General features: G+C 64.0%; 39 protein-coding genes and 1 pseudogene. 24 read left to right on the top strand and 16 right to left on the bottom strand.

The features are described from left to right. Positions 1-2 precede the first annotated feature (2 nt). Entirely contained in the window at positions 3-1,211 is a 1,209-nt protein-coding gene (locus M1248_RS26825; protein WP_317150239.1) for an FAD/NAD(P)-binding oxidoreductase, read from the top strand. A gap of 11 nt (positions 1,212-1,222) precedes the next feature. Here the strand turns inward: M1248_RS26825 and M1248_RS26830 are convergent, their stop codons facing one another. Continuing rightward, positions 1,223-2,224 carry an AraC family transcriptional regulator gene (locus tag M1248_RS26830; RefSeq protein ID WP_317150240.1) on the bottom strand — a complete coding sequence of 334 codons (1,002 nt, stop codon included), beginning with the start codon at positions 2,222-2,224 and terminating at the stop codon, positions 1,223-1,225. Between the two features lie 171 nt (positions 2,225-2,395). Between M1248_RS26830 and M1248_RS26835 the strand changes: the two genes are divergently transcribed. The 5 genes from M1248_RS26835 (at position 2,396) to M1248_RS26855 (ending at position 7,367) form a co-directional block, all read left to right on the top strand. Continuing rightward, positions 2,396-3,082 (top strand): alpha/beta hydrolase, encoded by a 687-nt coding sequence (locus tag M1248_RS26835; RefSeq protein ID WP_317150241.1) that lies wholly within the window; start codon positions 2,396-2,398, stop codon positions 3,080-3,082. A gap of 70 nt (positions 3,083-3,152) precedes the next feature. Then, positions 3,153-3,674 carry a hypothetical protein gene (locus M1248_RS26840; RefSeq protein ID WP_232076346.1) on the top strand — a complete coding sequence of 174 codons (522 nt, stop codon included), beginning with the start codon at positions 3,153-3,155 and terminating at the stop codon, positions 3,672-3,674. Then, entirely contained in the window at positions 3,671-4,117 is a 447-nt protein-coding gene (locus M1248_RS26845) for an RDD family protein (protein ID WP_163734989.1), read from the top strand. The genes M1248_RS26840 and M1248_RS26845 overlap by 4 nt, the downstream gene beginning before the upstream one ends. Before the next feature lie 150 nt (positions 4,118-4,267). Then, the gene (gene ponA2 / locus M1248_RS26850) at positions 4,268-6,787 is read left to right on the top strand and encodes a transglycosylase/D,D-transpeptidase PonA2 (protein WP_317150242.1); all 2,520 of its coding nucleotides are present in this window, start codon (positions 4,268-4,270) and stop codon (positions 6,785-6,787) included. Between the two features lie 28 nt (positions 6,788-6,815). After that, entirely contained in the window at positions 6,816-7,367 is a 552-nt protein-coding gene (locus tag M1248_RS26855; RefSeq protein ID WP_317150243.1) for a YceI family protein, read from the top strand. On the opposite strand, the gene M1248_RS26860 is transcribed toward M1248_RS26855, so the two are convergent. Continuing rightward, a complete protein-coding gene (locus M1248_RS26860; protein WP_317150244.1) occupies positions 7,364-8,641 on the bottom strand; it encodes an alpha/beta hydrolase in 1,278 nt (425 codons plus the stop codon). The two genes, M1248_RS26855 and M1248_RS26860, sit on opposite strands and share 4 nt — an antisense overlap. Before the next feature lie 139 nt (positions 8,642-8,780). Here M1248_RS26860 and M1248_RS26865 point away from each other — a divergent pair, with 139 nt between their 5' ends. The 6 genes from M1248_RS26865 to M1248_RS26890 all read left to right on the top strand — a co-directional run bounded on the left by M1248_RS26865 (position 8,781) and on the right by M1248_RS26890 (position 14,136). Continuing rightward, positions 8,781-11,186 carry a nitric-oxide reductase large subunit gene (locus M1248_RS26865; protein WP_317150245.1) on the top strand — a complete coding sequence of 802 codons (2,406 nt, stop codon included), beginning with the start codon at positions 8,781-8,783 and terminating at the stop codon, positions 11,184-11,186. Next, positions 11,183-11,815, top strand: coding sequence for a hypothetical protein (locus M1248_RS26870; RefSeq protein WP_163735005.1), 633 nt, complete (start codon positions 11,183-11,185; stop codon positions 11,813-11,815). Before M1248_RS26865 ends, M1248_RS26870 begins: the two co-directional genes overlap by 4 nt. Beyond that, positions 11,815-12,636 (top strand): slipin family protein, encoded by an 822-nt coding sequence (locus M1248_RS26875; protein ID WP_163735008.1) that lies wholly within the window; start codon positions 11,815-11,817, stop codon positions 12,634-12,636. Before M1248_RS26870 ends, M1248_RS26875 begins: the two co-directional genes overlap by 1 nt. Further along, the gene (locus tag M1248_RS26880) at positions 12,629-12,958 is read left to right on the top strand and encodes a hypothetical protein (RefSeq protein WP_163735011.1); all 330 of its coding nucleotides are present in this window, start codon (positions 12,629-12,631) and stop codon (positions 12,956-12,958) included. The genes M1248_RS26875 and M1248_RS26880 overlap by 8 nt, the downstream gene beginning before the upstream one ends. Positions 12,959-13,257: 299 nt before the next feature. Beyond that, positions 13,258-13,875, top strand: a complete 618-nt coding sequence (locus M1248_RS26885) for a hypothetical protein (protein ID WP_317150246.1) — start codon at positions 13,258-13,260, stop codon at positions 13,873-13,875. 45 nt (positions 13,876-13,920) lie between these two features. Then, the gene (locus tag M1248_RS26890; protein WP_317150247.1) at positions 13,921-14,136 is read left to right on the top strand and encodes a hypothetical protein; all 216 of its coding nucleotides are present in this window, start codon (positions 13,921-13,923) and stop codon (positions 14,134-14,136) included. Between the two features lie 4 nt (positions 14,137-14,140). Here the strand turns inward: M1248_RS26890 and M1248_RS26895 are convergent, their stop codons facing one another. The 5 genes from M1248_RS26895 to M1248_RS26915 all read right to left on the bottom strand — a co-directional run bounded on the left by M1248_RS26895 (position 14,141) and on the right by M1248_RS26915 (position 17,372). Next, positions 14,141-14,665, bottom strand: a complete 525-nt coding sequence (locus M1248_RS26895) for a hemerythrin domain-containing protein (protein ID WP_163735016.1) — start codon at positions 14,663-14,665, stop codon at positions 14,141-14,143. 13 nt (positions 14,666-14,678) lie between these two features. Then, entirely contained in the window at positions 14,679-15,563 is an 885-nt protein-coding gene (locus M1248_RS26900) for a sucrase ferredoxin (protein ID WP_317150248.1), read from the bottom strand. Positions 15,564-15,565: 2 nt separating this feature from the next. Then, positions 15,566-16,783, bottom strand: a complete 1,218-nt coding sequence (locus M1248_RS26905) for a cupin domain-containing protein (RefSeq protein WP_317150271.1) — start codon at positions 16,781-16,783, stop codon at positions 15,566-15,568. Positions 16,784-16,790: 7 nt separating this feature from the next. Then, positions 16,791-16,982: a hypothetical protein gene (locus M1248_RS26910; protein WP_317150249.1), complete on the bottom strand. Its 192-nt coding sequence runs from the start codon at positions 16,980-16,982 to the stop codon at positions 16,791-16,793. Between the two features lie 114 nt (positions 16,983-17,096). Next, positions 17,097-17,372 carry a hypothetical protein gene (locus tag M1248_RS26915; protein ID WP_317150272.1) on the bottom strand — a complete coding sequence of 92 codons (276 nt, stop codon included), beginning with the start codon at positions 17,370-17,372 and terminating at the stop codon, positions 17,097-17,099. Between the two features lie 356 nt (positions 17,373-17,728). Here M1248_RS26915 and M1248_RS26920 point away from each other — a divergent pair, with 356 nt between their 5' ends. The 3 genes from M1248_RS26920 (at position 17,729) to M1248_RS26930 (ending at position 19,088) form a co-directional block, all read left to right on the top strand. Continuing rightward, positions 17,729-18,391 carry a DsbA family protein gene (locus tag M1248_RS26920; protein ID WP_174262174.1) on the top strand — a complete coding sequence of 221 codons (663 nt, stop codon included), beginning with the start codon at positions 17,729-17,731 and terminating at the stop codon, positions 18,389-18,391. Positions 18,392-18,462: 71 nt separating this feature from the next. Continuing rightward, entirely contained in the window at positions 18,463-18,711 is a 249-nt protein-coding gene (locus M1248_RS26925; protein ID WP_163735025.1) for a type II toxin-antitoxin system Phd/YefM family antitoxin, read from the top strand. After that, positions 18,708-19,088: a PIN domain-containing protein gene (locus M1248_RS26930; RefSeq protein WP_317150250.1), complete on the top strand. Its 381-nt coding sequence runs from the start codon at positions 18,708-18,710 to the stop codon at positions 19,086-19,088. The genes M1248_RS26925 and M1248_RS26930 overlap by 4 nt, the downstream gene beginning before the upstream one ends. A gap of 35 nt (positions 19,089-19,123) precedes the next feature. Here the strand turns inward: M1248_RS26930 and M1248_RS26935 are convergent, their stop codons facing one another. Continuing rightward, a complete protein-coding gene (locus tag M1248_RS26935; protein ID WP_317150251.1) occupies positions 19,124-22,510 on the bottom strand; it encodes an ATP-binding protein in 3,387 nt (1,128 codons plus the stop codon). Positions 22,511-22,811: 301 nt separating this feature from the next. Between M1248_RS26935 and M1248_RS26940 the strand changes: the two genes are divergently transcribed. The 3 genes from M1248_RS26940 to M1248_RS26950 are packed head-to-tail and all read left to right on the top strand — an operon-like array spanning position 22,812 to position 25,342. Then, a complete protein-coding gene (locus M1248_RS26940; RefSeq protein ID WP_317150252.1) occupies positions 22,812-23,141 on the top strand; it encodes a hypothetical protein in 330 nt (109 codons plus the stop codon). A 9-nt stretch (positions 23,142-23,150) separates the two neighbouring features. Continuing rightward, positions 23,151-24,797: an alpha/beta hydrolase gene (locus M1248_RS26945; protein ID WP_317150253.1), complete on the top strand. Its 1,647-nt coding sequence runs from the start codon at positions 23,151-23,153 to the stop codon at positions 24,795-24,797. Then, positions 24,794-25,342 (top strand): LppA family lipoprotein, encoded by a 549-nt coding sequence (locus tag M1248_RS26950; protein ID WP_317150254.1) that lies wholly within the window; start codon positions 24,794-24,796, stop codon positions 25,340-25,342. The genes M1248_RS26945 and M1248_RS26950 overlap by 4 nt, the downstream gene beginning before the upstream one ends. 10 nt (positions 25,343-25,352) lie before the next feature. Here the strand turns inward: M1248_RS26950 and M1248_RS26955 are convergent, their stop codons facing one another. Then, positions 25,353-26,054, bottom strand: a complete 702-nt coding sequence (locus M1248_RS26955; protein ID WP_317150255.1) for a DUF4194 domain-containing protein — start codon at positions 26,052-26,054, stop codon at positions 25,353-25,355. A 361-nt stretch (positions 26,055-26,415) separates the two neighbouring features. Between M1248_RS26955 and M1248_RS26960 the strand changes: the two genes are divergently transcribed. Beyond that, positions 26,416-26,679 carry a hypothetical protein gene (locus M1248_RS26960; RefSeq protein WP_317150256.1) on the top strand — a complete coding sequence of 88 codons (264 nt, stop codon included), beginning with the start codon at positions 26,416-26,418 and terminating at the stop codon, positions 26,677-26,679. Between the two features lie 17 nt (positions 26,680-26,696). Here M1248_RS26960 and M1248_RS26965 read toward each other — a convergent pair whose 3' ends face one another. Then, positions 26,697-27,179 carry a hypothetical protein gene (locus tag M1248_RS26965; protein ID WP_317150257.1) on the bottom strand — a complete coding sequence of 161 codons (483 nt, stop codon included), beginning with the start codon at positions 27,177-27,179 and terminating at the stop codon, positions 26,697-26,699. Between the two features lie 116 nt (positions 27,180-27,295). On the opposite strand from M1248_RS26965, the gene M1248_RS26970 reads away from it, so the two are divergent. After that, positions 27,296-28,087, top strand: coding sequence for a DUF4239 domain-containing protein (locus M1248_RS26970; RefSeq protein WP_317150258.1), 792 nt, complete (start codon positions 27,296-27,298; stop codon positions 28,085-28,087). A 9-nt stretch (positions 28,088-28,096) separates the two neighbouring features. Here the strand turns inward: M1248_RS26970 and M1248_RS26975 are convergent, their stop codons facing one another. The 4 genes from M1248_RS26975 to M1248_RS33440 all read right to left on the bottom strand — a co-directional run bounded on the left by M1248_RS26975 (position 28,097) and on the right by M1248_RS33440 (position 31,127). Then, positions 28,097-28,498, bottom strand: a complete 402-nt coding sequence (locus M1248_RS26975) for an ester cyclase (RefSeq protein WP_317150259.1) — start codon at positions 28,496-28,498, stop codon at positions 28,097-28,099. Positions 28,499-28,569: 71 nt separating this feature from the next. Continuing rightward, positions 28,570-30,006, bottom strand: a complete 1,437-nt coding sequence (locus M1248_RS26980) for a DUF3375 domain-containing protein (RefSeq protein ID WP_317150260.1) — start codon at positions 30,004-30,006, stop codon at positions 28,570-28,572. 514 nt (positions 30,007-30,520) lie between these two features. Beyond that, positions 30,521-30,877 (bottom strand): zinc-binding dehydrogenase, encoded by a 357-nt coding sequence (locus M1248_RS33435; RefSeq protein ID WP_410506733.1) that lies wholly within the window; start codon positions 30,875-30,877, stop codon positions 30,521-30,523. A 67-nt stretch (positions 30,878-30,944) separates the two neighbouring features. Next, positions 30,945-31,127, bottom strand: a complete 183-nt coding sequence (locus M1248_RS33440; protein WP_410506734.1) for a hypothetical protein — start codon at positions 31,125-31,127, stop codon at positions 30,945-30,947. Between the two features lie 1,196 nt (positions 31,128-32,323). On the opposite strand from M1248_RS33440, the gene M1248_RS26990 reads away from it, so the two are divergent. After that, entirely contained in the window at positions 32,324-34,213 is a 1,890-nt protein-coding gene (locus tag M1248_RS26990; protein WP_317150261.1) for a hypothetical protein, read from the top strand. A gap of 294 nt (positions 34,214-34,507) precedes the next feature. Here M1248_RS26990 and M1248_RS26995 read toward each other — a convergent pair whose 3' ends face one another. Further along, a complete protein-coding gene (locus M1248_RS26995) occupies positions 34,508-36,763 on the bottom strand; it encodes a DUF262 domain-containing HNH endonuclease family protein (protein ID WP_317150262.1) in 2,256 nt (751 codons plus the stop codon). Between the two features lie 54 nt (positions 36,764-36,817). Continuing rightward, positions 36,818-37,018, bottom strand: a pseudogene (locus M1248_RS27000) (DUF3375 domain-containing protein); the annotation flags it as partial. Positions 37,019-38,257: 1,239 nt separating this feature from the next. Here M1248_RS27000 and M1248_RS27005 point away from each other — a divergent pair. The 3 genes from M1248_RS27005 (at position 38,258) to M1248_RS27015 (ending at position 45,306) form a co-directional block, all read left to right on the top strand. After that, positions 38,258-43,171, top strand: a complete 4,914-nt coding sequence (locus M1248_RS27005) for a DUF4011 domain-containing protein (protein WP_317150263.1) — start codon at positions 38,258-38,260, stop codon at positions 43,169-43,171. A 229-nt stretch (positions 43,172-43,400) separates the two neighbouring features. Further along, positions 43,401-44,537 carry a hypothetical protein gene (locus M1248_RS27010; RefSeq protein WP_317150264.1) on the top strand — a complete coding sequence of 379 codons (1,137 nt, stop codon included), beginning with the start codon at positions 43,401-43,403 and terminating at the stop codon, positions 44,535-44,537. A 97-nt stretch (positions 44,538-44,634) separates the two neighbouring features. Further along, positions 44,635-45,306: a hypothetical protein gene (locus tag M1248_RS27015; RefSeq protein WP_317150265.1), complete on the top strand. Its 672-nt coding sequence runs from the start codon at positions 44,635-44,637 to the stop codon at positions 45,304-45,306. Positions 45,307-45,583 lie beyond the last annotated feature (277 nt).

Raw genomic sequence — 45,583 nt, forward strand, 5'->3', positions numbered from 1 at the left:
CTATGGACGTCACACCGGAGCACAGCGAGGATTCCTTCGACGTCCTGGTCGTCGGTGGCGGCAACGCGGGACTCAGCGTGGCGGCACGTCTGCTGCGGCGCGGCGTGGTCAGCGTCGGAGTGGTGGAACCGCTTGCGGTGCACACGTATCGGCCGCTGTTGTCGTACGTCGGCGGAGGTCAGGCGTCGCGCAGCAGCGCCGAGCGCACGCAAGAGTCGGTGACCCCGGATGGGTGCACGTGGCTGCAGGACTCTGCCGTCGGCGTGGATGCCGAGTTGCGGACGGTTCGATGCAAGAGCGGCCGCGTCTACAGGTACACCGACGTGGTCCTCGCGCCCGGACTCGTCCCCGACGACGACGACCTGGCCGACGTGTTCACCGTGGTCGACACCGACGCGGTTGCGAGCAACTATCTCGACCACGCCGAGAAGACATGGCAGTTGGTGGAGTCCATGATGGCCGGGCATGCGGTGTTCACGGTGCCGCGGCCGCCGGTGAGTTGCAGCGGTACGACGCTCAAGCCGCTGTTCTTGGCGGCGGCGTATTGGCGGCGGATGGGGCGCATCGGGGACATCGACATCACCCTGGTCGTCGATCGGCCGGACCTGCTGGGCGTCGCAGAGATCGACGACCGGCTGCGGCGCAGCCTTGACGAGATCGGCGTGCGGGTGCTGAACAACGCCACCGTGACCGGAATAGATCCCGTGGAGCGGAAGCTGGCGGTCCGCGTCGGGGATGGCGTCGAGCAGAAGCTGCCGTACGACCTGTTGCATCTTGTTCCGCCGTTTCGCGGACCGCGTTGGGTCGAGGAGTCGGGTCTGGCGGACGTTGGCGCGCATGGGGTGGTCGACGTCGACCCGAAGACGTTCAGGCATCGGGTCCATGCCAATGTGTGGGCGCTGGGTGACGCGGCGAACGCGGGCACGGACCCGTCGGGCGGAGCGATACGACGGCAATCGGCGATCGTGGTCGACAACTTGTTGGCGGCGCGCAGCGGTGGTCAATTCCAGGAGTACGACGGGTACACGGTGGCGCCGATTGCGACCGATGAGCACCGGCTGATGTTCGGCGAGTTCGACCGGACGGGATCGCTGAGGAGTTCATTGCCGTCGTTTCTCGATCCGCTGAAGCCGCGTCGATTGGCCTGGGCGTTCGACCGTTACGCCCTGCCGCAGATGTACTGGAATCTCATCCTCAAAGGTCGGCTCTGACCGGGTAGCTCCTACACCAGCGCCCCCAACCGACACTGCCTCGGTGTCCTGCCGAACCAGCGTCGGCACGACCGATTCAACGCGCTCTGTTCGGCATATCCGAGCAGACCGGCGATCTGTGAGAGATGCAGCTCCGGCTCGGCGAGGTAGCGTGCGGCCTGCGCTCGGCGTTCGCGGTCGATGATTTCTTGGCAGCGGGCACCCTCGTCGCCGAGTCGCCGCTGCAGCGTTCGCGGATGCATGGCGAGCTCACCGGCGATCGCTTCGACGGTGCAGTGCCCGGTGGGTAGCAGTCGGCGTGCCAGCTCGGCCACGCGGTCGGACAGCGTGGCATTGGCCGGAAGATACGTCGCCTCAAGGTATTCGGTGGCGATGCGATGTGTTTGCGGGTCGGCGTTCTCGTTGCCACGGGCGGCCAGCTCCGCCGACAGCTCGAAACCGGCCCGCGGCCGTTGGAAGTACACAGGGCAGCCCAGTGCGTCACGGTAGGCGGCGTCGGTGCCCTGTTGGGGATGCGGGAATGAGACGGCGTCTAGGCGCGATGACGGCCCGCCGAGCATGCGGACGATCTGCGCGGCGATGCCCATGCTCAGCTCGTAAGCCTGGATGTGAGGAACTCCCAGCTCGACGATTTCGTAGATGAACTCGACGCCGCCATCGTCGCGTGGCTGGGCGGCCAGCGTGAGCGCGGGGGAATGAATATAGAGGAAGCGCTCGATGGCTTCGATGCCGCTGAGCACCGTCGCCGCGCTGCGCACGATCACCGCAATGGGCCCGATGATGTGCAGGCCTTGGCGGCCCGACAGGCGCAACCCGAAGTCGGGGCAAGTCAGCTCCTCGGCGGTGGCTTCGAGTATCCGGACGAGCGAAGCAAAAGGGATGAACGTGTCCACCTCGAGCTCGGTCCCCGAAGGGATGCCGAAACGGTCCAGAAACACCGCCGGGTCTGCCCCGAGCTCGCGTACGAGCCCGGGGTAGCCCCACATCGCCGTGGACCGGATCAAGTTGACCATCGTGGCTTTCTGTCGCGAAATGGTAAAAATTTGTCCGATCTTGACAAGACTCGGAGGCGTGCTGACAGCCATTCTCATTGCATGACGCGACACATGGGAAGGATTCGTCGTGAGATCGTGCGGGCGGCACTGAGGGGGTGTCGCTCGCAGTTAGCGCCGCATCGGAACTCGGTGCGCGTTGACCGAAAGATGTATGACGCCGTCACCGCGTTGACGCGACCGCTCGAGGGCCTGCACTGGCAGCGAGAGGTCGTCGGCAGCGTGCCGGTGGAGCGGACGGTGAGCTTGGGTGCCAACGCAACGCTGATCTATCTGCATGGCGGAGCGTACGGGCTGGGCAGCGCGTACGGCTATCGGGGCGTCGCGGGCAGGCTGGCTGAGGCGGCGTGGATGGCGGCCGTGGTGCCGGACTACTCGTTGGTGCCGGAGGCAGTGGCGCTTGAGGAGATGGTCGAGGTGTACACGGCGCTGCTGGCAGCCGGCATGGACCCTCAAACGACGGTGATCGCGGGTGATTCAGCGGGTGGCGGGTTGGCGCTGGCGCTGGCGATGACGCTGCGGGACAGGGGAATCGCGCGACCGGCGGCGTTGGGCTTGATCCGCCCGGTGATCACATCGGTGGTGTCTCCGGTGTCCGGGAGCTTCGCGGATCTGCCGCCGATTGTGTTGCAGAGCGCGGGCGAGGATCCGCTGGTGGAGAAGATCGTCGGCGTGGCAACGGATGTCGAGCACCAGCGGTCCGACGGGCTGTGGCACGACATCCACCTCCACGCGGGTGTGCGCGCCGAAGCCGATCTCGCGCTGGCCGAGCTTGGTGCGCGGTTGCGCGCGCACGTGCACGGGACGGTCGGGCTCTGATCTTGACCCACGCCAGCTGGCTCTAAATGTCACACCGCGCAAATTCACGTTTCCGAACTACCATGCGGTGATGGGCACCGGTGTCGACCTGCTGAAACACCCGGTGGTATCCGCCGCTGTGGGCACGGGGGTGATGGCGGTCGGAGCCGCGGAGGCCGCTTATCGCGTCGCGGAGAAGGTGCCGGTGCTCGGGCCGCTGATGCGGCGCGGCGTCGTCGGCCTGTCCGAGCTGGGCGACAGATGGGTGACGCAGAGCGCCGACCAATTCAAGGCTGTGGTGGCCGGTGTCGCGGTCGGTTTGGTCGACCTGGTCCTCGACGAGATTGATTTGAACGCGCTCGTACGCGAAAGAGTGGATATCGATGCGCTCGCAGCCGATCTCGACATCGACGCGGTGATCAACCGGGTTGACCTGATCGCTCTGGCGGACAGGGTGATTGAAGGTGTAGACCTACCGGCGATCATCCGCGAATCGACGAATTCCATGACCGCCGAGGTGATGATGGACGTGCGCACGCAGGGCGAGCGCGCCGACGACGCCGTGGCGGGAATCGTCAATCGCATGCTGGGGCGTGACCGGGACACCCGGTGATTACGCCGGAACCTGACGTTGAGCGGGCGGCCGGGATCATCACCCGGGGGTTGGCTGCGGTCATTGACCTGTTCGTGGTGCTGCTGATCATGGGCGCGCTCTACGGAGGCCTGGTGCTGGTGAGGCTCGTGTATTCGCCGACAGCGTTCAGCCTGCCGTCACTGAACGCCGTGTTCTCGACGGTGGTGACATTTGTCATCGCCGTGTTGTACCTGACGGGATGCTGGACGGTCTCGGGATCGACCGCGGGCGCGGCAACGATGGGCCTGCGGGTCGTCGGGCGACGGTCACAGCGCGTGCGTCTTCTCGTTGGATTGCTGCGATCGATCTGCTGTGTGCTCTTCCCGGTCGGACTGCTGTGGGTGGTACTCGACCGTCAGCGAAGATCGTTGCAGGACATCGTCTTCCGGACGCGGGTGATCTACCTGAGGGGAGCGCGTTGACCGGGTGCCGCAACAATCCCCCTGTTATGCCGCTGCCGTGAGGTATTCGGCGAATGCGTCAGCGTCTGCGGCGTTCGTCGGTAGAGATCCGGTGACGATTCGTCTTTCGATTCGAGCGCCGTGGGGTTGCCGGCTCACTAATCTGAGTGCATGGGGGAGCACCGATCGGTGTGGGATGCCGTCGCGAAGTTGATCTTGTGTTGTCTGTCTGCCGGTGCACTGGTGGCCGCACTGCTGTTTCCGCTGGTCGGCACTATGGGGTTGGTTTCGAACCGGGCTGCCGACGTCGTCACAAGCGGCTCGGCGCAGCTGCTGCAGGGCGACGTCCCACTGGTCACGACGATGGTGGATGCGGCGGGGAAGCCGATCGCGCGCGTGTACTCACAGCGCCGGTTCGAAGTGCCTTCCAATCGGATCGCCAACACGATGAAGCTGGCGATCGTCTCGGTCGAAGACAAGCGTTTCACCGAGCACAACGGCGTGGACTGGCAAGGCACGCTGACCGGTGTTTCCGGCTACCTCGCCGGAAACATCAACACCCGCGGGGGCTCGACCATCGAACAGCAGTACGTGAAGAATTTCCGGTTGCTGGTGACGGCTCAGACCGACGCCGAGCGGCGGGCCGCCGTCGAGTTGACGCCCGCGCGCAAGCTGCGTGAGATGCGCTTGGCGCTCGCCCTCGACAAGACGCTGTCCAAGGAAGAGATTCTCACCCGGTACCTGAATCTGGTGTATTTCGGCAACGGCGCATTCGGCGTGCAGGATGCGGCGCAGACGTACTTCGGCGTCAATGCGTCGGACCTGAACTGGCAGCAGGCAGCGCTGCTGGCGGGGCTGGTGAAGTCCACGAGCATCTTCGACCCGTACAACAATCCCCAGGCCGCGATGGAACGGCGAAGCGTGGTGTTGGACACCATGATCGAGAATCTGCCTGCGCAGGCCGACGAACTGCGTGCCGCCAAGGTCGCACCCTTGGGTGTGTTGGCCCGGCCGCGCCAGCTGCCGGGCGGATGCGTTGCCGCCGGGGACCGCGGCTTCTTCTGTGACTATGTGCTCGACTACCTGGCCAAGGCAGGCATCAGCAAGGAGCAGGTGGCACGCGGCGGCTACGTCATCCGCACGACCCTTGACCCGAAGGTGCAGGATTCGGTCAAGTCGGCGATCGACGAGTTCGCCAGCCCGACGCTCGACGGGGTGGCCAGCGTGATGAGCGTCATCAAGCCCGGCAAGGATGCCCATCGCGTCGTGGCGATGGCCAGCAGTCGCACTTATGGACTCAACGGCGACGCCCACGAAACGGTGCAGCAGCAGCCGTTCTCGCTCGTGGGCGACGGCGCGGGCTCGATCTTCAAGGTGTTCACCACCGCGGCGGCGCTCGAAATGGGCATGGGCATCAACAATCAGTTGCAGGTGCCCGGCTCGGTCCAGGCCAGGGGACTCGGCAGCAGCGATACACCGGGCTGTCCCAAGGAGACGTGGTGTGTGAAAAACGCTGGGAACTATCGCGGCTCGATGAATGTCACCGACGCGCTGGCGACGTCGCCGAACACCGCCTTCGCGAGATTGATTCAGCAGGTGGGTGTTCCGCGCGCCGTCGACATGGCGGTGCGGCTGGGGCTGCGGTCGTACGCGCTGCCCGGCACGGCGCGGGCATACGACCCCGATAGCAACGAGAGCTTGGCCGACTTCATCAAGAGGCAGAACATCGGGTCGTTCACGTTAGGACCGTTTCAGCTGAACGCGCTCGAGTTGGCGAATGTGGCGGCGACGCTGGCGTCTGGCGGTGTGTGGTGCCCGCCGAACCCGGTCGACAAGATCTTCGACCGTTACGGCAATGAGGTGACGGTCGACAGTCAGCCGTGCGACCAGGCGGTGCCCGAGGGGCTCGCGAACACGTTCGCCAACGCGCTCAGCAAGGACGATCAGAGCCCGGGCACCGCTGCGGCCGCAGCCGCGTCGACGGGGTGGTCGCTACCGCTGTCGGGCAAGACGGGGACGACGGAGTCGCACCGGTCGGCGGGATTTCTCGGCTTCACCAATCAGTACGCGGCGGCGAACTACATCTTCGCCGATTCCAGTACACCGTCGGGCATCTGTTCATTTCCGCTGCGCGAGTGCGGTAATGGGGACCTGTTTGGTGGCAACGAACCTGCCCGCACGTGGTTCACGGCGATGAAGCCGATCGCCACCGACTTCGGAGAGGTGCGCCTTCCGCCGACGGATCCGCGCTATGTCGACGGCGCGCCGGGTGGCAAGGTGCCCAGCGTCACCGGCCTCAAGGTGGATGCGGCGCGTCAGCGGTTGCGAGAGGCGGGCTTTCAGGTGGCGGATCAGCCGTCCTCGGTGAACAGTTCGTCACGATACGGAACGGTCGTCGGGACGACGCCAAGCGGTCAGACGATTCCGGGGTCGATCATCACCATCAACATCAGCAACGGGGTAGCGCCGGCACCGCCGCCGCGGCCGGTCGAGCCGCCCCCGCCTCCGCCCGGCGTGCCTCCACCACCGCCGCCGGTGAACCCGATGGTCATCGAGATTCCGGGGTTGCCGCCGATCATCTTGGGACCACCACCACCACCACCACCACCGCCACCAGGCGCGCCACCGCCGCCGCCAGCCCCGCCACCGCCACCGCCGCCGGGACCACCGCCCCCGCCTCCGCCGCCCTAGATGCGCGCCGGCCGGTACATTCGGTCCGATGACCGGCAACGAGTGGAGTGTGGACGCCTCCGAAGGTGAGCTGCTCGTGAAGACCGGCGTGACGGGCAGGGCGGCCAAGATGGGCCACCGGTTGACGATCGCGATGACCGAATGGCAGGCCACGGTGCGGTGGAGCGGCGGCGAGCCCGTCGAGGCGGAAGTGATCGTCGACGTCAATTCGCTTCAAGTGCGCAAGGGTGAGGGCGGTGTGAAGGGGCTGTCCGCGCCGGAGAAAGCGCTGGCGCGGTCAAACGCGTTGAATTCGCTTGATGCCAAACGGTTCCCGCAGATCCGTTTTCACGCAGGTGACATCGACAAGTCGGACGACGGCTATCTGATGACCGGCACGCTGGAGATCCACGGCGTGAGCAACGAGTACGCGGTCAACCTGCGCGTCGATGATCTCGGCGACAAATGGCGACTATCGTGTGAAGCCGACATTGTGCAATCGGACTTCGACATCAAGCCCTACTCGATGCTGATGGGTTCAATGAAAGTCGTTGACACCGTGTCGGTGTCGTTCACCGCGGAGCGGACGAAAGAGGGCTAGACCGCGACGTTGTCGAGCGCACGACGCGCATAGATCTCGGCGAGGAATTGCTCGACGGCAACAGCTGCGTGCGCGGCGCGGGCCGAGCCGAAAATATCGAAAGCATGCTGGGTGAAAGGCAGTTCGGCGTACACGACCGGCTGTGTGCTGACTTCTCGCAGCCTTTCGACGAAGCCTCGCCCCTGCTCGACGGGAACAAGCGAGTCGTTGCGGCCGTGCACGACGAAGAACGGCGGAGCGTCTGCGGAGACATGGGTCACCGGCGATGCGTCGACATAGGGCTGCCGGTTCGTCGAAAGCCGTTGTTTGACGACCATCTGCTCGAGCAATTCGGGCATCGACGGATGCATCGCGTCTTCGAAGCGGGTGAAGTCGTACACGCCGTAGAACGGGACCGCGGCCTGGACACGGGTGTCGGCGTCTTCGAACCCAGGCTGGAACCGCGGGTCGTTGGGCGTCAACGCGGCCAGCGAGGACAGATGGCCACCGGCCGAGCCGCCGGTGATGGCGACGAAATCGGGGTCGCCGCCGTACTCGCCGATGTGTGCCTTCACCCATGCCAGAGCGCGCTTGACGTCGACGATGTGGTCGGGCCACGTGTTGCGTGGGCTGTGCCGGTAGTTGATCGCCACGCAAACCCAGCCGAGCTCGGCAAGGTGGCTCATCAACGGATGCGCCTGTCCGCGCTTGTTGCCGGTGGTCCACGCCCCGCCGGGGATCTGGAACAGCACCGGCGCCTTGCTGTTTCGGTCGAGGTCGGGTCGTCGCCAGACATCGAGATGATTGGCGCCGCCGTATTCGCCGTAGCTGATGTCGCCGTCGTGGGCGTAGTCGCGATAGATCCGCAGCATCCGCAGAGCGCCGGGTGTCTTGGCGGTGCCGTCGCCTGCCGGCCGACGCCACAAACCATCGGAGTTGGTGCGTCGATGTGGCCCCAGGCCGTTGTCCAAGGCGGCGGTCAGTGGGGCGGAGGCCTGGTGGCCGGCGCGGTTGAAGTTCAGCAGACCCAACGCGGACAGGCCGGCCACGATCCACGCCGTCCTGCGCACCGGACGCGTGAGGCGGCGCGCGGTGAGCAGCAGTCCGGCGAGCTGGCTCGCGAGTGTCTGCAACGGGAACTCGGTCACCACGAGACCGAACGCCCACGAAAAGATCGAGGGGTATCCCTTTCGCGCCACCGGGCGATATCCGTTCAGTGTCGAAGCGGCGGTCAGTGCCGCGACAGCCAACGCCCCGACCTGCCGGGCGATGTGAGCGGCTCGGGTCTTCTGCATTCGGTCACGATACGAGGCGGTGGTTGCAGTCCGGACGTGACGGGTTGCGATGTTGCGAAACACCGCCACCTCGGCGCGGGTTTCGTTACGTTGGCCAGAGATGCTGCGGACGTGACTCAATTCGCACGGGGGTGTGGCAATGACAGAGCAGTCCTTCCTGCCAGTTCCGACTAAAGCCGAGCTTGCGATATCGAAAGGATGGGTTCAGGGCGTCGCCCTGGTCATGGTCTTCGGCTTCATGATCATGGGCATATTGGCCGCCAGGACCTACACCGACTCGATGCCGCTGCCGCAGCGGGTGGTCGGCCCGGACGGCCAGACCCTGTTCACCGAGCAACAGGTCACCGCTGGACAGCAGATCTTCCTGCGCCGCGGCCTGCAGCAGTACGGCTCGATCATGGGCCACGGCGGCTACCTCGGTCCGGACTACACCGCGGAGTACCTGCGCTTGTCCGCCGACGACGTCGGCCAGCAGCTGCGCGACTCTGGATCGCCGGACCCGACGGCCGACCTCGTCAAGATGATGCGGACCAACCGCTACGACAAGGGCACCGGCACGCTGCAGTTCACCGCCGAGCAAGTGGCCGCCTTCGACAACGTCCGTGCTCACTACGCCGATGTCTTCGGCACCGACTCGACCGAATACGGGCTGATCCCCCAGCTCATCACCGACCCTCAGGAAATCCACGATCTCACCGCGTTTTTCAGCTGGACGGCCTGGGCCGCCGCAGCCGAGCGTGAGGGTCACGCCTACTCCTACACCAACAACTGGCCACCCGAACAACGCGTCAACAACACCCCGACGGCCGACATCCTGGTCTGGTCGGCGATGTCGCTGATCGCCCTGCTGGCCGGGCTCGGCGCACTGTTCGCCCTCTATGGCCGGTGGAGCCGCAAAATCGGTTGGCACGCAACGGAAACCCCCTCGCTGGCCTTCCGCCAACCGGGCGAAGTGGAGATCACCCCGTCGCAGAAAGCCACCGCCTGGTTCTTCTTCGTCGTCGCGGTGCTCTTCCTCGGGCAGGCTGTACTCGGCGGCGCCATCGAGCACTACCGCGCCGAGCTGAGCAATTTCTTCGGCTTCGACCTGGCCCAGATCCTGCCGTTCAACCTGGCGCGGACCTGGCACGTTCAACTGTCGCTGCTGTGGACGGCGGCATCTTTCCTCGCCGCAGGCATCTTCCTCGCGCCCATCATCTCCGGCCGCGAACCACGGCGACAGTCGTGGCTGACGTACGGGCTGCTCGGTGCGCTGTTCGTCGTCGTGGCCGGCACTCTGGTGGGAACGGCCTTGAGCACCTTCGGCGTGGACTGGGCCAAAGGCTCCATCTTCTTCGACCAGCAGTGGGAATACCTCGACCTACCGAGGTTCTGGCAGATCCTGCTGGTCGTCGGGCTGTTCTTGTGGATGGCGATCATCTTCCGGGCGATCCGCGCGCGCCTGAAGACCGAGAGCAAGCTCAACATGCCGTGGCTGTTCTTCTATGCCGGCCTGGCCATCCCCGCGTTCTACGCCGTCGGGATGCTCGCGGGTACCCAGACCCACCTGACCGTCGCCGAATTCTGGCGCTTCTGGGTGGTGCACCTGTGGGTCGAGGACTTCCTGGAATTGTTCACGACGGTGATGGTCGCCTACATCTTCGTGATGCTCGGCGTGGTGCGCCGCCGGATCGCCATCCAGCTGATCTTCCTCGACGTCATCTTGTACTCGGTGGGTGGCGTGATCGGCACGATGCACCATCTGTACTTCTCCGGCACGCCAGTGGAACACATGGCTCTGGGCGCGTTCTTCTCCGCGATGGAAGTCATCCCGCTGACCTTCCTCACCGTCGAGGCGTGGACATTCCTGCAACTGGGCTCGCGACAGCAGTCGCGCAGCAGCGCACCGTTCCCGCACCGCTGGGCGGTCATGTTCCTTGTCGCCGTGGGCTTCTGGAACTTCGTCGGTGCGGGCATCTTCGGCTTCCTGATCAACCTGCCCATCGTGTCCTACTACCAGATCGGCACGGCACTGACCGCCAACCACGCCCACGGCGCGATGATGGGCGTCTACGGGATGCTCGCCGTCGGCCTGGCGCTGTTCGCGCTGCGCTACATCATCCCGTCGAAACGATGGCCGGACAAACTGGCCAAGCTGTCGTTCTGGTCGCTCAACATCGGCCTGGCGTGGATGGTCTTCGCCACCCTGCTCCCGCTGGGCGTCCTGCAGTTGTGGCACTCCGTCAACGACGGCTACTACGAGGCGCGCACCCTGGGATACATCACCCAGTCGGGCAACGTCGTACTCGAATGGTTGCGGATGCCCGGTGACTTCCTGTTCATCCTCGGCGGCGTGCTGCCGTTCGTCTGGATCGCCTGGCTCGGTGTGCGATACGGCATCAAGGCGACCACGCACACGATGCCCGCGGAGACACTCTTCGTCGAGGAACACGCGCAGGCGGAGGAAGACCGCACCGGCCTGGCGGCGACGGGCGGCGGGTCGTCGCGTTATGCGTCGGATCGCCGGTTGCCTGACGATCACGAAACCGTCGGGGGTAGTTCGTGACCGCGGGCATCGCGATCGAAACCTGGCTGTCGATCGGGTACGCCGCCCTGCTCGTCGTGATCGCCTACGGCATCGACATGTTCGCCCGCCGCGCCGCCGCCAAGGTGGAACAACAACGGTCCGGCCCGTTCGTCTACCACGAGGACCACGATGCGTGGCTGTGCCCGCAGGATCAGTGGTTGTGGCCCAAGTCATTTGACCCCGACAACCGGGTCATGCGCTACCGGGGCAGCCCGACGGTGTGCAACGCCTGCCCGGTCAAGCACTCCTGCACCACCTCCAACGACGGCCGCGAGGTGAGCCGCGCGATCGACAGCTGGCCGGCGTCGGAGGCGGCACGCTTTCACCGCGGGATCGCCTGCGCCGTCAGCGGTATCGCCGTCATCTGGCCGCTGGCCATGGCGCTGGTGGCCGCCACCGTGCCGGAGACACTGATGCTGCTGGGGTGCGCCGTCGCGGTGGGCGTTCTTTCGCTGCCGCTGTGGTCGCACCTGCGCCGCACCCCGGCCGTGCCGCCGGGCGTGCTGTTCCAGTCACTCGACGAGAACATCGAGGAGCGAAAGCGGTTGGCCGAGGCGGAAATCCGTCGTCGTACCTCCTATGCATCCGACCGACGGGAGACACGCTGATGAGTGGTCCGTTGACTGTCGCCGTCGTTGTCCTGGTCGCGCTGCTCGTCGCCGTGGTGATCGCGTCACTGCGCGTCGTCAAGGAGTACGAACGCGGTGTGGGCTTCCGCCTCGGCCGGTTACGTGGACCGCTGGGACCGGGAATCGTCGTCGTTCTGCCCGGCGTCGACAAGCTCGTGCGCGTCGATCTGCGCACGGTGACGTTGACCATCCCGCCCCAAGAGGTCATCACGCGCGACAACGTCACGGCGCGCGTCAATGCCGTCGTCCTTTTCCGGGTTACCGATCCGACGAAATCCGTGATGGCGGTGGAGAACTTCGCGGTCGCCACCTCTCAGATCGCCCAGACCACGCTGCGGTCGGTGGTCGGACGTGCCGACCTCGACACGCTGCTGGCCCACCGCGCCGATCTCAACGAGGACCTGGCCGCGTCCATCGCGAGCCAGACCGAACCCTGGGGGGTCAAGGTCGAGGTCGTCGAGATCAAGGACGTCGAGATTCCCGAGATGATGCAGCGGGCGATGGCCCGCGAGGCCGAGGCCGAGCGCGAGCGTCGCGCCAAGGTGATCAGCGCGCACGGCGAATTGCAGGCATCCGCGGAGTTACGCGATGCCGCAATAACACTCAGTGAGAGTCCGGCGTCGCTGCAGCTGCGCTATCTGCAGACCCTGCTGGAACTCGGCGCCGACCAGAACTCGACTGTCGTTTTCCCGATTCCGATGGATATCGTCCGCCCGTTCCTCGAGGGCGGCAATTCGACGAACGACGCAGGCGGTGGTGACGCCGTCCCCCACATCAGGAGGGTGAGATCCGATGACTAGCGCAGCACCTGATCCTGGCATCACCGCGCCGGGCGGTGACGACGTCGACGCTCCCGAGGTCGGCCGCCCCGTCGTTCTCGAACCCACGCCGCCTGGAATGTGGCGGGCGCTGCTGGGGATGGCGGTCGCCGTACTGGCACCGATGCTGGGTTTCCTCGTCGGCGGCGTCTTCGGTGCCGGCACGATAGGCGAATCGGTCGATCCGATGTTCATCTCGCTGTTCGTCGGCATCGTGATCGGCGGGATCGGACTGCTGATCGCGTTGTCCGGCGGGGCCCTGTTGTGGCGGCACTTCCATCGAGAGGATGAGGCCGAGTTCTGATCCGTCGGTCACGCGGTGCGCCGCCCCGCCCGATCGCTCCGCTGCGTCGAGCATGTTGCCGATTCGTGGCTCAGGCACGAATTTGACGAATGTCACACCATTAGCTGATCTTTAACGCAGGCCACTATTTGCGGCCTGCGCCACGTGGTCGGGCGTACCGAGAAATTCACTGGTCTGGCCTTTGTGAGCTGTGATTTTACGGCTAGGAGGGCGTCGCGGCCCATCTCGGTTATCGGCACGACAAGCCATCTGGGTGGTTGCTGAACGCGCTCGGGCGTGTCGGGTAGGGTGCACGCCCGATGGGAAGACACGCATTAGCCAAAACGCGGCAACGGTCGCTGACGTCCGTGGCTGCGGGCGTCGTCTCTGCCGCGGCATTGTTGGGTGTCGCGGCAGACAGTTATCCGCAGCTCAGTGACGATGCCTCGTGCTGCACAGAGGTCGCGGCTTCGACACCGGCGCTGGTAGCGGTGGGCCCGATCGGTCCCGAACCGGCCCGCTTGGCCGTGTCGCCCACATTGCCCCCCAGCGTTGCGCGGGAGACTGGACTCCAGGTCAAAACCATCTTGGCGGCACGTTCGGTCAGCGCAGAGTTTCCCGAGATTCTCGACATCGGCGGAGTCCGGTCGGATCCCTTGAAATGGCATCCGCACGGATTGGCGATCGACGTGATGATCCCGAACGCTCGCTCGGCTGCCGGGACAGCGCTCGGGGACAGTGTGCTCGCGTACGTCCTGAAGAACGCGGAGCGCTTCGGCGTGAATCACGTCATCTGGAGGCAGACCATCTACCGGCCCAACGGCTCGAAAAGAGCGATGTCGGACGCCGGCTCAGACACAGCCAACCATTTCGACCATGTTCACATCGCCACGGATGGCGGCGGATATCCCCGGGATGGCCAGACCTACCTCCGCTGATACGCGGTCTGACGCCTGCCCAGCGGAGGGGTACAACGGAGACATATGAAATATGCGCTCGGTGCCCTCTATCTGGCGGGGTGGCTCACCACCACGTTCCTGCTGCTGCGCAGCGGCGCGTTCGCCGACGGGAGTCGCCGCAAGCACCGCGCGATCGCCGGGGTGGTCGGCGCGGTGTGCGCGTTCGCGCTGGCGGCGGTGTGGCCGATTTCCGGCTGGATACTGCCGTTCCTGCGCAACGCGATGGACGGTGACGGCTGATAGTTCAGGAGTGCTTGGCGATGTAGTCGTCGGCGTCCTTGTCGCGGTTGTCGACGTTGATCGTCGTCTCGCGATCGGCATAGAGCCGCAGCCACTGCATCGCCAATTCGTGCCGGAGCTCGAGGGAGGCACTCTTGATGAAGTCCGGCATCGCCTCGCGCTCTTCCTCGTCGAGGTGTTCGCCGTTCTCCTTGCGGGCCTCGAAAACGGCGTCGAACCATTCCTTGGTGCCCGTCTTGTGTTGGCGTGAGCGACGAATCGCGTCGCGGATCGAGTTGTGGTCGGTGATGGCGTCCTCGGTTTCGTCTTCCGGGTCGCCTTCGGGATTGCCGCGGTCCTCGCTGCCGCCGTGCTTGAGCAGCGCCGGGTAGAACACGGCCTCCTCGACTTCGGCGTGGACGTCGAGGCGGGCGCCGAGGGCGTCCCAGATCGCGGCGAGCTCGGCGTCGGACTTCGCGTCGTCCAACAGGAAGAATTGACGACGAAACCAGTCGTGGTCGGCGTAGATCAGATCGATGATGTCTGCCATGCAAACAGCCTCCTCAGTGCGACGACATTGACACTAGTTCGAACGTGCGCACCGAGCCCGGAACCGAGGCGCGGCACATGGACAGCAGCGGCTCCGACATCTTCTCCGCGAGAACGACATTCACGGAGCCCGAGTCCGTGCGGAGCTCGACGCGGATTTGATGCTCGGCGTGTTCGACGTTCACCGGTGACAGAGCGTCGATGCGGTCCTCGCCCAGGGATTCGCGCGCGAAATACTGTGCGGCTTGCACCGGGTGGGGCAGGGATGTGCGTCCGCGCAGATATCTGTGGTCCAGCCGACCGTCGAGATATTTGGACACCAGAGCGGCGGAGTCGGTCGAGTCGACACGCCCGTAGCACAGGCCCTCGGGCAGGATCAGCATGGTGGCGGCGAACCGGTCGCCGCCCAAGTGTGAACATTCCCAGGTGAATTCGGGGTATTCGGCCGCGATGGCCGACGCCGCGCTGCGTCCGCGCACGGCGCAACACTGGTCGTGTTTGCCGTGCGCGCAGACCGCGACAAGTGGTCCGTCGACCCGTTCACCGTCGGAGCCGTCCAGAGCGATGTCCAGGTACCCGCGAGCGTCGTCGACCTCTCCGCCGTAGAGCGCCTCGCTGCCCTCGTCGCATTGCGCGATGAACCATCGCCAGCGCGGCGTCGCGTCTCGGCGTCCCGGCCGGCGTATCGCGGTGACCCGCAGGCCCTCGGTTTCGATGCGGCGGCAGATGCTGCGCCCGAGTTCGCGGTCGATGAGGGAGGGGGAGTCGAGGAAGGCCGATTGGCCCCAGCCGCCGGACAGTTCGAGCATCGCCCAGGCCCGTCCAGCACCGGCCGTGCCGTAGATGGGGTCGTTGCGCGCCAGCGATTGGTCGCTGCACGGCGTGCGCTTTGGGCTCATCCTTAGGTTGTACCGTCCTCGACCGCGACCACGACGGCCTCGCGCAACAGTCGGCGAATGAGCACCGTCGAGTCGGCGTGGTCAAGGCCCGGAAGTGTTTGCGCGTCCGCGACGAGCCCGTGTTGCATCGCCTCGAGCGCCGTGGTGCACGAGTCGGGAAATGTGATGGTCCGGTCCGGCAGTCGTAGGCGCACCTGTTCGCCGAGGTGCTCGAGCGTGCCGATCAGCCCGTGGCGCCAGTGGACTCGTTTGGCGCCGGCGGTGGCCATGGCGTCCAGGGTGGCCAGGGGCCGTACGGCGACGGGCCGGGTCCGTTGCGCGTGACGATCCGACAACTTCGAGGCTGTCTTGTCGCTGAGGTCGGCGGCCCGGTCGCGTACGGCGTCGGCGATCTGTGCCATCACTTTGCTTGTCGTCGAGGCCATTTCACTGCGATCGGTGGCGTCGATGCCCATGGGTAGAGATTTTCGGAACTCTTCGTCGGTGGCGAGCGTGTCGACGACCGCGCGGGCGACGTCGAAGTAGGTCAACGCCGATACGCCGATCGTCAGGTGGATGGACGTGGTGTCCTCGGAGCGGGCGGAGTGCACCCAACCGCGGGGCAGATACAGCGCGTCGCCCGCCTTCAGGACGGTGTCGATGGTCGGGGCATCGCGGACGCGTGCGGTGATGGCGTCGCGATGCTCGGTCCACGGTTGCGAGTCGAGCGGGTGCTGGTGCACGGGTTCGTGCACGGTCCAGCGCTTCTGGCCGGAGGCTTGGAGGACGAACACGTCATGGACGTCGTAGTGGGGCTCGAATCCCTGTGCGTTCGGCGGGGTGATGTAGGCGTTGGCCTGCACGGGATGACCCAGGTCGTCGGTGAGGCCGCGCACGAAGTCGATCAGCGGGGGCCATAGCCGGTGCAATCCTTGAAGGACGATGGTCGCACCGGTGGCGAATTCGGCGAGCACCTTGGCCGAGTCGACCTGGTCGGGCATCTCGGCGCCGAAGCCGGCCGGTCCGGTGTAGCAACTGCGGGCCAGCACGTCGCCGGTCTTGGCCATCCGGATGAAGGGCGCGCGTACCCCGCGCTCAGCGATCAGCTCGTCAACCGCGGTGGGTGAGAGCAGATCGCTGAAGTCGCGGGGCAGCGCGGCGCTGCGACTGAGCAGGGGTTTGCGGCCCCAATATTCGGTGGCGAAAACGTCGGTATCAGTTGCCACGCACCGGCTCAGCATGCTGACCTCAGGCGGTTCCGTCGGCACCGCCGTCGTGACCCTCGGGGTTCGAGCCGCCGTCGGCCGTTCCCTCGCCGCTCTTGTCCTCGTCCGCGGTTCCGTCGGCGCCGCCGTCGTGGCCTTCGGGGTTGGAGCCGCCGTCGGCGGTACCTTCTCCGCCGCCGCCTGCTGTCGTCATGTCGTCATCGTCGAGTGCCATGATGGTTTCCTTTCTTTGGCTGATCACGCACATCGGGTGTTCACCCGCCACGCGCTGCCCAAACGCCGCAGCGGCGCCAATTTCGCCGTCGATCTCAGGCGGGGGTTCGTGGGCCTAGACGGTGTCCCGTGCGTCGTCTGCGGCAAGAGTGTGAGTGAGCTGGCCATCAGGATCGACGTGCACGGTGCCGTCCTCATGGGCGCCCGGCAGGTCCGGCATCTCGTGACGATTACCTGCCGAGCGTTGTCGGAGGAACCACACCAGCACACCCACCGACGTCGCCCCGGCCGCGATCACCGTCGGCCACGCCAAGACCTGGGCGAGCCAGACGCGCCGCTGGACTTTGACGATCCGCTGTTCTGCACGCCGGAGCCGGGTCAGTTTGTTCATGCCGCCGGGATGCCCAGGACGGACCAGTGGAAAACCAGCGGGGGTCGCAGCAAGGACCGTTGGACGCTGGACCAGGCGACGCGGACTGGAGCCACTATCCGAGTTGCCAAGCTCACAGCGACTGTGTCGCTCAAGTACTACGGCTCGCCCCCTCATCAGCGACAGCGTCGCTCTGAGCCTGGCAACTCGATAGTCGACCGGACTCGGCGGAGACGGCGTTGCCCCGCAGGCACGGTTCTGGCTCGTACGCACGTTCGGGCGCGCCTGTTTGCGGGGTGCGCGGACCTTGCCAGAAGACGGTGCGCCGGCCCAGTGCGGTGGTGAAGACAAGTTGAGAGCGGCTCATGATGGAACCCATGGACAGAAGACGGATGAAGCTGGCGATGCGTGCCCTCGGGGCGGTGCTGGGCGTGGCACTGCTGATGTGCGGACCGACGGCAGGAGTTGCGCAGGCGGCCGTGGCGGCGCCGGCGGGAGATGTCATCGCCCTCGGCGACCCGCATGCACTCGGGGTGGTCGATCTGTACGTGGATCCGATGTGCCCCTTCAGCGGGAAGATGGTCCAAGAGCAGGGCGAGGAAATCGGTCAACGCCTCGAGGACGGCAGGCTTCGCGTCAACCTTCGATTCGTGGACTTCCTCGACAAGTACTCGGCCAGCAAGACTTACGACATTCGCGCGACCTATGCGACCTTCGTGGTGGCTGACCAATCGCGATCGAGCGAGATCACGTGGCGCTACGTCCAGCAGATCTTTTCGGCCGAGCAACAGCCGCAGGAGGGAGGGCCCACGGATCTCGACAACAATCAACTCGCCGGCCTGGCCAACCGCGTCGGCGCACCACCGCCGGCTCAAGACCTGATCAGGCTCGGGCTGCCGATCGGTTTTGACGCCCACGCCATCACTGCCAACAACCTCGCACTCCTGCGCCAGTTCCCCGAGCCCGGCGTTCCGACCATCGTGATCAATGGTGGACCTGTTGATGGCAACTCGGACTGGCTCCACCAACTACCGGGCTGACATCTGCGCCACGCTGCGGCCTTGCTCAGCGGGCGAGCAGCAGGTGGTAGCACATGTGCTACCGTCCGACTATGGAGGCTGTTGGTCTGCGCGAATTGCGCCAGAATGCGTCCGAGCTCGTGCGTCGGGTGGAGGAGGGTGAGGAGATCGTCATCACCGTCGCCGGCAGGCCTGGCGCTCGGCTCGTACCCGCCGCACCCCGCACCTGGCGCCGATGGGACGACGTGGCGGAGCTATTCACCGGACCCGAAGACCCGGCCTGGGCCGCCGACCGCGAGGAACTGGCCGACGACATTCGGGATCCGTGGGCGAACGCGTGAGAGCGATTCTCCACACCAGCGTCGTCATCGCTTCCGATGTTCTTCCGCTTGAAGGCGAGCTAGCCGTCAGTGCTATCACGTTGGCTGAACTACATTTCGGCGTGCTCGTCGCGAAGGGCCGTAATGTCCGCGCGGAACGACTTCGTCGGCTGCTGCTGCTTCAACGGACGTTCGATGCCGTTCCGGTGGACGACGCCGTGGCTTCGAGCTACGGAAATCTGGCTGCGGCGGTTGTCGAGGCTGGACGTCGGCCCCGAGCTCGATCCATGGACTTATTGATCGCGGCTACTGCACACGCCCTTTCGGCGCGGCTCTACACCCGCAACGTCGCAGACTTCGTCGGCCTCGACAACCTCGTCGAGGTTGTCGAGGTCTGACCGGCGATTCGGCGTGCGAAAGACCACGTCCAACTTCAGACGCCAGCAGGCACCTTCGCCGCGCTCGCCCGCATCTCTTTTCGCAGCGACGTGAACTCCGAAATTGTCCGCGTGGCGACGGTCGCGACAGGGCGAACATTGCGGCCGGTGGCCTCGGTCTTGGACACCATCACCACGCTGTCGATGTAGGGCTGGATCGTCGTGGCATTCTGCACCGTCGCCACGATCACCAGCTGGAAGCCGAACTTGCGAAATGCCGACAGCGCCTGCTGCGCGAACTGCGGATCGGACTTGGAGAACGCCTCGTCGAGCATCAGCTGCGCGAACACCGGTGTGTTGTCGTGCCCCTCGGCGGCAGCCGAATATGAGTCCTGCGCGGGGCTGGCCAGGTTGAAGCTCAGCGCGCCGGCGAGACAGAACGCCATCAGCTTCTCCTGCTCACCGCCGGAGTTGTCGCCCGCGTTGCTATGCGTGCGGATCAGTTCGTCGCCAGCCCATTCGGCGCAGTCGAACGTGAACCGGTTGCGCACATCCAACGCGTCGCGGGTCCACGCCTTGTCCTCCGGCGCGGTCGATGCCAGCCGGTTGCGCAGCCGCAGAATATCGGCGTACTGATCGAGGATCGCCTGCTTGTCGCCCAGCCCCACCTCGGCGATGCGCCGCGAGATCGACCGCACGATCTCGGTCAGCTCGGCGACCGCCGGCAGCTGCCGCGGGGTCGCGCGCAGCGTCAGCCGGGTGCCGCGGTTGAACTCCACCGAGCCCAATCCGGTGTTGACACGCTCGATCTGCTCGGCGATGCGCCGCGTCTCCTGCTCGGCGACGCGGTGCAGCGTCAGGATCGCGTCCGGTGCCTGCTCGGTGACCAAACGCATCATCCGCTCGTAGGCCTCCGGCAGTTCGCGCTCGTCGATGTGCTTGCACAGCGCGACGTAGTCGTGCACGCGCTCGTCGAAGTTCTCGCTGTCGTTCGGAATCGCGTCAGGGAATGACGTGTCGAATGTGTTGAGGATGCGGGCCAGCTCGTCGTAGGAGCGGCGTCGGCTCTCGCGCAGCTGCTCGCGATCCTTCTTGATCGACGTGAACAGCGCGTCGCGGTGCGGTTCCGGGTCGAGCAACTCCAGGCTCACCGGGAGTTGCGCGACGTAGCGGTGCAGCAGCTCGGTCAGCGGTTCGGACACGAACGTCGGCGACAGCCGCTCAGCCAGCTCCATCAGCCGGGTGCGGCGCTCGTCGAGGCCGTCGCGCCGAGTCTGGATCGCTCCGCGGCGCGTCATGAATTTCTGGATCTGCGACCAGCATTCGTCGGCGCGCGCGTTGAGGGCGTCGAGGTCGGGGTTCTCGGCGAGCAGCAGCTCGTACTGTTCGCGCAGCCGCTCGGCGTGCCCGTCGGCGGTCTCGGTGTCGATCTGGCTCCACTGCGGGTACTGCTCGCAGATCGCCTTGCACGCGGTCGCGCGGTCGCGCCACTGCTGGCGTTGGGCGGCGATGTCGTCGGCGACGCGGCGGGCTTTCTGGTACGCGTCCTCGGCGGTGGCGAGTTCCAGTGTCAGCGCGTTGATCTTGGCGGTGACGTCACCCTGGTACAGGTACTCGGACTGCCTGATCGGACTGCGGTCGTCCTTGACGGCGAGTCGGTCGGAGTCCTTGTAGAGCCCGGTGTCGGTGACCGCGCGGCGGAAGCGTGCAAACACGTCGGGGGTGTCGACGCAGATGTGGTCACCGGCGTTGGCGATGACGTCGAGGGCTTCGGCCGCGCACGGATGCGAGGCGTCGACGGCAAACAGCTTGCCCGCCAACGTGTTCGGATCAGGATCGACGGGTTCGGCGCCCAGGAACTTCGCCCGGACGTGGTGCAGCTGCAGGCGACCGCGCATGTCGGTGTCGTTGACGAAGCGCAGCACCTTCTCCCAGTGCTGGTCGGGCACCAGCAGCCGCAGCCCCGCGCCTCTCAGGACCTTTTCTACGGCGGTGCGCCAGCGGGTCTGGTCGGGCTTGAGGTCGAGCAGTTCGGCGATGTAGGGCAGCTCGGTGGAGTCGGCTTTGATGGCCGCGCAGATGTGGTCGCGCATCGCGATGGCGAACTCCGGCAGCGCGGAACCGACATGCTCGACGCGTTTGAGTTCCTTGGCGGCGTCGTCGCGGGCGATGCGGGCGGACTTCTGGGCGTACTCGGCGTCGGTCGAGGCCTCGCGATTGCGCTCGACCTTGGCGAGCAGTTCGGTGGCCTGAGCGAGCAGGTCCTCACGCAGGTTCCAGAACTCGTCGGCAGTGTCGGGGTGCTCGATGTCCTGAGCGGTGAGCATGTCCTCGTAGGCACCGCGGCGGCGCTCCACCTGCTCGGCTTCGGTCTCGGCGGCGGTCACCTGGGACTGCAGCGGAGCGAGGTTGGCGCTGGACCCGCTGATCTGCGCGTTGAGCGAATCCGCTTCCGCCTTGGCCAGATTCAGGCTGCGGGTGACGTCCTCGTACTCATTCTCGAGCTGATCGATGGTGCTGTCGAGCGTGGCGATCTGCTCGGGGCACTGGGCGAGGCGGACGTGGTCGGTGAAGGCCCGCACCATCGGCGCGTCGACGAGGTCGATGATGCCCAGGTCGGAGGACTCGGAGGTGTAGCGGTGGTGGATGTTCTCGATGTCGCCGAGGATCTTGCGCTTCTTCTGCGCGACGGCCAGCAATTCGCGGGCCTCCACGAGAGGGTCGATCTGCTTGAGCGCTTCGGGCAGCCGGGCCAGGCTGTCGGGTTCGTCGAGCATGAACTCGCGGACGAACTGCTCCAGTCCGCCAACGCTTTTCAGCGACTTGGCCTTGCCGAGCAGCTGCTGGGCGGCGTCGGAGGCGCGGATGCCGATGGTGGCGTAGAGCTGTGCGAGGTACTGCGATTCGACCTTGGTGGAGAAGCGCCAGTCCGCCGTGAAGACTTTCGCGTCGAAGTGGCCCGCGGCCCAGCGGTTGCAGACGTCCTCGATGTCGAGGTCGCCGTCGCCGAGGACGAAGCGGCTGGACGAGTCGTTGCGCGATTCGCCCGTCAGCCATTTGAGGACCAGGCCGGTGACGGTGCGCCCGGAGTCGCTGGCGTAGGTGACGGCGACGGCCGACCAGGCGGTGCCGTCGCCACGGAGGTACATGACGCGGCTGGAGCCGCCGTCGCTGCGCTGGCCCCAAGCGCCGCGGACGTATTTGTCGACGGTGCGGCGGCCGGCGCTGGATCCGGCGGCGGTGTTGTCGCCGGAGGCGTTGAAGTTGCGGCGGTTGAACGGCAGGAAGCCCAGCGATATCGCGTCGAGTAGGGAGGACTTGCCGCTGCCGGACGCGCCGGCGATCAGCGCGCCGCCGCGGCTGAACGGGATGGAGTGGTAGCCGTCGAACACGCCCCAGTTGATGACCTGCAGCCGGGACAGGTGGAACTGCTCAGTCGTCAACGTCGTCCTCTGGGGTCGTGGGTCCGGACGCCCAACATAGGCGACCGGGACGACAACTCCGGCGCGGGAAGGGGTCGTGTCGGCGGGGAAATTGGGCGCGGATCCGTTTGCCGAGGTCGGCCGAATCCTCGCTCGCACAAGGTCTTGCGCCGGCTCGGTGTCCTTGTGGCAAACGAGATTCATGTGGCTGCTGGGTTTGGCGAACCACAGCCCAGCGAGGGGTTAATTGGCGTACTTCGGTGCGGGCGACGAACCGTATCCTGGATCTGATTGCCATTTGCTCAGCACGAGAGGAGGGGCGGTGCCTGACGAAGTCAGGGTGACTCCCGAGGACCTGCATATGTCGGCTGCCACGGTCGACGTGCACGCCGACAACGTGCACGCCCGCCACTTCGAGGCGGACAGTCGGATGGACGCGGCGCAGCCCGGTTTGCCGGTGGGGTCGGCGGCGGCGCTGACCGACGCCGTGGGGAAGTGGCAAGCGGACACGTCGGCGATATTCGGCCGCATGGTCGACCACTCGGACGTGCTGCGTACCGGTGCCGCGGCGTACATGCGGGCGGACGACGACGGGGCGGCCGCTATCCATCGCGCCGAGCAGCCCGTAAGTGACGTCGACCTCGGGCTGTAGCGCGCCGCCGTGACCGTCTCCGTCGCCGATATCGATCGCTGGGATGCGGGCGATGTCCGCGAGGTGTTTCACGCCACCCGCAGTCGCGCCGAAGCGGCGCAGGAAGCGGCCAACGGCATCGCGCAACTCCCGGCCTTCGAGACGTGGGGAGGCGACGCATCTCGAGCCGCGAAGGACTCCATCGACCAGACGCGCAAGGACCTCGACGCCCACGGCGCAGAAGCGCTTGCGGTGGCCAGGGCGGCCGACCGGGCGGCCGGCGACATCGACGCGCTCAAAGTCAAGCTGGCCAATCTGCGCAACCGTGCCCATCAGCTCGGGATGGAACTCGACGCGGGATCCAATTCCTTTGTCCCGGCGGCAGGTTCGACCCTGACCGAGGCGGATGTGGCCCAGGCCGAAGCCGAGCTGCAACCGCAACTCACCGCACTGCTGGCCGAGGCGGCGGGCATCGACGACGACCTAGCCAACGCCATCAACATGGCGACCGGCAAGACGCCCATTCCGCAGGAAGGTCCGCCGATCGGTGCGGAGGGATTGACACCGACTCAGGTCGCCAGTGACGCCAACGAAGCGGCGTTGGAGCGCGAGCGCGACAGCACGCAGGCGCGAGTGGACCAGGTGCAGCGTCAGATCGACGAGCTGGCGCGGGAGGCGTACACGACGGGCGACCACAGCGCGGAGACGATGGATCGGTTCAACGATCTCAAGGGCGAATTGGACGGTGCCAAGGGGTATTTGGGTCAATTGAACGCGGTCCATGATGCGCTCGGCAAGGCTCCCGAGACGTACCTGACCGTCTTCGATCCGCGCACCGGCACCGGAAAGCCGGTGCTGGCCACGGTCGCGGTGGGCAACCCCGATACGGCGCAAAACGTCTCGGTGACGGTTCCCGGCATCGGGTCGACCACCAAGGACACGTTGCCCGGCATGGTCACCGAGGCGTCCAACCTCCGACTCGAAGCGGAGCGCCAGTTGAGGAACGCGGGTCTGCCCGGTTCGGCGGCGACGATCGCCTGGATGGGCTACGACCCGCCGCCCAACCCGATCAACACGCTGAGCCCAGCGGATGCCTTGGCCACCATGGGGGACGGGCAGGCCCGGCTGGGGGCGGACAGTCTGTCGTCGTATCTCGAACAGGTCCGCGCCAACAACCCCGACGGTCACCTCACGTTGCTCGGGCATTCCTACGGCTCGTTGACGTCATCGTTGGCCCTGCAGGAGCTCAATGCCCAAGGGCTGCATCCCGTCAACGACGTCGTGTTTTACGGTTCACCGGGGTTGGAGCTGACGAGTTCCGATCAGTTGGGGCTCGGTGCAGGGCATGCTTATGTGATGCGCGGGATGGATGATCCGATCTCAGGCGTCGTGGCGGAGCTGGCACCGCTGCACGGGTGGGGGGTCAACCCGTACGACGGGATGTTCCCCGAACTCTCGGCGGCGGCCGGGCCCGATCCGGGTGGAGTCGTCCGGGAGGGCGTTCAGTCGCACTCCGATTACGCCCGGCTCGGAAGCGACAACCAGTTGCGCATGTCCGGCTACAACTTGGCCGCGGTCATGGCCGGGCTGTCGGACAACCAGATTCTTGCGCCACCACCGGCGCCGCCCGTAGCGCCGCCGACACCCCCATTGATGCCGGGGGTTCCCTTTCGATGACACTGCGAAAGATGTTCGTGGGCTTGGCCTTCGGCCTGGTCTGCGTGGCGGGCGCCGCCGGGTGCGACGCATCGACGAGTACGGGAGGAGAGTCCACCAGCGTGTCCGAAACCGAATCGGCGCAGCTCGAACAGGAGCTGCAGTCCAAACCTTCCCTGGAAGCCGCGCAGACGGAATATCAAGCGGCCGTTCAGAACATGGCCACCAGCATCGCTGCGCTGACGCCCGGCACCACCTTCAACATCGAACAGAACACGTGGGTAGGGTGCGGTGGCGAATATGCCTCGACGAGCGCCAAGCAGGCGTACGTCATGGCCGTCTTCAGTGGCCCGATTCCCGATACCGTGTGGCCGCAGGCGCTACAGATCGTCAAAGACGGTGCCGCGCAGGTGGGGGCGTCGGAGTTCGGGACATTCAAGGACAATCCGGGCGACCACGATATCTACATCGCCGGGTCCGACGGAGTCGAGTTCCGGTTGGGCACCCAGAAGGCGTCGACGCTCACTGCCAAGTCCGACTGCCGGCTGAGTGAGGCCGACAAGTAGGTCTATCGGGCTACCCGTCCTCGTCAGGTGCCTCATCGTCGGCGGGTGCGTCGCCGTTGAGCAGCTGCTCGAATTGCTGCTGGAGTTCGGTGATGACCGAGGCGGTCATGATGGCGGTGATGACGGGGGAGATGGTGTAGCTGTCCTCGTCGTCGCGGCTCTTGCGCAGGATCTCCAGGCCGGTGAGCCGGGCGATGGCGGCGTCGATCCGGGCGGCGAAGGTGACGGCGTCGCGGTCGGTGTCATTGAGGATCGCGGAGAACAGGCCGTGCATTTCCTCGCGGCTGATGAGGACGCTCTGTCCGGCGGCGGCGCGCATCATCTGGGCGAGGTGCAGGGCGAGGATGGAGTCGTAGGTGCCGAGCGGTTCGCGGCGTAGAACCTTGATGCCCCTGGCGGATTCGTAGCGTGCCTGTTCGATGAAGGCGATGTCGGAGCCGTCGACGATGCGCAGGATCAGGTCGAGTTCGGACAGTCGGACGGCGAGCTCCTTGCGGTACTCGACGACCCAGCTGTAGATGTCGGCGTCGGCCTCGGCGCTGATGTAGCGGCGGGTGAGCAGGTGCTGAAGGGCCCAGCAGGCGCGGTCGGGGAGTTCGGAGACGTCGCCGTCGAAGCGGGGGCGGCGGGCGCCGACCGGGCGGGCGGTCTGTTGGTCGACGTGGGGGAGTTCAGACAGTGCGGCGAAGTCGGCGTCGTCGATGGTGGTCAACGTGTCGCTCCTGCCGGCGATAGCCCCGCCTTGTCGTCGTGCACCTGCGTTCCTCAATCCGTAGTTTATCGGACGCTTCAACATAGGGCACGGTCCCGACATCTCGAGCGCGACACGGGTCGTGTCGGCGCAGAATTCCTGACGTGCCGGTTTGCCGACGTCAGCGGAATGTCCACGCTCCCAACGCATTGCGCCGAGCCGGCAACAGATGGTGCCGCTGTGACAACTGAGGCGCATGGGTCGGTGTGGCGAAAGGGGCCGGCTTACGGCGCGGTAAGTGCCGTTGCGCCAGATTTGTGCATCGCGAGAACTACCATCCGTGATGGCCGCCGACGCCGACCCCTGAAACACCCGGTGGGGATTGGCGGCGGTCATCGACCTGGTGGTGGCGAGGCTGGTCTATTCGCCGACGGCATTCAGCAGGCCGTCGCTCAACGCCCTGTTCTCGACGGTGATGACGTTTGCCGCTGCGGTGTTGTATCTGACGGGATGCTGGACGGTCTCCGGATCGACCGCGGGTGCGGTGACCATGGGCCTGCTCTGGCTCGTGGTTGATCGTCAGCGAAGATCGTTGCAGGACATTGTCTTCAGAACGCGGGTGATCTACGCGAAGGCAGCACGGTGACGGCAGCCGACGCTTGCTCAAAGAGTTTGGGTGCGGTCGTCCAACGTTTCGCGCCGGTGAAAGAGCAGTCGCCATTGGACCTGTATCACCGCGAACAGAAACGCCGTGCTGATGCCGAACAGCAGTACACCGTTCACCGCTTGGAGTGCACTCAACATCTGAAAGCGGGCGGGCGCCGTTAGTCCCGGTACCTCGAACGTCGTCAAGGTCGCCAAGGCGTAGACGGACGCGTCGGCCGGCGAGTCCAGCGCGCCGAGGCTCCAATATGCCAACGCCCACAGGAGGCCTTCCAGCGCATGCAGCGCTGCCAAGATCAGCGCGACGGCACTGATGTGGCCGATCGTGGTCGACACCGCCCGCAGCCGGTCAGGGTTGTGTTTGTCACCGCGGGGCCGAACCCTGGTTTCCAGGCCGAAGGCCATCACCACGACAGCGGTGGTGTGGATGGCGATGGTCAGCACGATGAGCGCAAGGCCCACGCTCCAACTCGCAACATTCACTCATCTTCCCTACCACTGGCCACGTCGGCAGACGGCCAATTCGGCAGCCTCAGGGCGACTACGGTGCGTCTACTGGGGGTATCCAGCTTCAGGTCGTCGATGAGTGGAGGGAACCCGTGGGCGATTTCGGGATAGCGGGTCTCTGGGTGCTCTTGGCCCTCTCGCTTATCGCGGCGGTGGCCATCGCGGCCGGCGGCATATGGCTGGCGTATCGCACGCTCCCAGACCCGGTGGCCGAGGGGCACAACGGGGCGTTGTCGCCGTTTCTGACCTGTGTCGGGCTGGTGTATGGCGCGCTGCTGGGATTCGTCATCGTGGTCGCGTGGGAGCAGTTCTCGTCCGCGTCGGCCAATGTGTCCAACGAGGCGTCGACGTTGACCACGATGTACCGGCAGACCGTCGGCATGCCGGTCCCGGAACAGTCCGAGATGCGGGTGCTGCTGCGCAAATACACCGACTCGGTCGCAGGCCCGGAATGGCAGAGCGCGATAGACGCCCGCACCGGCAGCGAAGGCGCGCGAGACGCACTTAACGACATGTACCGGCTGCTCGGCAGCGAGAAGTCCAGTGTCGCGGCGAGCCCGATCAGCCAGAAGTTCTTAGATCAGTTGGGCACGTTGGCCTCGCAGCGGAATCAGCGAATTCTGGACGCCAAACCGCGGATTCCGGGGTTACTGTGGACTGGGCTGCTCTTCGGCGGTGTCGTGCTGCTGGGGCTCGGCGGCTTCATGCGACTGGGCAGCGTGCGGGCGCATGTCGGGCTGCTGGGAGCGGTCGCCGTGCTACTGGGCCTGTTGCTGTTCGTCGTGTTCTGGCTCGATCATCCCTTCGGTAACTATCTGGGAGTCACGTCCGAACCGTTCGAGCAGTCGCTGACTGTTTTCGACTCGATCGATCGCGGGTCATGACGCGGGCCGCTACTTCGCGAGGAGGTAGTGATAAAGCTCGAACGAGGCCTGCTCGACCCAGCCGCGCGTGAGCCTTTCGTCTTCTACCGTCCACACGGCGGTACCGGTGAGCGCGATGGGCTTGCCGTTGGGTTCGGTGCCGAGGATGCCGTTGTTGGCACCGGTCAGGACCCATCGCGAGGTGACGCGGGTCCCGCCCTCATCCTGAAAGGTCTCGATGGTGTCGACGTGCAGGTCGTCGACGTGGTCGAGGAACTGCTTGACCCAGTTCTTGATGTTTTCCTTGCCAGTGATCTCCTGGCCGCCTGCCTCGATGACGACGTCGCCGGACACGAACTTGTCGACGGCATCGGGGTCGTGTGCGTTCCAGACTTCTTCCCAGAACGCGTCGACAATCATGGTTGACCGCATGCGGCTAACGATCCCCCTGTTATACCGCCGCCGCGGGGTTTCGGACGCATGCGTTTCTGCCTCGGTGGTGGTCATGAAGCGGCTCCCGCGAGGGTGGTGATGGGTTCGGTGAAGGTCAAACGGGGAACGGCGATTTCGCGGTCGCGGCCGTCGAGGGAGCGGAAGCGGACGGTGGTGGACTCGGTCTCTTGTGGGTTGGGCTGGGTCAGGGCCCAGGACCACAGCACGATGACGTGGCCGAGGTAGGCAGTGTCGAGCATGGCGACGGCGTCGGGGAGGTCGACGGGTCCGTCGCGTAGGGCGCGGTTGAGCATGTCGGACATGGCGGGGGCGTCGACCTGGGTGGTGAGAGCGGCAAAGCTGGTGAGGTCGACGTCGCTCGCGGCGTGTTCGGCCGGTTTCGGGTTGGACAGGTCGCCGATCTTGAAGCTAAGTGCCCCAACGGAACTGATGGCATGGCGGGTGAGCGGGACGTCGATGTCGAGGCGGGAGTCGGTGAAGCTCGACTTGAGTAGGGCGCGGGCGGCGCCGATGGCCTCGTTGAGTTGGCGGGCGACGCCGCGGCTCTGCTCCATCGTGCCGAAGGCGGTGAAGCGTTTGACGCGTTGGGCGCAGCGCTGCTGGATGCGTTCGACTTCGTCGATCTGGTGGCCGACGAGTTCGAAGAAGCCGGCCATGACCTTGCGCAGGGCGGGGTCGAGGGCAGGCAGGGCCTCGGCGACGGCGGCGACGTCGGTCTCGAATTCGACGCGTTGGTCGGGGTCGTTGATCATGCGCAGGAAGGCGCGGTGGGAGTCGCGGCCCTGGGAGTCCCAGGCGGCTTGGTAGTCGGTGTACATCTGGCGCTGGCGGTCGCGGTACTGCGTGTTGGAGTCGATGGGTTCGTCGAGGGCGGCGGTGGCCTGCTCGATCATGGTGCCGTACTGGCCGATGTCGGTGATGAGGCGTTCCATCTGCAGGGCGATGGCGCGGGCTTCGTCGTAGCAGTCAGTGACGTCGGGTTGGGGGCGTTGGCCGGCGTCGAGTTGGTCGAGTTCCTCATGGAGAGCCGCGATTTCGGCTTCGATGTGCTTGCGGACGCGGGCGGGGTCGTTGTCTACTTTGACGGCGACCTGCTTGAGCCGGGAGGCGATGCCGGTTATGGAGCCGCCGGTGGCGATGGTGTCCTGGCGGCGCATGCCGCGGAGAAAGTCGAGGGCGCGGCGGGTGTCTTGGGTGAGGTAGCAGACGTTCTGGTCGTGGCGTTCGTCGACGATGCGGTGGAGCCAGCCTTGGGCGGCCCAGGACTTGATCATGGCGAGGCCGGACTGGGCGTCGTCGAGGTCTTGCAGGTCGCGCTCGAGGCGGACGACGAGCTCGGTCTCGGGGACGGCGCCGTCGGAGAGGTGACGCTCCATGAGCATCGCGTAGAGGCTCAAGTTGGTCGCGGCCAAAAGCCGGATGGCGCGGGAGCCCTGCAGGTCGCGGTTGAGCTCCAGCAGGTCAGCAGCTCCTGCGTACTCGTCCACCCGCGTACCTCTATTCAATACATCGATCCGGAGGATTCAACATAGGGCACGGCGCCGACATCTCCGGCCCACGTGGAGCCGTGTCGGCGGGAATTTTGCCCGCCGGACCCGTTCTGCCGATGTCAGCGGAATGCGCGGTGGCTCAACGCTTTGCGCTTGACGGATAGCGCGTGGGACGGATGTGAAAGATGTTGCTTATGGGTCCTACGGACGCAGAGCGACTCGGTCGCAGCCGTCGGCCTTATTCTTGAACATGTCGTAGGTGCCCGCCCTCGTCGAGTGGCGTCATGGGTGATGAGGATCGAGGGGGCGACGTCTCTTTGGAGCACGTAGTCGAAGAATTGCGGGATGTAGCGCTGGCATGCTGCTGGGGGCGGTGCGCAGCGTCAGCGCCTTGTTCATCAGGACGCCCCCATCGAGAACTTGTCGGTCAGGCCGTAGACGCCGAGCACCGAAATGACGACGCCTTTGCGGCAGGCGAGGATGGCCTCGCGCAGTGGGGCGGCGCGGTCGTCTACATGCGCAGAGCCTGCTTGGCGCGGTCGTAGACCTGCTGCACGCCGGTGGAGTGGGTTTCCATGCCAACGGCTTCGATGACAGCGTCGGGGCCGCCGCCAGTGGCCTCGCAGATTGTTTCCTGGACGCTGTCGATCTCGGCGTAGTTGATCGTCTCGGCGCCGAGTTGCTTTGTGAGAGCGAGCCGTTCGGGATAGCGGTCGATGGAGATGACGCGTCCGGCGCACTGCAGCGGGGCGGCGCTGCGGGCGGGCATCAGGCGGACGGCGCCCGCACCCCCAACGGCGACAGAGTCGCCGCGGGTGATGTCGCAGAAGTCGGCGCCCATGTAGCCGGTGGGGACGGCGTTGGACATGAAGAGGACTTGCTCGGCGGTAACGAAATCCGTTATAGCGAAGCAGTTTACGTCGACGAACGGCACCCTATCTACTGGGCGTGGGAGCCGCTGTAGTCGCCGACGGGGTGAATGTAGCCGTAGATGCCTGCGGTCGGCTCGCCGAGGATGGGTCGTTGCAGTTCGGCGTTGGGGGATTGGTGGTGTCGCACGGCGAGTAGAGGTCGTGGCCGCAGTACCAGCACTGGTTGCAGGCGGTGAAGGACGGCACGACGACGCGGGTGCCGACCTTGGTGTCGGTGACGTCGGAGCCGACTTCGACAAACCATGAACTCGCGGCCGAAGACGTCACCTTCACGCATGCCAGGGAGGTAGCCGTCGGTGAAGTGCAGATCGGAGCCGCAGGTGGTGAGCTTGACGACGACCTTGGCTTGGCGAGGGCGATGACCTGGTCGGTGGTGCTGAACGAGGACTCGGCGGCACATGTTGGCCGTCGGCGCCGAATTAACGCCTCTCGTCCGCCGCGCCAGTTTCGCGGATTTGTAAGCACCGTAGTGGCAACCTGTGAAAAGGCTGATCGCGGATAGGCCACTGCGGAAGGCTTTTTTGGCTGAGACGGCGCTTTCAGAAGCAAACGGACGCTAGTTCAGCCTCTTATTGGTTCCATCGATCAAGCTGGTGTAGAGAGCATGCACGGACTCGCCGAAAAGACCGCCAATACCGGAATTGGCGCTGGCGCGCTGTGGCGGATGCATGCGCGAGACGCGGCACATTTGACGGCGTCACTGCGCCAATCTGCAGACGTCAGATCATTGTTGCAACACCTCGAGAGAGCTTTTTAGCGGGTTAATGCTGAAGGGGGCGCAGTTAGCGAGGTTCGCTCGACGGGGCGGCGCCCCACGTCGCGGCGACGCCAGCCCGCACTCGAGAGTGCGTTATTTTGGCGGTACCGTCATTAACTATCGACGTGGTCACAGTTGTCGTGGCATGCGCCTACCGTTGGCCGGTTGAGCGTCAAGATGCCGCGTCTGGCAAACGTTGGGAGGGAGTCTGCGGTGGACGATCGCGACTACCGCGCCGTCGTCGGCGAGGCCACCAATATTCTGGTCGGTGGGCGGGTGCCGTTCGTCCAACGAGTGATGTCCTCCGCTTTGCCACACGTCGCGTGGACGGAGGAGCTTCGAAGGAAGGACCCAGCAGGCGGCCGGCGTACAAACGAGTACCGCCCTGGCGACCTGACGTTGATGCTGCGAGCCATGACTGAACGGCTAGGCGATGCGGGACATCTATTCAGTCAGCACAAGACGCGTCAAGCGGAGAACTACGCGAGCGAAGGACGCGACCGGTGGGCCCCCAGCGCTGGACGAGGCGCTCAGTGCAGGCCTATCGGTCAGATCCTTGTCAGGGGTGATCTCGGTTCCGCTTCAGTGAATTTCGAACGCGGGCCGTTGATCCGGCGAGTCGTCAATGGCAGTTAAAAAAGTCGATGTCACGGTCTTGCATGGCGGCCACGTCGTGCGGACGTCGTACGCCCGGACGGTTCGGCTGATGCCTGATGGCTATGCGGGGATTATGTATGACGGTGGTGTCTACCCGCTCTACCAGGGAGACTTGATCAACCTGGAGGATGAGCCGCTCGACCAGGACGCGTGTCCTCAGTTGTGCAGGGATGGCGCGGATATTCGGTATGCGGATCAGCCGGATCCCGGTACCACCTACCCGGAACATCTCGGCATCGACGACTGGCATCTCGAGTCAAATCGATTTGGGCACTACTTGGTTTTCGATGGCTCGGAGGAAGCCGCGAGACGGCTAGCGGTCGCCGTCGAGGAGAGCGGCCTCGAAGTACGGCGCATAGACGAGAGCGAACGTGCCGCTGACGACGGCCAGTTCTATGACTGGTTCATTCGTCTCGGTTTCGACGGGACCCGCGACGAATGCTTGCGACGAGTCGAGGCGCTTTTCGTTGACGCGGATCCCGGGCTCTTCGAGGATGCCGCTGGAGCACTTGATCAGAAATCCGAATTCGACCCCGATGATGCCCAGAAGCTAGCCGAAGCGGTCGTCGAGTTCGCCGCAGGTGCAGTCGATATCGAGGAGGCCGTAGAGCTCATTGAATCGTTCGGCACTGGCCCGGTCGGGAGCGGCTATCTCGCCTGGCGGTACGCCGAGATGTCCACGCGTCCCACATATCCGCCCGACGGATCGATCGTTGGTCGACTTGCGCTGATGGCTTCGATCATTCGAGATGACAAGCAGCTGCTCGCTCGGTTGGAGACAGGGCACGGCCGCTTCCTTGAGAGTCCACACCTCACACGTCGCGCAATTGAGACAGAGTTCGACAAGATCGACTTCGAGGCCAGCTGGTGGTCAACCGATGATGCGCTGCGTCGAGCCCGCTCGAGCCTTGCCTTCCTTAGGAATGCAATCATGCTCGCCTTCGGCAGCGATGATCCGAGCGCGATGCTGTTACCGAAGGTGCCTCACCTAACCCCTCCGGACGTAAGCAGGCTTCCTCATGTTCCCCCACATGTGACTGCCTCGGTCACCGCTCTAACTCGGATGATCGGCTTGCTGATCGATCTTTTCGAAAGAGATGCCGACGACCTCGCGCGCCTCCGGCGGAATGGACGCGCCGAACTCTATGGCCTCGCACGAGGCCATTTTGACTACCTCGAACCATTGGCCGACAACACAGCCGATCATTCTGACCGTGAGTTCGGCGAGCAGCTGGGGTTCGTGGTTCTTCCGCCCGGCGAGTTGATCCGAAACTTCGTCGCAGAATTGCGGTCGGCTGGCAGCTATCGTGGCGGTGTCGTTGACCTAGCACGTCTGCAGGTACTCGAGGAGTTGGAGGACTACCTTGAAGGATGGCGGTGCAGGCTATATCGGGGTGCGTTCTCGTCAAGTGGCAACGACAACCACTACGTCGTACTTGGTATTACGCGACCCGGGGCCAGCGAGGAGGATGCGGTCGCGATCAGTCCATGGAGCGGCCAACACGCCACCTTTGTCGTGCGCCATCAATGTGGAGCGCAATTACCATGGCGGTCAGTTCTTTCGAGGACGAAGAGGGAAGCGAAGAAGCTCGGCGCCCGACGTCTCGTCTTCACATCGAAGGCGAGTCACCGATTGAACGTGTACGAGGCGATGGTGGACAAACTCGTCACTCTGCTCGAATGTGACCCTGCCGACTTCGATGGATGCGAGCTCTACTTCGATTACAAGACGCGTTGTTATCAACTTCGCGAACCCGAGGATCCCACGTCGTTTGTCGCTTACAACGACGAAGATGCGGACGTGCCCGGCGCCTCAACGAGCCTGATAGCACGAATTGTCCGCTGGTTTAAAGAATGAGTCGGGCCGCTGGCCGCTTGGCCGCCCGCGGGAAGGTTACTCGCCTGGCGCCGTCTTTTGTAGTCGTACCTTCGACGACAGCGGCCCAAAGCTTTCGGCGCAGCGAGCCCCATCTGACCCGCTTATAGAAACCGCCGGACTCGCTGCAAATCAAGACGCCCGTCGCTGAGCCGCGAACTTGGTGTGCTCAACGATGACGGCATCCGTGCCAACGTCCATCAATTGCTCTCTGCCACTGGAAGGTTCGCTCCGTTGACGGGGCAGTTTGTGACTCAGGTGCGAGTGTCTGTTGCGTCAAGGCTCCATCTCAGGAAATAGCCGTCCACGTCCGGTAAACGAACGCTTCGCTGCGCCAACGCCTTTGGCCTGGTCGTAAAGTCGCTTCACTTCATCCACTCGTCGGGAGCTCCCGTATAACCGCGCGGCAATCTTTTCCCAGCGCAATTGTCGTTCGTCACGTAAAGCGACGGCATCCGCCGGAACCGGTGCACGGTCGAGCATTTCACCAGACACCCGCGCGTCTTCTTCGAGTACGTCCAGCCACAAATTTCGCCCGCCGCCGAGGTGGTCGGATGTTTCACTTGTCGTCATTCCGCTGCGAAGCAGTTCGCGCATGGCTTCGCGAGTCGGAGGCGTACTGGGCGGGTCCACCGCGGCGGGCGTAAGACGGTCGTTCTGGACTGGTTGCGGCGCCGAAGGTGGTGCGGCGTGAACGGTTTCGGAAATTTCCGTTCCATCAGGCCCTGGCCAGATCTGGGTGATCAGGTCCGCGAGATGGGCGCCGCGCTCATCGACATCCTGTTCAGTGAAGGTTTCCGGGTACCGAGTGAAGAGGAACGAGTTCAACTTCAACAGGCTGTGCTCCACTAAACTGCGGCGCTTGTCTTTCGGTTGAATCGGGGCGTGCCACGGTGCGTTAGAGAGACTCGAATTCAGCGGCCCTGTGGTCAGTGTCAGATTGCCCAACTTGTGCATATGGCTGGACCGCCAACCAAGCGGGTCATCTTGGGTGTCGTCGAGGGGCCAATGGGGTTCCCAGGTCTGAGGTATGACGTGCTCCAAAGTCAGATTGCTCGTCGTAGCGATTCCTTGCTCCGCCTTGTTATCGGTCGCCCGCAGGCGTTCTTCGACACGACGCAGTACCATCACGAGTCGGTCTTGACGACGCTGCCCATACAAGTCTCGCGTGAGAATGGTGCTTCGAACGTCGCCGTCGTGTGGCCACCGATTGGCCGGGGCCGTCTCGGCGGCGAGCCTCGCGGCCAAGACATCGTCCGCGTGCTCGAGATCGTTCTTGATATCACCGACAAGTCCCGCAAACAGTCGGTTGTAATTCTTGGTCGTCCCGCCGCAGAGCATCCGGCGCACGAGGAAGCTCTCAAGGATACGAAACGCCCTAGCGCGCCGTGCGGGAGTAACGGTCCCTGACCGAAGGAGCAACAGGGCGATTGGCATCAAAGTCGTCGTGTCCATGAGCTCCAGTAGGTCGTAGAACCGTCGCTCTGCGGTTCCCGGTGCGGCGCTCTGAAACTCCCGTAGCACCGACGCGTCATGCGTAAGTTTTGGGATGAGCTCACTCATCGGCGGGCAGGCCGCGGGTTGCAGAATGCGCACCCGAAATATGTCGAAGAGTTCCGTGGCGGCCACCGGTTCAGCTAGTTCCGCGACTAGCCAATACTGCAGGAAGAGGTCGCCGTTCTTCGTGAACAGCCGGCCGGTCCGTCGGTCGTCCCGCCAATATTCGCGGTCGAGCTCCGGCGCCCAATGCTGACCGTAGAGCTTGTCCGTATCCGCGGACTCTCGTTCTGCCTTCAGGAAGACAGCGTTCTTGAGCAGGTCGAGAGCGATCAGCGGAGTTCCGCGCCCGTTTAGCGTTTCAAAGATTACCTGCGGGTTGTCGCCGTCTTCGAGGCGTATCGAAACGAGCTTGAGCAGGTGGCCGAGGGTGACTCGAAGGGCTTCGAATTGTTTCGTCGGAGGTTTATCAGACGGGACGTCGTCGTCGGTCACCCAAGACTTGATTTCTTTGCGGAAGAACGCGTAGGCATCGCGGATCTCATTTCCGGCTTGCGGCGACGCCGTCGCCACTTCGGCGCCAGCGTTCATCGTGTCTCGGAATGCCGACCGGTTCGCGTTCGTCGGCCATACTTTGAAGCGCTCGTCACCCTGCGCAAGAAGTTCGTCATTGAGGGTGAGTCGACCGAGGAGATCGCCTTGAGCCGGACAACCCATCTCTTGCGCGGTCCGCGCCGCGGCCGCGAGTAGGAGCTGGAGCGTAGTGAGTCGCTGTTGTCCGTCAATGACGAGATACCGCTGCGGCGATCCGGGCGGGTTTTCCTCTTGTTCGATGACTATGGCGCCGAGAAAGTGGGCCGGCGATTTGGAAGTCGCGCCCTCGGTCAACACATGGTCGGCGACGGTGGCGATGTCCTCCCAAAGTGGGCTCCACTGACGCTGCTCAGTCCAGACGTAGGGGCGCTGGTACAGAGGGATGACGTAGCGAACGTCGAGCTGAAAAAGTTGCGTAAGTGTACGAGTCTCCGCCTGCACCCAACCGAGATTAACTTCGGCGACTTCAGGTGGCCAGGGTGCCGGTGCTCAGTCAGCGTCAGGAAGTTCGACGGGACCCTCGCGTATGGCGCGGTTGAGCATCCCGGACATGGCGGGGGCGTCCACTTGGGTGGTGAGGGCGGCGAAGCTGGTGAGGTCGACGTCGCCGTCGGCGGGCTTTGCGGGTTTAGGGTTGGACAATCGCCGATCTTGAAGCTAGGGGCCGCCAACGGCGCTGGTGGCGTGGCGGGTCAGTCCCGAATTGGGGCGCATGAGAAATCTGAGGTCTGCGTATAGGCGTCGGCAACCTAAAGGATTAATGTCCGCATACCGAAGGCATACAGCAAACGCGCAGCATCTGTCGGTGAGCTCACCTAGGGTTCGAAACGAAGCTATTGCGAAGCCGTCAATAAGAGGCTCTCACGGGGGAACATGTCTTACACAGCCATCTGGCCAGCTCACGTTATCGAGCGAAACGGACTGCGCATCGAAGTCCACGCTCAACCCGCCGTGAACCTCGCGCTAGTCCACAATCGCGTGCCACTCATCACTGAAATAGCGGTGACGAACGACTCCGAATCGCCAGTTTCAGGCCTCCATCTATCGGTCCGCCTGCACGGCTCCGACGGTGCTCTGGCTCCAGAGTGGTCGCGCTCATTAGCCGACGAGTTACCGCCTGGAGGCACCCGAACCTGGAACGACCTGACAGACGTAATCCCAGACATCGAGCACCTGAAGAACCTCAACGAGAGCTACCCGGGCGCGGTCGTCGTGGCCGCGTCGCAACGCTTCAAGGACGAGGTCGTACATCGGATTCCCATTCAGATCCTGGCTCACAACGAGTGGTTCAACGCGCCGATCTTCTACGACTCGCTCGCGGCTTTCGTCCAGCCGAACACGCGAGCAGTGCGCAGAGTGCTCGACGACGCGTCCGATCTGCTGAAGAAGCAGACGTCAAGTGCGTCATTGGATGCCTATCAGCAAGGACCCGAACGAGCGGCTCTCATCGCTGCTGCCGTCTACGAGGCGCTGCGCGCCCACGAGATTCGCTACATTTCGCCACCTGCCTCCTTCGAGAACACCGGCCAGAAGGTACGGACAACGGCACAAGTTCTGGAGGAGCGCTTCGGTACGTGCATCGATCTCGCTGTCACCTACGCCGCGTGCATTGAGCAGACGGGCCTGCACCCACTCATCTGGCTAGTCGACGGCCACGCGTTTACCGGCTTCATGCTGAACGAAGAATCGCTCCAGCACACCTCGCTGACCGAGACCAACACGATGGTGAACCTGTTCGAGTCGCACCGTGCGATCGCCGTCGAAGCGATGTACTACGAGCAGGGTGCCGACGGTTCATTCCGCAAGGCCGTCGAGGCGGCTCGACGGCATTTCGCGAACCCGGGCACGCTGCGCGCGGTCGTCGACATCTCGACGGCCCGGCGCGACGGGGTCCGCCCACTTCCATCGGCAGCCGAGGACGTTCCTGACGTCGAAGTGGTCGATGTCGACAAGTCCAGCCGCGCAGTCCTCGAGTTACCGCCGGAACTGCAACAGCGAGCGCGTGACGACGCCGTGCTCGATTTCCACGATGACTCGCCCGCGCGAGTCAAGAAATGGAAGCGTTCGCTCCTCGACCTGAGTACGCGCAACCGGCTGCTGAACTTGCGACAGTCGGCGCAGGTTGTCGACCTTGTCGTGCCGGCTCAGGGCCTCGCCGTACTGGACGATCTCATCCATGACGGCAAGCGCATTTCACTTGCGGCGCACAACGACCTGAGTTCGATTTATCGCCTGCAAGGAGCGAGGACGGCACAAGACGTCGATCCCGCCACCCTGCTCGAGATGCTGAACAAGGAGAAGACGGCGTTCGTCGCGGTCGGCGAGGACGCCTACGCGCGCCGTTTCAAGCGGCTGCAGCGCGATGCCCGGACTCTCCTTGAAGAGACAGGTGCGTCCAATCTCTATCTGGCATTCGGTTCACTCGTCCACACCACCTCAACCGGAGCGGAGGCGCGCGCGCCGCTCTTCCTGCTGCCGGTTCGATTGGTCGGGGGCACAGGGAACAGTTCCTTCGAGATCGTCATCGACTCGGCGAATGTAGCCACGACCAACCACTGTCTGGTCGAGTGGTTGCGGCTCAAACACAACGTCAATATCCCGGCGCTAAGCAACCCTCCGCTCGATGACGCGGGAATCGACATCGACGCCGCGTTTGTGGCGATCCGTAGTGGTTTGGTCGAGAACCGCCTGCAGTTCCGCGTAGATGAGACAGCCGTCCTCGCTATCTGCCAGTTCGGCACTTTCGGAATGTGGAAAGACCTCACCGATTCATGGCAGGTATTGGGGCAAAGCCCCTTGGTCGACCACCTGACGCACCGCCCCGGCGAGAGTTTTGTCGACGGAGCCTTTGACGCGGTCGACCTCGATAGCGTCTCGATCGACGAGACGGCCGAGCCGACGCCGATTCATGCCGATGGGTCTCAGCTTCGTGCCATCGAATTGTCCGCCGAAGGACGCACATTCGTCCTCGAGGGACCTCCGGGTACCGGCAAGTCGCAGACGATTACCAATCTCATCGCACGAAATTTGGCCACCGGTCGGTCGGTTCTCTTCGTCGCAGAGAAGCAAGCTGCGCTCGAGGTCGTTAAGAAGCGTCTGGACAAGATCGGACTGAAGCCATTCACCCTCGACCTTCACGGCCGGAACCAGAGCGTCGTCGAGGTGCGTAACCAGCTTCGCGAATCAATCGAATACCGCGCCGACTACAACGAACGCGTCTGGGACGCCCGCCTCGCCGAGTATCGCTCCAAGCACGCGCCTCTGTCCGAGTACCCCGAACGAGTTCACTCGCGGAACTCACTTGGTGACTCACTCTGGACCGCGTACGAGGCGGTGCTGTCTCTCGACAGCGCTTCTGAATCGCGCATTTCCGAAGTTCACGCCGCGACAGCGACGCCGGAGCAGTTCAGAGAAAATCGCGATGCATTGCGACTCTTCGCCCGTACCGTGCGTCCGGGTGACTGTCGACCTAATAATCCGTGGACTCTGGCAGCGGATTCCAAGGACGACGAGTCGGTTATACGGGCTGCGCGCGAACTCGACGCCGCGTTCGGCGCGTTGCGCGCCGACGCGACGGCTCTCGACATACTCACCAGTCTTGCTGCCCCGGAGGACATCCCGCCACTGCTCGAGCGTGCAGCGAGGGAAGTGGCAGCACCTCCTGTAGTCAATGAGGAGTGGCGACGATTCGAATCTGCGGAGTGGGAGCGGCACGTCGCAGGCATCATCACCCAAACAGCTCAGCTACAAGCCACGTGGGCCGGTCTCATCGCGACCTTCAACCCCGTCTTCCTGGCCCGCGGTGATTATGCAGCGCTCGTGCAACAAGCAACCGAAGCGACCCGGGGCCTACTCGGTAAAAAGAAGCGAGAAGAGCAGTTCGTCCGGAGCATGGCCGCGGTGGTACTACCGGGTGTGACTTTGACAGCGGAGACGGCGATTCCGTTGCTGAGTTCAATACCGAGTGCCCGCGATCACAGTGTGCACGTGGCGCACCAGATGCGGCAAGCGCTCGGCGCGCTGGCACCCCCCACCTGGGACCCGCTGTCGCCCAACGCTATTCCAGACCTCCAGCAGCTAATCGAATACATCAGGTCCTCTATCGAGTTCTCGCGTCGACATCCCTTGCAGTGGAGGATCCTCCGATCGGGTCTGCGCGTCGATAGGCCTGTAATCGACAGCCTGAACGGTGCGCTGCGTGCGTGGAACGCCTGGACGCATGCACTCGGAGCCAGCAACCCGTCGGTCGAGCTCTGGCAAGGCGGCGCGCCGTGGTTCGAAGCCTGGGGACGTGATCACGCGGCTTGGATGACGGAACTTCAGGAGCAGGGGCCTGACTTGCCGCGCCGCATTGCGCGCGCAATCCGCGCACTGATGCCGTTGCGTCAACGCGGCCTGGAGAACTTCGTCACGGGTCTGCTCGACGGCTCAATCCCGGCTAGTCAAGCTGAATTCGAATACCTTTCCGGAGCCGCCCGAGCGTCGATGAGAGAACGATTGAAGGCTCATCATCTCGATGGATTCGATCCGCAGGTCCGCAGCGGTGAGACAGCCGACTTCAACGACGTAGCCGAGTTGGTGCGACGAGAGCAGAGTTCGGCTCTACCAGCCCGGATCATGCGGCAGCGCCCGTTCCGTGTGGGGGAGCTGAAAGGCAAGATAGGCGAACTGCGTCGCCAGCTTGATCTTCGTCGCCAGGGCAAGAGCGTGCGCCGACTGATGGAGGACTACGGCGCCGAGATCATCTCCGCAACACCGTGTTTCTTCGTAAGTCCAGCCTCGCTTGCACAGTTCGTTCCGCCCGGTGCGCTGACCTTCGACCTCGTCGTCTTCGACGAGGCGTCGCAAATCACCGTCGCCCAAGCCATAGGCGCCATGGGGCGGGGGAAAGCGGCAATCGTCGTCGGCGACTCACAGCAGATGCCGCCGACGGCCTTCGGTCAGGTGACGACCAACCGTGATGACGAGGACGAAGACGCGGAGAATGAGGTCGTTCCGGAGGACCTAGACAGCATTTTGACCGAGTGCGTCGAGTCGAGCGTTCCGCGCATCTGGCTGAGTTGGCACTACCGAAGCCGTGACGAATCGTTGATCGCCTTCTCGAATGAGAAGTATTACGAGGGAAAGTTGGCGAGTCTGCCGGCACCGGGCGGTACTTCGACCACCGGTCTGGAGCTACGCCGGGTCAACGGTCACTTCAACCGGGAGGACCGCAAGAACGACTTCCGCACTAATCGTGTCGAAGCGGAGGCGATCGTCGCCGAAGTTCGTGCGCTCGTTGGCGCGAACTCTGGGATCGAGCGGAGTATCGGTGTTGTCACGTTCAATCGCCAGCAGCAGGAGTTGGTACTCGACTTGCTCGAGGCGACCGGCGACGAGCGAATCATCCACCTCTTGAAGCCAGAAGCTGAAAACGGCATCTTCGTCAAGAATCTTGAGAACGTCCAGGGTGACGAGCGCGATGTAATCCTATTCAGCACGGCGTTCTCGAAGCGCCCGGGCGAACGCAGCATGCCGTTGAACTTTGGACCGTTGACGCGATTCGGTGGCGAAAAGCGACTGAACGTCGCGGTGACCCGAGCGCGTGAGAAGGTCATCGTGTTCACGTCCTTCGATCCCACCGATATCGATCTCTCACGTACGCGGTCGGTTGGAATGGCCCATTTGAAGGCATATCTCGAGACGGCGGTCTCCGCGAGTAATGCCGACGTCGCATCAGATGGCTCAAAGCCGCAGCAGACCGAACAGATTCAGGAAACGATCGCAGCTGCGCTTCGCGCGCAAGAACTGGAGGTGGAGCTCGATTACGGCCTCTCGGAGTTTGTTGTTGACATCGCAGTGCGTGCGCCTGGATCGCCGCGTTGGCAGGTGGCGGTCATGCTGGACGGTCCCCGCTGGGCGCGACGGACCACGGTCGCTGATCGTGAACTCACACCCAGCCTGCTGGACTCGATGATGGGCTGGTCGTCATGCGAACGTGTCTGGCTGCCTGAATGGATCAAAGATCAACAGTCAGTCGTGGAGCGAATCGCCGCGGCCGTAGAGAAGGCAGTCGATGAAGACGCGAAGCGTGCAGAAGAGGACGCCCAGCGCGCTGAACAATCAGCGGCAGCGAAGGACCAAAACGACGACCTTGTCGCAGAGACAAGCGTTGCAACGATTGCTGATCTCACCTCGTCGACCGAGCCCGCCGATACTTTTCCATTAGTTGAGACGGTACATACCGAACATCTGAAACCGGTTGCGTACGTGGCATCGTCGGCTACCGCAACGTCGACAACGGCCGATCGCGGCGTTCGGGTGCCATATGTTGCTGCACCGACCGATCCTGTGGGCAGTCGAGATGAGTTGGATCATCCTCAGTGGGAGAGCGTCAGGAACCGAATCCAAGATGCCGTGCGGGAGTCAGTAGCGATCGAAGGCCCTATTGCTCTGAACCGTCTGATACGGAACGTAGTTCATCGGTTTGGCTTTGATCGCGCTGCGGCCAAGCGTCAACAGGTCGTTCGTCAATTCGTACCTGAGGACTTGATATACGAAGACGAGATGGGCAGCTTCGTCTGGCCGACGGACCTTGATCGGACGGAGTGGAACGGATTCCGCTTGACACCTTCCGGGTTCTTCCGTCCCTTGGATGAAGTGGCCGGTGAGGAGATCATCAACGCGCTCTGTTACGCAGCCCGCAAGGGTGTCTACGACCAAGAGGCACTCATGCGTGACACCTTGGCGTTCTTTGACCAGACGCGCCTAACAAAGCAGTCGGCAGACCGCTTGGAACAGTGCATATCCAAGGCTGAACGCTTGGGCCGGCTCATTAGACGAGGTGCGGGTTATGTCTCTGCCACCTAACGATGAGATGCGCGCCGGGGGTTCCAACGGTGGCGGTCCGTACGAGTCCTATCGGTTGTGGACTTCCGCTCGCCCGTGGGGTGACTACGAGGTTGTGGTAGAGACAGAGTTCATTCCAGCGATCCGCAGTTTGTTCCCAAAGGTTTGGCCCGGCGGCGGACATGAAATATCGCAGGAAGTTCACCTCATCCCCGAACCCGGCGGATCTCGCGGGCCTTGGGCCGTGTCGGTGCGGGCACTCGATCGAACGATTGGCTACCTCGCACCTGAAGATGCGCCAGCATGGGCCGGTGTTATACGACGCGTCATCGCGTCGGGATTCATACCGGCTACGTTCTGTCGAATCTATGGTTACGAGTATGACGGCTGGGACGAAGTCGAATTTAGACCAAACGTCCGAATTGCGTTGGGAAGCCCTACTGAAGCGCTACCTATCAACGATCCGCCGGCGGTGCCGCACACCTTGCTGCCACAGTCGTCTGTCGTGCAAGTGACCAAGGAGGACGAGCACTTCGATGTCTTAACTAGATTCGTGCCTCCGAGTGGTCGCGGGGTCTTGTTCGTCACCTTGCACGAGCGGCAACCCGAAGGACGAGCTAAGGCGCATGTGGAGGTGCGCATTGACGACGAGCGGATCGGGCAACTCACGCCGCAGACCAGTCAGAGATTTCTCCCACTGATCAGACACCTACGCGACCGGGGGTTGCTTACGGCGTGTCGAGGCGACATCACCGGGTCGGCAGTAGCAGCAGAGGTGCGTGTGGATGCCATCAAGGCCAACGAAGCCACACCCGAGGTGCTCGAGGGCTCGCCGGTGACTATCCCGGCGTTGCTACCTGACCAACCTGATCCGTCGCTTTTTGACTTAACGGCGATGGCGCCACTCCTCAATCCACTTCCGCCCGTACGTCCAGAAATAGCTCCGATACCGGACGAACCCCCCGATGGGGCTGTCGTGCGCTTCAAGAAGGGCGGGGGCCGGTACTGCTACGCGGCGGTTCGACGTGGACGCTATTGGGAGACCACTGCCACAGGCAATTACGGGTCGATCAGCGAGCGGATGAAGTGGCACGAGCTGGCGCCGCGTATGGGTGAGTTCGAGATTGCGACGGTCTGGTCTGACGTCGGTCCGCACGGTGATCCGCGAGTCTGTCAGCACGAGGCAGTCGTGCGGTTCACCCTAGGTGGCCTTTACCTCGTTGCGGTCAACATAGACAAGACCGGCGACCACCAAGGTGAGTGGTATACGACGATCTCGGAGGATGTGGAAGAAGACCTGCCCTTTGGTGACTACGCGGACTGGTCGGACATCACCGAGTACGGCGGAAACATCCAAATCGTTATTGAATGGGCGCGGCTGAGCTGACGGTTGAAATGAGTGATGCCTTGTATGGTTCGCGCCCGCACGAAGCCACCAATCGGCCACCCACCGATAGCAGTGGGACCGATTTAAGGATCAAGTAATGGCGAACGAAAACCCGAACAAGTTGTTGCAGGCCTTGGATAAGTCCATCGAAGTGGCGGGTGAGCTTGCGCGGCAGCGTGTGGAAGCGCTCCGGCAGAAACATCCAGACCTGTCTGACGCGCAGTTGCTGAGGAAAGCAAACACTGCATTCACCTCCGCGGTAACGACTACGGGCGCCGCCACGGGAGCGCTGGCCGCTGCGCCAGGGGTCGGCACTGCTGCGGGTTTGGTTGCGGCAGCAGGTGATACGTCATGGTTCCTGGCGGCTGCGGCCGCCTATGTACTCTGTGCGGCTGAGCTTCGAGGTATCGAAGTCGAAAACTTCGAGCACCAGCGTGCTTTGGTGCTTATGGTCCTGGCTGGCGGTGGGGGGTCGACGTTCTTCACGAAAGCTGCGAGCCGTACCGGCCCACACCTCGGAAAGATCGTCACGAACGCGGTTCCACTTTCGACTATCCGGTCGATCAATAAGGTTCTCGGGGCCCACTTTATCACGAAGTACGGCACCAAGCGGGGGATCATCGCTATAGGCAAGGTCGCACCGTTCGGTGTCGGCTTCGCAATCGGAGCCGGCGGAAATCTCGTTATGGCTCGTGGAGTGATCAATACGGCCCAAGTAATGTTCGATTCGGCCGAGGCACTCAACTCGGCAGACGAACGTAACTCGTAACAGCTGAATCTGTTGCGACACAGTACTTCCTAGGGCGATGATGCGTGATTTAGCCACCTAATGATGAGTGGCAAGATCTTGTCTTTGTGGGAGACAGTGGCGTCAACCCTGGTATAGAGGCGAGCGCTCCCCGGGCAGGGTCGCGGGGTGGCGATCGACAGCATCAAGTGCAGCAACAAATGCTCTACGCCCCATAGCCCATTCACGTCCCTCATATTGGGAATCTGAGGGGGACCCGTTTGGTGGTCCAGTCGCTATGCGGCTTGGGGTTGGTGGG

Origin of the sequence: Mycobacterium sp. 29Ha, from assembly GCF_032883055.1 — a bacterium.
Lineage (GTDB): Bacteria > Actinomycetota > Actinomycetes > Mycobacteriales > Mycobacteriaceae > Mycobacterium > Mycobacterium gallinarum.

What these genes read in the sequence shown, in the direction of transcription:
- M1248_RS26925 (WP_163735025.1), top strand. Translation starts at nt 18,463, where the DNA reads ATGGAGGCTGTTGGTCTGCGCGAATTGCGCCAGAATGCGTCCGAGCTC.
- M1248_RS26855 (WP_317150243.1), top strand. Translation starts at nt 6,816, where the DNA reads ATGACCGGCAACGAGTGGAGTGTGGACGCCTCCGAAGGTGAGCTGCTC.
- M1248_RS33435 (WP_410506733.1), bottom strand. Translation starts at nt 30,877, where the DNA reads ATGTCCAACGCCGTCCCCACCGGCTACATGGGCGCCGACTTCTGCGAC.
- M1248_RS26895 (WP_163735016.1), bottom strand. Translation starts at nt 14,665, where the DNA reads ATGGCAGACATCATCGATCTGATCTACGCCGACCACGACTGGTTTCGT.
- M1248_RS26890 (WP_317150247.1), top strand. Translation starts at nt 13,921, where the DNA reads ATGAAATATGCGCTCGGTGCCCTCTATCTGGCGGGGTGGCTCACCACC.
- M1248_RS26920 (WP_174262174.1), top strand. Translation starts at nt 17,729, where the DNA reads ATGGACAGAAGACGGATGAAGCTGGCGATGCGTGCCCTCGGGGCGGTG.
- M1248_RS26860 (WP_317150244.1), bottom strand. Translation starts at nt 8,641, where the DNA reads ATGCAGAAGACCCGAGCCGCTCACATCGCCCGGCAGGTCGGGGCGTTG.
- M1248_RS26865 (WP_317150245.1), top strand. Translation starts at nt 8,781, where the DNA reads ATGACAGAGCAGTCCTTCCTGCCAGTTCCGACTAAAGCCGAGCTTGCG.
- M1248_RS27015 (WP_317150265.1), top strand. Translation starts at nt 44,635, where the DNA reads ATGGCGAACGAAAACCCGAACAAGTTGTTGCAGGCCTTGGATAAGTCC.
- M1248_RS26975 (WP_317150259.1), bottom strand. Translation starts at nt 28,498, where the DNA reads ATGCGGTCAACCATGATTGTCGACGCGTTCTGGGAAGAAGTCTGGAAC.
- M1248_RS26905 (WP_317150271.1), bottom strand. Translation starts at nt 16,783, where the DNA reads ATGCTGAGCCGGTGCGTGGCAACTGATACCGACGTTTTCGCCACCGAA.
- M1248_RS26825 (WP_317150239.1), top strand. Translation starts at nt 3, where the DNA reads ATGGACGTCACACCGGAGCACAGCGAGGATTCCTTCGACGTCCTGGTC.
- M1248_RS26990 (WP_317150261.1), top strand. Translation starts at nt 32,324, where the DNA reads ATGGCAGTTAAAAAAGTCGATGTCACGGTCTTGCATGGCGGCCACGTC.
- M1248_RS26840 (WP_232076346.1), top strand. Translation starts at nt 3,153, where the DNA reads ATGGGCACCGGTGTCGACCTGCTGAAACACCCGGTGGTATCCGCCGCT.
- M1248_RS26915 (WP_317150272.1), bottom strand. Translation starts at nt 17,372, where the DNA reads ATGAACAAACTGACCCGGCTCCGGCGTGCAGAACAGCGGATCGTCAAA.
- M1248_RS26950 (WP_317150254.1), top strand. Translation starts at nt 24,794, where the DNA reads ATGACACTGCGAAAGATGTTCGTGGGCTTGGCCTTCGGCCTGGTCTGC.
- M1248_RS26830 (WP_317150240.1), bottom strand. Translation starts at nt 2,224, where the DNA reads ATGGTCAACTTGATCCGGTCCACGGCGATGTGGGGCTACCCCGGGCTC.
- M1248_RS26880 (WP_163735011.1), top strand. Translation starts at nt 12,629, where the DNA reads ATGACTAGCGCAGCACCTGATCCTGGCATCACCGCGCCGGGCGGTGAC.
- M1248_RS26885 (WP_317150246.1), top strand. Translation starts at nt 13,258, where the DNA reads ATGGGAAGACACGCATTAGCCAAAACGCGGCAACGGTCGCTGACGTCC.
- M1248_RS26910 (WP_317150249.1), bottom strand. Translation starts at nt 16,982, where the DNA reads ATGGCACTCGACGATGACGACATGACGACAGCAGGCGGCGGCGGAGAA.
- ponA2 (WP_317150242.1), top strand. Translation starts at nt 4,268, where the DNA reads ATGGGGGAGCACCGATCGGTGTGGGATGCCGTCGCGAAGTTGATCTTG.
- M1248_RS26875 (WP_163735008.1), top strand. Translation starts at nt 11,815, where the DNA reads ATGAGTGGTCCGTTGACTGTCGCCGTCGTTGTCCTGGTCGCGCTGCTC.
- M1248_RS26900 (WP_317150248.1), bottom strand. Translation starts at nt 15,563, where the DNA reads ATGAGCCCAAAGCGCACGCCGTGCAGCGACCAATCGCTGGCGCGCAAC.